At 72.4% G+C, this 57,671-nt stretch carries 42 protein-coding genes (1 of these 42 running past the window's edge); 25 read left to right on the top strand and 17 right to left on the bottom strand.

Going from position 1 to position 57,671, the window contains the following annotated elements; translation table 11 throughout:
- Positions 1 to 179 carry the 3' end of a TetR/AcrR family transcriptional regulator gene (locus tag ITX44_RS38770; protein ID WP_205364354.1) on the top strand. The gene continues 538 nt to the left of window position 1, outside the view, so only the last 179 of its 717 coding nucleotides appear in the window; the start codon falls outside the window, past its left edge; it ends in the stop codon at positions 177 to 179.
- A 357-nt stretch (positions 180 to 536) separates the two neighbouring features.
- Positions 537 to 3,686: a glycoside hydrolase family 2 TIM barrel-domain containing protein gene (locus ITX44_RS38765; RefSeq protein ID WP_205364352.1), complete on the top strand. Its 3,150-nt coding sequence runs from the start codon at positions 537 to 539 to the stop codon at positions 3,684 to 3,686.
- Positions 3,687 to 3,855: 169 nt separating this feature from the next.
- Here the strand turns inward: ITX44_RS38765 and ITX44_RS38760 are convergent, their stop codons facing one another.
- The gene (locus tag ITX44_RS38760) at positions 3,856 to 4,182 is read right to left on the bottom strand and encodes a hypothetical protein (RefSeq protein WP_205364350.1); all 327 of its coding nucleotides are present in this window, start codon (positions 4,180 to 4,182) and stop codon (positions 3,856 to 3,858) included.
- A gap of 264 nt (positions 4,183 to 4,446) precedes the next feature.
- On the opposite strand from ITX44_RS38760, the gene rox reads away from it, so the two are divergent.
- Positions 4,447 to 5,901, top strand: coding sequence for a rifampin monooxygenase (gene rox / locus ITX44_RS38755; RefSeq protein ID WP_205364348.1), 1,455 nt, complete (start codon positions 4,447 to 4,449; stop codon positions 5,899 to 5,901).
- Positions 5,902 to 5,931: 30 nt separating this feature from the next.
- On the opposite strand, the gene ITX44_RS38750 is transcribed toward rox, so the two are convergent.
- Both ITX44_RS38750 and ITX44_RS38745 read right to left on the bottom strand, forming a co-directional pair.
- Positions 5,932 to 7,050: a protein kinase family protein gene (locus ITX44_RS38750; protein WP_205364346.1), complete on the bottom strand. Its 1,119-nt coding sequence runs from the start codon at positions 7,048 to 7,050 to the stop codon at positions 5,932 to 5,934.
- 30 nt (positions 7,051 to 7,080) lie between these two features.
- Positions 7,081 to 7,662, bottom strand: a complete 582-nt coding sequence (locus tag ITX44_RS38745) for a Rossmann-fold NAD(P)-binding domain-containing protein (RefSeq protein WP_205364344.1) — start codon at positions 7,660 to 7,662, stop codon at positions 7,081 to 7,083.
- 136 nt (positions 7,663 to 7,798) lie between these two features.
- On the opposite strand from ITX44_RS38745, the gene ITX44_RS38740 reads away from it, so the two are divergent.
- Both ITX44_RS38740 and ITX44_RS38735 read left to right on the top strand, forming a co-directional pair.
- Positions 7,799 to 8,206 (top strand): RidA family protein, encoded by a 408-nt coding sequence (locus ITX44_RS38740; protein WP_205364341.1) that lies wholly within the window; start codon positions 7,799 to 7,801, stop codon positions 8,204 to 8,206.
- Positions 8,207 to 8,220: 14 nt separating this feature from the next.
- Positions 8,221 to 8,889 carry a nucleoside/nucleotide kinase family protein gene (locus ITX44_RS38735; protein ID WP_236062439.1) on the top strand — a complete coding sequence of 223 codons (669 nt, stop codon included), beginning with the start codon at positions 8,221 to 8,223 and terminating at the stop codon, positions 8,887 to 8,889.
- A gap of 14 nt (positions 8,890 to 8,903) precedes the next feature.
- Here the strand turns inward: ITX44_RS38735 and ITX44_RS38730 are convergent, their stop codons facing one another.
- Together ITX44_RS38730 and ITX44_RS38725 are read right to left on the bottom strand one after the other, a co-directional pair.
- On the bottom strand, positions 8,904 to 9,662 hold the full coding sequence (locus tag ITX44_RS38730; protein WP_236062438.1) for a class I SAM-dependent methyltransferase: 759 nt from the start codon (positions 9,660 to 9,662) through the stop codon (positions 8,904 to 8,906).
- A 75-nt stretch (positions 9,663 to 9,737) separates the two neighbouring features.
- Positions 9,738 to 10,196, bottom strand: coding sequence for a hypothetical protein (locus ITX44_RS38725; protein WP_205364339.1), 459 nt, complete (start codon positions 10,194 to 10,196; stop codon positions 9,738 to 9,740).
- A gap of 294 nt (positions 10,197 to 10,490) precedes the next feature.
- Here ITX44_RS38725 and ITX44_RS38720 point away from each other — a divergent pair, with 294 nt between their 5' ends.
- Positions 10,491 to 14,573, top strand: coding sequence for a discoidin domain-containing protein (locus ITX44_RS38720; RefSeq protein ID WP_205364337.1), 4,083 nt, complete (start codon positions 10,491 to 10,493; stop codon positions 14,571 to 14,573).
- 4 nt (positions 14,574 to 14,577) lie between these two features.
- On the opposite strand, the gene ITX44_RS38715 is transcribed toward ITX44_RS38720, so the two are convergent.
- A complete protein-coding gene (locus ITX44_RS38715; protein ID WP_307795690.1) occupies positions 14,578 to 16,395 on the bottom strand; it encodes a peptide-N4-asparagine amidase in 1,818 nt (605 codons plus the stop codon).
- A 223-nt stretch (positions 16,396 to 16,618) separates the two neighbouring features.
- Between ITX44_RS38715 and ITX44_RS38710 the strand changes: the two genes are divergently transcribed.
- Positions 16,619 to 17,065, top strand: coding sequence for a CBS domain-containing protein (locus tag ITX44_RS38710; protein WP_236062437.1), 447 nt, complete (start codon positions 16,619 to 16,621; stop codon positions 17,063 to 17,065).
- Positions 17,066 to 17,078: 13 nt separating this feature from the next.
- Here the strand turns inward: ITX44_RS38710 and ITX44_RS38705 are convergent, their stop codons facing one another.
- From ITX44_RS38705 to ITX44_RS38690, 4 genes are all read right to left on the bottom strand, one after another.
- The gene (locus ITX44_RS38705) at positions 17,079 to 18,392 is read right to left on the bottom strand and encodes an amidohydrolase family protein (RefSeq protein WP_307795689.1); all 1,314 of its coding nucleotides are present in this window, start codon (positions 18,390 to 18,392) and stop codon (positions 17,079 to 17,081) included.
- A 187-nt stretch (positions 18,393 to 18,579) separates the two neighbouring features.
- A complete protein-coding gene (locus ITX44_RS38700) occupies positions 18,580 to 19,932 on the bottom strand; it encodes a type I glutamate--ammonia ligase (protein ID WP_205364335.1) in 1,353 nt (450 codons plus the stop codon).
- A 169-nt stretch (positions 19,933 to 20,101) separates the two neighbouring features.
- Positions 20,102 to 21,085, bottom strand: a complete 984-nt coding sequence (locus ITX44_RS38695) for an isopenicillin N synthase family dioxygenase (RefSeq protein ID WP_205364333.1) — start codon at positions 21,083 to 21,085, stop codon at positions 20,102 to 20,104.
- 88 nt (positions 21,086 to 21,173) lie between these two features.
- Positions 21,174 to 21,632, bottom strand: a complete 459-nt coding sequence (locus ITX44_RS38690) for a nucleoside deaminase (RefSeq protein ID WP_236062436.1) — start codon at positions 21,630 to 21,632, stop codon at positions 21,174 to 21,176.
- Between the two features lie 173 nt (positions 21,633 to 21,805).
- Between ITX44_RS38690 and ITX44_RS38685 the strand changes: the two genes are divergently transcribed.
- Positions 21,806 to 23,170: a PucR family transcriptional regulator gene (locus ITX44_RS38685; protein ID WP_307795688.1), complete on the top strand. Its 1,365-nt coding sequence runs from the start codon at positions 21,806 to 21,808 to the stop codon at positions 23,168 to 23,170.
- Positions 23,171 to 23,273: 103 nt separating this feature from the next.
- Here the strand turns inward: ITX44_RS38685 and ITX44_RS38680 are convergent, their stop codons facing one another.
- On the bottom strand, positions 23,274 to 24,767 hold the full coding sequence (locus ITX44_RS38680; protein WP_205364332.1) for a purine-cytosine permease family protein: 1,494 nt from the start codon (positions 24,765 to 24,767) through the stop codon (positions 23,274 to 23,276).
- A gap of 297 nt (positions 24,768 to 25,064) precedes the next feature.
- On the opposite strand from ITX44_RS38680, the gene ITX44_RS38675 reads away from it, so the two are divergent.
- The 3 genes from ITX44_RS38675 (at position 25,065) to ITX44_RS38665 (ending at position 34,535) form a co-directional block, all read left to right on the top strand.
- Entirely contained in the window at positions 25,065 to 29,198 is a 4,134-nt protein-coding gene (locus ITX44_RS38675; RefSeq protein ID WP_205364330.1) for a beta-galactosidase, read from the top strand.
- Between the two features lie 372 nt (positions 29,199 to 29,570).
- On the top strand, positions 29,571 to 30,911 hold the full coding sequence (locus ITX44_RS38670; protein WP_307795687.1) for an NAD(P)/FAD-dependent oxidoreductase: 1,341 nt from the start codon (positions 29,571 to 29,573) through the stop codon (positions 30,909 to 30,911).
- Positions 30,912 to 31,421: 510 nt separating this feature from the next.
- Positions 31,422 to 34,535, top strand: a complete 3,114-nt coding sequence (locus ITX44_RS38665; protein WP_205364326.1) for an alkaline phosphatase family protein — start codon at positions 31,422 to 31,424, stop codon at positions 34,533 to 34,535.
- 77 nt (positions 34,536 to 34,612) lie between these two features.
- On the opposite strand, the gene ITX44_RS38660 is transcribed toward ITX44_RS38665, so the two are convergent.
- Together ITX44_RS38660 and ITX44_RS38655 are read right to left on the bottom strand one after the other, a co-directional pair.
- Entirely contained in the window at positions 34,613 to 35,242 is a 630-nt protein-coding gene (locus ITX44_RS38660) for a MarC family protein (RefSeq protein WP_205364324.1), read from the bottom strand.
- Positions 35,243 to 35,340: 98 nt separating this feature from the next.
- Positions 35,341 to 35,874 (bottom strand): TerD family protein, encoded by a 534-nt coding sequence (locus ITX44_RS38655; RefSeq protein WP_205364322.1) that lies wholly within the window; start codon positions 35,872 to 35,874, stop codon positions 35,341 to 35,343.
- Positions 35,875 to 36,116: 242 nt separating this feature from the next.
- On the opposite strand from ITX44_RS38655, the gene ITX44_RS38650 reads away from it, so the two are divergent.
- The 3 genes from ITX44_RS38650 to ITX44_RS38640 all read left to right on the top strand — a co-directional run bounded on the left by ITX44_RS38650 (position 36,117) and on the right by ITX44_RS38640 (position 39,219).
- Positions 36,117 to 36,806 (top strand): pyridoxamine 5'-phosphate oxidase family protein, encoded by a 690-nt coding sequence (locus ITX44_RS38650; RefSeq protein WP_205364319.1) that lies wholly within the window; start codon positions 36,117 to 36,119, stop codon positions 36,804 to 36,806.
- Between the two features lie 162 nt (positions 36,807 to 36,968).
- On the top strand, positions 36,969 to 37,871 hold the full coding sequence (locus ITX44_RS38645) for an SCO2400 family protein (RefSeq protein ID WP_205364317.1): 903 nt from the start codon (positions 36,969 to 36,971) through the stop codon (positions 37,869 to 37,871).
- Between the two features lie 142 nt (positions 37,872 to 38,013).
- Positions 38,014 to 39,219, top strand: coding sequence for a PP2C family protein-serine/threonine phosphatase (locus ITX44_RS38640; protein ID WP_307795686.1), 1,206 nt, complete (start codon positions 38,014 to 38,016; stop codon positions 39,217 to 39,219).
- A gap of 184 nt (positions 39,220 to 39,403) precedes the next feature.
- Here ITX44_RS38640 and ITX44_RS38635 read toward each other — a convergent pair whose 3' ends face one another.
- The 3 genes from ITX44_RS38635 to ITX44_RS38625 all read right to left on the bottom strand — a co-directional run bounded on the left by ITX44_RS38635 (position 39,404) and on the right by ITX44_RS38625 (position 41,705).
- Positions 39,404 to 40,189, bottom strand: a complete 786-nt coding sequence (locus tag ITX44_RS38635; RefSeq protein WP_205364313.1) for a hypothetical protein — start codon at positions 40,187 to 40,189, stop codon at positions 39,404 to 39,406.
- Complete coding sequence (locus ITX44_RS38630; RefSeq protein ID WP_205364311.1) at positions 40,186 to 40,755, bottom strand: SigE family RNA polymerase sigma factor; 570 nt, start codon at positions 40,753 to 40,755, stop codon at positions 40,186 to 40,188. Before ITX44_RS38630 ends, ITX44_RS38635 begins: the two co-directional genes overlap by 4 nt.
- Before the next feature lie 176 nt (positions 40,756 to 40,931).
- A complete protein-coding gene (locus ITX44_RS38625) occupies positions 40,932 to 41,705 on the bottom strand; it encodes a hypothetical protein (RefSeq protein WP_205364309.1) in 774 nt (257 codons plus the stop codon).
- Positions 41,706 to 42,379: 674 nt separating this feature from the next.
- On the opposite strand from ITX44_RS38625, the gene ITX44_RS42900 reads away from it, so the two are divergent.
- The 10 genes from ITX44_RS42900 to ITX44_RS38580 all read left to right on the top strand — a co-directional run bounded on the left by ITX44_RS42900 (position 42,380) and on the right by ITX44_RS38580 (position 56,303).
- The gene (locus ITX44_RS42900; protein ID WP_307795685.1) at positions 42,380 to 44,845 is read left to right on the top strand and encodes a choice-of-anchor P family protein; all 2,466 of its coding nucleotides are present in this window, start codon (positions 42,380 to 42,382) and stop codon (positions 44,843 to 44,845) included.
- A gap of 251 nt (positions 44,846 to 45,096) precedes the next feature.
- A complete protein-coding gene (locus tag ITX44_RS38620) occupies positions 45,097 to 46,410 on the top strand; it encodes an NsdA family TPR-like regulatory protein (protein WP_307795684.1) in 1,314 nt (437 codons plus the stop codon).
- A gap of 16 nt (positions 46,411 to 46,426) precedes the next feature.
- Positions 46,427 to 47,197, top strand: coding sequence for a toll/interleukin-1 receptor domain-containing protein (locus tag ITX44_RS38615; protein ID WP_205364304.1), 771 nt, complete (start codon positions 46,427 to 46,429; stop codon positions 47,195 to 47,197).
- A 41-nt stretch (positions 47,198 to 47,238) separates the two neighbouring features.
- Positions 47,239 to 49,152, top strand: a complete 1,914-nt coding sequence (locus ITX44_RS38610; RefSeq protein WP_205364302.1) for a hypothetical protein — start codon at positions 47,239 to 47,241, stop codon at positions 49,150 to 49,152.
- A gap of 70 nt (positions 49,153 to 49,222) precedes the next feature.
- On the top strand, positions 49,223 to 50,473 hold the full coding sequence (locus ITX44_RS38605; protein ID WP_205364300.1) for a hypothetical protein: 1,251 nt from the start codon (positions 49,223 to 49,225) through the stop codon (positions 50,471 to 50,473).
- Positions 50,474 to 50,813: 340 nt separating this feature from the next.
- Positions 50,814 to 52,718 carry a putative Ig domain-containing protein gene (locus tag ITX44_RS38600; RefSeq protein WP_205364298.1) on the top strand — a complete coding sequence of 635 codons (1,905 nt, stop codon included), beginning with the start codon at positions 50,814 to 50,816 and terminating at the stop codon, positions 52,716 to 52,718.
- A gap of 131 nt (positions 52,719 to 52,849) precedes the next feature.
- A complete protein-coding gene (locus ITX44_RS38595) occupies positions 52,850 to 53,314 on the top strand; it encodes a hypothetical protein (RefSeq protein WP_205364297.1) in 465 nt (154 codons plus the stop codon).
- A gap of 128 nt (positions 53,315 to 53,442) precedes the next feature.
- On the top strand, positions 53,443 to 54,426 hold the full coding sequence (locus ITX44_RS38590; RefSeq protein WP_205364294.1) for a phosphotransferase: 984 nt from the start codon (positions 53,443 to 53,445) through the stop codon (positions 54,424 to 54,426).
- Between the two features lie 157 nt (positions 54,427 to 54,583).
- Positions 54,584 to 55,567, top strand: coding sequence for an alpha/beta hydrolase family protein (locus ITX44_RS38585; RefSeq protein ID WP_205364292.1), 984 nt, complete (start codon positions 54,584 to 54,586; stop codon positions 55,565 to 55,567).
- Between the two features lie 85 nt (positions 55,568 to 55,652).
- Positions 55,653 to 56,303, top strand: a complete 651-nt coding sequence (locus tag ITX44_RS38580; RefSeq protein WP_205364290.1) for a methyltransferase domain-containing protein — start codon at positions 55,653 to 55,655, stop codon at positions 56,301 to 56,303.
- Between the two features lie 54 nt (positions 56,304 to 56,357).
- Here the strand turns inward: ITX44_RS38580 and ITX44_RS38575 are convergent, their stop codons facing one another.
- Positions 56,358 to 57,167 carry a DUF4253 domain-containing protein gene (locus ITX44_RS38575; protein WP_205364288.1) on the bottom strand — a complete coding sequence of 270 codons (810 nt, stop codon included), beginning with the start codon at positions 57,165 to 57,167 and terminating at the stop codon, positions 56,358 to 56,360.
- Positions 57,168 to 57,322: 155 nt separating this feature from the next.
- On the opposite strand from ITX44_RS38575, the gene ITX44_RS38570 reads away from it, so the two are divergent.
- The gene (locus ITX44_RS38570; protein WP_205364286.1) at positions 57,323 to 57,502 is read left to right on the top strand and encodes a hypothetical protein; all 180 of its coding nucleotides are present in this window, start codon (positions 57,323 to 57,325) and stop codon (positions 57,500 to 57,502) included.
- The last annotated feature ends 169 nt before the right edge of the window (positions 57,503 to 57,671 follow it).

The following is a 57,671-nucleotide window of genomic DNA, read 5'->3' as shown; positions in this document are numbered from 1 at the left end:
GGGCGGCGGTGCACGGCCTGTCCGTCCTGCTGCTGGACGGCCCCCTGCGCCACCTCGACCCGGGGGCCCAGGACATCGCCGTCGAGCGCACCTTCGACCTCGTCATCGCGGGCCTCGCGGACGGCTCGGCCCGGCCCCCGGTCCCCGCCGGCGCGGACCACCCGGACGACGGCAACTGACCGCATCCGGGCGCGCGTACGCACTCACGCCCGCCGGACCGTCGACGTCCGCCCCGGCTTTCGGGTACCTCCGGCCTTTCGGGTACCCCCGGGCTTTCTCGCGCACCCCCGGCCTTTCGGGTACGCACAGACCGTCGGGAGTCAACTGCCGCGGCCCGGCGCTGTCAACGCCCGGCGCCGGACATCGTTGCATCCTTCATCAATTTTCCACGGGCTGCGGCAAGACCCTTGACCCGGCCGGGTGACGCCCTGCGAGAATCCGCGGCGGATGCGCGAGTCTGTTCGATGTTGGTCAATTATGGCGCTCGCGGAACAGTGTTGCGCAGCCAGACGCATGCCCTCGACGAGGAGGTCACTATGTCGGTCGACCGCAGATCGATCCTGGCCGGAGCCGCTGGAGCGGTGGTGGTACCCGCTCTGCCGGGCCTCGCCGCCGGCGCCGGCGCCACGACCCGCACCGGCGCCGCCGGTCAGCCGCTTCCAACAGGAACCAACGTCCCCCGAAGTATCCCGCTCGCCGACGGCTGGCGGTTCGCGCTGGTGAACCCCGGCGGTGTCACCGACCCGACCGGCGCGTACGCAGGCGCGGCCGACCCCGCGTACGACGACTCCCGCTGGCGCGCCGTCCGCGTGCCGCACGACTGGAGCATCGAGCAGACCCCCACCACCGCCAACGGCACCTCGGGCGGCACGGGTTACCTGCCCGGCGGCCTCGGCTGGTACCGCCGGACCTTCACCCTGCCGCCGCAGGTCGCCGGCCGCCGGATCTCCGTGGAGTTCGACGGCGTCTACATGGACTCCGACGTCTACTGCAACGGCACGCTGCTCGGCAATCACCCCTACGGCTACACCGGGTTCGCCCACGACATCACCGACCTGGTCCACACCGACGGTTCCACGCCGAACGTCATCGCCGTCACGATCCGCAACCAACTGCCGAGCAGCCGCTGGTACTCCGGCAGCGGCATCTACCGCCACGCCCGCCTGGTGGTCACCGACCCGGTGCACGTGACCCGTTGGGGCACCTTCGTCACCACCCCCGACCTCGCCACGACGGCGGCTCAGGGATACGGGACCGTGCACGCCGAGGTCTCCGTGGCCGACGACAGCGGCGCCGGCGCCTCCGCGGTGGTCGTCGCGACCGTCCGCGACGCGAAGGACCACCGGGTGGCGCGGACGAGCGCGCCCCTGGAGTTGCCGGCCGGCCGCACCGCCGCGACCGCCGCCCTCGACCTGCGCGTCGACCAGCCCGCCCTGTGGTCGCCGGACACCCCGGACAACCGCTACACCCTGGTCACCGAGGTGCAGGTGGCCGGCCGGACCGTCGACACCTACACCACCGGATTCGGCTTCCGCTGGCTCGTCCTCGACCCCGACCAGGGCCTGTCGATCAACGGCGTGCCCGCCAAGATCCGCGGCGTCGACCTCCACCACGACCAGGGCGCGCTCGGCTCGGCGATCCACGAGGACGCGGTGCTGCGGCAGATGACCATCATGAAGTCGATGGGCGTCAACGCCTTCCGCACCTCGCACAACCCGCCCTCGCCGCAGATGATCCAGGCCTGCGAGGAACTGGGCATCGTGATGATGGTCGAGGCGTTCGACTGCTGGCACACCGGCAAGACCACGTACGACTACCACCGCTTCTTCGACGCCAACAGCACCGCCGACATCACCGAGATGGTGCTCGCGGCCCGCAACTCGCCCGCGGTGATGATGTGGTCGATCGGCAACGAGATCCCGGACTCCACCAGCTCCCTCGGCCTGACCATCGCCGACGGCCTGATCGCCGCGATCAAGGCGGTCGACACCACCCGCCCGGTCGTGATCGGCTCCGACAAGTACCGCGGCCTGCCCGCCGTCGGCTCGGCCGCCGACAAGATGCTCGCCAAGCTCGACGGCCTCGGCCTCAACTACAACACCGCGGCCTCCGTCGACGCCCTGCACGCCCGCTACCCGCACCTGTTCCTGTTCGAGTCCGAGTCCTCCTCGGAGACCTCCTCGCGCGGCACCTACCAGGAACCGCAGCACCTCAACACCGGCGAGAACCACGTCCCGGGCAAGCGCGCCACCTCCAGCTTCGACAACAACCTCGCCTCGTGGACGATGAGCGGCGAGTACGGGCTGAAGAAGGACCGCGACCGGAAGTTCTTCGCCGGGGAGTTCCTGTGGTCCGGCACCGACTACATCGGCGAACCGACCCCGTACAGCGTCTTCCCGGTGAAGTCCTCCTTCTTCGGCGCGGTGGACACCGCGGGCTTCCCGAAGGACATGTACTGGCTCTTCCGCAGCCAGTGGACCAGTGAGCCGATGGTCCACCTGCTCCCGATGGACTGGACCGACCACGCGCCGGGCGAGACCGTCGAGGTGTGGGCGTACGCGAACGTCGACACCGTCGAACTCTTCGTCAACGGCGCGTCGATGGGCACCCGCACGTTCGACCGCAAGAAGACCGTTGACGGCCGCGGGTACCTGGAGACGACCGAGGCGACCGGCGACGACAAGACCGTCACCGGCGGCGCCTACCCCGGCAGCTACACCAGCCCCAACGGCAGCGCCGGCAAGCTCCACCTGACCTGGCAGGTGCCCTTCGCCCCGGGCGAGCTGAAGGCGGTGGCCCGCAGCGGCGGCCGGGTCGTCGCCACCGACGTGCTGCGTACGGCCGGCGCCGCGCACGCCGTACGCCTGACCGCCGACCGCGATTCCGCCACGGCCGACGGCGACTCCCTGGTGTACGTGACCGCCGAAGTCGTCGACGCGCACGGCGTGGTGCTGCCGAACGCCGCCGAACTGCTGACCTTCGACGTGGCCGGCGGCTCCCTGGCCGGCCTCGACAACGGCCGGCAGGAGAGCGCCGAACGCTACCAGGCCACCACCCGCACCACCTTCGGTGGCAAGGCGCTCGCCATCGTCCGCACCGGCACCGAGCCCGGCGGGCTCACCGTCACGGCCACCGCGCCCGGGCTGCACAAGGGCTCGGTGTCCGTGCGCACCACCAAGGCGCACGGCCCGGTCGCCACCACCGCGCCCGTACGGCTCGCGCCCGACCCCGGCCCCGGACCGGTGACCTACCCGGCCGCGGACGCCAGTTATTCCGGCTCCGAGAGCTCGCTGCCCGCGGCGATGGTGGACGGCAACCCCGCCACCGGCTGGTCGAACGCCTTCAACAAGAGCGCCACCGCGCTCCTGCCCGCCTTCAGCGGCGCCCGTCCCGGCGACTGGGTCTCGGTCGCCTGGGCGGACGCCAACTCCCTGTCCAGCGTCTCGGTTTCGTTCACCGTCGACGCCACCCACTCGCTGCCCGGCTCCGTCACCGTCTCCTACTGGGACCGCGACCGCTGGGTCCCGGTGAGCGGCCAGAGCGTGGCATGGGCCACCGCGAGCGATGCCCCGACGGTCATCTCCTTCACCGCCGTCCACACCGACCGCCTCCGGCTGGACATGGTGAGCGCCGCCCCGGGCACGACGGGCGGGGCTCAGCGGATCAGCACCCTCACCGTCGGCTGAGTCCGGCGGCAGTAAGTCGAGCGTCGCCCGCCCGCGCCTTTCGGATACGAGGGGCGCGGGCGGGCGCGTGTCGCTCCGTACGGGCAGCGACGCCCGTAGGTGTGTCCTCGGTCGCCACGTGCAGGGCGTGTAGGTGTGCGGCTACGGAAGTGCAGGTGTGCCGCGCCGTCTAGAACCAGCGCCCCCACCCGAAGACGAGCAAGTAGGCCCGGCGCATCGCGTCGCGCCCGCGGACCCGCCGCAGACGTATGACCGCCAGCACACCGGTGAACAGGGCGGCGAACGTGCCTGCGACCAGGGCCCCGGTGACGGGTCCTTGGAGCCACCCGACGATCACACTGGCGACGACGACGATCCCGAGGCCGAAATGCGCGTCGAGCACCTCGGCTCTCATCGCGTCCCGCGCGTTCGCGCGGCTGGCCCGCAGATCGGATTCGTACCGCTCCCGCGCGGCCTCCGGATCGGCGGCGGGACCCTCGGGCCATTTCTGCTGCATCGTCCCCTGACCATCCCGTGCGCGCAGCCTCTGGGCTCCGGGCGTCGACCCGGGCTCGACGGCGCCGGAAAGAGGAGCGTCACCCACTCCCCGCCACTCTTAACGTATAGCGCACCGGGGGGCTTGCGGCAAGGCCGGGGTCGTGCCGCAGAATCGCTGGCACACCACTTCCGGGGGCATTCCGCCGGAGCCCTTTTTCCATTCCGCGCATTCCGGCGACGTCGAAGAATGTGCAATTCGGTGTCGCCGTACAGGGGTTGTTTCATGATTGACGTGATCATTGTCGGCGCTGGACCGACCGGCCTGATGCTGGCCGGCGAACTGCGGCTGCACGGTGTGCGGGTGCTCGTACTGGAGCGGGAGGCGGAGCCGACCCGGCAGGTGCGGGCGCTGGGGCTGCATGTGCGCAGCATCGAGGTGATGGACCAACGCGGCCTGCTGGAGCGGTTCCTGGCGCTGGGCAAGCGGTATCCGCTCGGCGGTTTCTTCGCCGGGATCACCAAGCCGGCGCCCGAGGACATGGACACCGCGCACCCGTACGTGCTCGGCATCCCGCAGACGCTGATCGAGCGCCTGCTGACCGAGCATGCCGTCGAGGCCGGCGCCGAGATCCGGCGCGGCTGCGAACTGGTCGGGCTGAGCCAGGACGACGACGGGGTGACCGTCGAACTGGCCGGTGGGAGCGTGGCCGGTGGGGGAGGCACAAGGCTGCGCGCCCGCCATCTCGTCGGTTGCGACGGCGGCCGCAGCACCGTGCGCAAGCTGCTCGGCGTCGGCTTCCCGGGCGAGCCCTCGCGGGTCGAGACGCTGCTGGGTGAGATGGAGGTGACCCGCCCGGCGGAGACGGTGGCCGCCGTGGTGGCCGAGGTCCGCAAGACGCATCGGCGGTTCGGCCTCGGGCCGTTCGGGGACGGGGTGTACCGCGTCGTCGTGCCCGCCGAAGGGCTGGCCGAGGACCGCTCGGTCCCGCCGACCATCGAGGAGTTCAGGAAGCAGCTGCGGGCGTACGCCGGGACCGACTTCGGCGTGCACTCACCGCGTTGGACGTCCCGCTTCGGCGACGCCACCCGGCTGGCCGAGCGCTACCGGGTCGGCCGGGTGCTGCTGGCCGGTGACGCGGCGCACATCCACCCTCCGGTGGGCGGCCAGGGGCTCAACCTCGGCATCCAGGACGCCTTCAACCTCGGCTGGAAACTGGCCGCCGAGACCGCCGGTTGGGCACCACCGGGGCTGCTGGACACATATCACACCGAACGGCATCCGGTGGCCGCCGCAGTGCTGGACAACACCCGCGCCCAGGGCGAACTGATGTCCACCGAGCCCGGTGCTCAGGCGGTGCGCCGGCTGATGTCGGAACTGATGGACTTCCCGGAGGTGAACCGGTACCTGACGGAGAAGATCACCGCCGTCGACGTCCGCTACGACTTCGGCCCGGGTCACGAACTGCTCGGCCGGCGGCTGCGGGACCTCGCTCTGAAGCGGGGCCGCCTCTACGACCTGATGCACGGCGGGCGCGGCCTGCTGCTCGACGGGACCGGCCGGCTCTCGGTGGCGGGCTGGGCCGATCGCGTCGACCACGTCGTCGATTCCGTCGATTCCGTCGGTGAACTGGACGTACCCGCCGTGCTGTTGCGGCCCGACGGCCATGTGGCCTGGGTCGGCGAGGAGCAGCAGGATCTCCTCGGCCACCTCCCGACGTGGTTCGGCGCGGCGCGCTGACTGAACCCGCGACCGTAGCGGCGGCTTCGATCAGCCGGCCGCGTAGGTGCCGGCCAGCGCATGCCGGACCTCCGCCGCCGGAAAGGGGGTGCGTTTGCTCCGGGTGAGGAGCCGGCGGTGGAAGTCGTCCAGGACGAGGGCGTGCGGGGCGTGCCGGTCGAGGATCCTGCCGATTCCGGGTGGGACCCCGTCGAGGCGCCGGCCCGCCACCCAGTCCCGCAGGAAGGTCTCGTGGTCGCTGCCGCCCCGTACGCCGTCGGGCAGGTGAAAGCGCAGCAGGTGGGCCGGGGCGTAACTGCCGTCGTAGACAAGGTGGTCGGTCAGAAATGCCTCCTCCGTCGCCGAGAGCTCGAACTCGCGGCTGAGCGCGAGCCCGAAATCCGCGAAGTACACCTGGCGGCCGTCGGTCAGGAGGTTGGCGAAGTGCGCGTCGAAATGCACCAGTCCGCGCGCGCTCATGAATTGCGTGCCGCGGATCAGTTCGTCCTCGACCCATGTGTAGGGCGCGCTTTCCGGCTCCGGCCCGTGCTCGCGCTCTTGCTCCGGCCCCTGCTCACCTTCCTTGCGGGCCTCGCCGAGCCAGGCGGCGAGCGTCCGCGGCACGTACTCCAGGAAGAGCACCAAGCTGGACGAGGACCTGCCGATGGCCTCCAGCCGGCGCCGTACCGCCGGTGCCCCGTCCCAGTGCGCGACGGCCCCCTCGATGCCCCCGAACTGGTCGGCGAAGCCCTCGGGGGGACTGTCCGGCAGGACCCGCCAGTGGTACAGCAGCGGAAAACCCGCGTACTCGTTCTTGAGGACCCAGCCCGTGGTCATGAGGTGAGCGGCCAGTTCCCGCCAGGCACCGAACCCCGCCGACCCCACGCCGTACTGGTAGAAGAGCGGAAGCCCGAAGAGGTTGGCGGTGGACCGGACATGCTCGGGCCGTAACTCGATGTCGGTCAGCGGCACCCGCTTGACGAAGACACGTACCCCTTCGATTTCCAACTCCGCCGACCTGCCGCCGATTCCGGTGCCGAGCCCCGGCGCGGCGGCCACTGCCTGCGCGAGCCGGCGGTCACTGAACAGCGCCAGCCGTGCTCCCGCGGTCGCGTACGCGGACACGCGGGCCGCATGTCCGGCCGTACGTCCTGGCGCGGTCGAGTCCATCAACGCTCCTGCTTCTCGTGACGAGTTGGGCTACCGGTCGACCAGTCCGAGGCGCAGCACGCTCTCGGCGGTCGCCGCCACCGCCTCCTGCGTGGTCCTGGGCGTCCAGCCAAGCTCGCGCTCGGCCTTTGCGCTCGTCGCCCGGTGCGGCCGGCCGAGCATGGGCAGGGCCTGGCGGGCGGTGGAGTCGAAGACGGCGGCCAGGCGTACCAGCCAGTCGGGGACGGTCCGGGTCGGCACGCGCCTCGCCGCTTCTCCGAGCGACGCCTTGAGCGCCAGGGCCATGTCCGGCAGCGTCACCATGCCGGCGGTGGCCAGGAACCGCTCGCCCGCGGCGGCTGGGTGGGTCAGGGCCCGTACATGCAGGTCGGCCACGTCGCGCACGTCCACGACGCCGAATGTCATGCGCGGCAGGCGGGGCATGGCCCGGTTGAGCAGAAGGACGACGGACCCGATGGAGGTCGAGTAGTCCGGGCCGAGCACCGGGTCGAGGATCCCCGTCGGGTTCACCACGGAGAGCTCCAGTTCCTCGCCCTCCCTCTCGATGAAGTCCCACGCCGCCCGCTCGCCAAGCGTCTTGGGCTTGGCGTAGGCCGTGACGCCGTTGGTCACGTCCGTCCACGACGACTCGTCGAAGGGTGTGACGGGGGCGCGTCAAGGCGGGGGCCGCAGCCATGGACGGCGGAAGTACGCAGCGGGCGGGTAATGCGAGTGCGGCCCGGGCCGTGGGTCGGCCAGACTCGGCGGTATGAACGCGAAGATCACCCGCATCAACCCGGAACCATTGCACGAAACGCCCGGCTATCACCATGTCACGGTGGTGGAAGCCGGCCGGACGGCCTACTTGGCCGGACAGTGCCCCCTGGACGGCGACGGCCGGCTCGTCGGCCCCGGGTCGCTGGACCTGCAGATCGATCAGATCGCGAAGAACGCGCTGGCAGCCCTTGCCGCGGTGGACGCCGGCCCCGAGGACGTCGTGCGCTCGGTCATCTACGTCTGCACCGACGACACCCACGTCCTGGGCGCCGCATGGCGCCGCCTCACGGATTCGGTGATCGGCCCCGCCTTCACCACAGCCAGCACCCTCCTGGGCGTTGCCCAACTCGGCTTCACCGGCCAACTCATCGAGGTCGACCTCACCGCGGCCCTGCCGTGAACGGCCTACGCGTGATGCTGATCGGAGGAACCTCGCACACCGGCAAGTCGACCGTGGCCCGCGCGGTGGCCGACCGGCTCGGGTTCGACTGCCTGCCCACCGACGGGCTGGCGCGCCATCCCGGACGACCGTGGCCGACCCCGCAATGGCAGGTTCCACCGGATGTCGACGACCACTACCGCTCCCTCTCTGTCGACGAGCTCATCACCTCCGTGCTGGACCACTATCAGCGGCTGTGGCCGCGGATCGAGGAGCTGATCACGACCCACGCCCTCGCGGCACCCAACAGGGCAGGACTTGTCCTGGAGGGGTCCGCCCTCCTTCCGGAGAACGTCGCGAACCTCACCGTGCCCCACACGGCCGCCGTGTGGCTCACCGCGGACGAGGGCACCCTGTCCAGCCGCATGCACGCGGCAAGCCATTACGACCGGATGCCCGCCCAAGGCCGCGACCCGATCGACAAGTTCCTTGCCCGCACCCTGCGTTACCAGAAACTGGTGCGTGACGCCGTCGCACGGCTGGGCCTGGACCACATCGACACGTCCTCGGGCCGGCCCCCCGAAAAGCTCGCCGAAGCGGTGCTCGCGGCTGCGGCGGCTCAGGACGCGGTGGGGCGCTCCGTCCTCGGTGCCGCGTCGGGCGATGAGTCGGTGAATGCCCGGTGCGCGACCCGGCGGCGGTAGGTGCCGAGTGAAACTTATCCCCGGCGGGCGACCGTGATGATCTCCCGGCTGGACGCCGTAATCGGTTCCCGGTTCCAGGTCCCGTACTGCTCCTCGATCTCGAAGCCCGCTTCGAGGAGGAACCCGTTGAGCGCCGCAACGTCGAGAAACCGCAGGCTTTCCCGGAAGACCCTGAGTACGGTGCCGTCCAGCCGGGCCACCGTCCCGCGGATCGTGACCACGTCGTCGGCGACGGAATCCACGTCGTGCCAGTACCGCAGCGCGCGGCCGGCCTCGTCGACGACCTCGACCACGTCGTCCGGGTTCGAGGCGGTCCATTCCTCCCAGGCCCGCGCCTGGGGATGGCGCGTCTCGAACACGAAACGACCGCCTCGGCGCAGCGTTCCATGGATGGCCGCCAGTGAATCGCGTACGACCTGATCGGTGACCAAGTCCTGGAAGGCATGGCCGGTCATCGTCGCCAGATCGAAGCCGGCACCGCTCCTCGCCTCTGCCGCGGTGCCCTCCACCCACTCGACCTCGGCGCGGCGCCGGGCCCGGTCCAGCGCGGCCCGGTCCGGATCGAGCCCGACCAGCCGACCGCGATGGCCACGCTCACGAGCGAGGCTCAGCATCGCCCCGGTGCCGCAACCGACGTCCAGGACCGACTCCGAGCCCATCACCAACGGGAAGTAGAAGCCGTCGTCGGCCCGCCGGTCCGGATCCCACGGGTTCAGCACGTCGTACAGCGCGGCAGCGTCGGCATCGGAAAACACCGCGACAGTGTCCGCCAACCACCCCCTGCCGACAACCGATTAGTCACGGCGCCACGCCGAACGGTTTGTGCCGGACCGCACCCGTGAAACCGATCAGGGCCGCAATTCCACTGCCTGGCCTCGGCCATACGCGTCGAGGGCGACGACGATCATGTCCAGGTCGCCGAAGTCGAACCAGACGGACAGGTTGAGCTCCGCGTCCACTCCGAAGCCCTCCAGGAAGAGGCGATCCGCAAGGGGTTGAGGGTCCGCCCTCTCGTAGTGGTCGCGCCACCGCCGCGGTCCGTGGGCCACCGCGTAGGCGACGATCTCCGGGAGGGCGGCCAAGGCGTGGCGGATCCTTGCCACGACTACCGTGAGGCGCCGGTCGAGGTCGGGCCCGGGCTCGACCTCACCGAAGTCGAGAAGGACTTCCGCGTCCCCGTGTCCGTTCATGCGCGGCGCCCGCACGGCCGGGTCGACGGAGATCGAAGCCAGCAACGTCCCGTCGCCCTGCTTCCACACATCTGCGAGCCACTCATGATGAAGAAGCGGGCGCCGTCCGGTCGTCACACAGCGATCATGACGCCGAGCACCGGCCCTTCACCAGCGGTGAGCCGATCCCGGCGCCATGAGAAACGACGTCCGCACCACCTCCGAGCCCACACGCCTCCCGCCCGAGCCCGTCGAGGGGGGCACCCCTCGCCCCGAGGGCACGCGCCCCGGGTGGCAGGCGGCACACCCTCCGGGTGTGCCCCAGGGCTTGACAGGACGCAAGCCAGAAGAGAGCGTTTGGCAACGTTGTCATGAGGGGTGGGCCGGGGGCCGCACACCCCTTGGTCCCGCCTGGGAATGGAACCCGCGCACATGCCGAATCACCCTCCCCGCCCGTCCCGCCGGTCGGTCGTCACGACCGGATCGAGCCTGCTCGCAGGCCTCGGCCTGGGGGCCGTACTGCCCGCGACCAGCGCTGCCGCCCAGACCGCGGCGGCAGCCGGGAGCGGCACCGCCACCCGCGGCGAACTCGCCGCCTACCGCCCGGTCGCCGTCTCCTCCACCGACTACGCGCCCACCCCGGCCGAGTTCGCCGTCGACACGCTCACCTCGACCGGCGTCAAGGGCAGCGGATGGCGGGCCGCCGCGGGCGACCCGCAGTGGATCCGCGTGGACCTCCAGGGCACCTGCGACGTGGACCTGATCCGCCTCACCTTCGAGGCCACCGTGAACGACCCGGTGTTCACCCCGTCCACCGACGGCGACCCGTGGGACAACACCACCGGCCAGGAGATCCTGTCCAGCTGCGCGGTCGACTTCACCGTGGACACCTCGCTGGACGAGCAGTCCTGGACCCCGGTGTACCGGACCACGGCCGGCACCGGCGGCGTGGTCGAGATCCCCCTGACGCAGCCGGCCGCCGCCCGCTTCGTCCGGCTCACCGTGCGCAAGCGCTCCAACGCCAACCCCCTGGGCCTGAACGGCTTCGAGGTGTACGGCACCCCGCGCGGCCACCGCCCCGCCGCCACCGGCTGGACCGACTGGGGCACCCACACCCACAACGCCCCGTCGCTGCACGTCGCCTCCGACGGCACGGTCCCGCTGGAGTCCGGCTGGACGCTGACCATGGACGACCGGGCCGGCGGCAAGGGCGCGGACCTGTCCCGCCCCGCCCTGGACACCAGCGCCTGGCTGCCGGCCACCGTCCCCGGCACGGTCCTGGCCACCCTCGTCGACCAGGGCCTGCTGCCCGACCCGGTGGCCGGCCTGAACAACCTGCACATCCCCGAGGCCCTGTCCCGCCACTCCTGGTGGTACCGCCGCGGCTTCGCCCTGCCCGACGGCCTTCCCACCGGCGCCGGCCGCCACGTCTGGCTGGAGTTCGACGGCATCAACCACCAGGCCGACATCTGGCTCAACGGGCAGCACGTGGGCGGCATGACCTACCCCTTCGCCCGCGCCGCCTACGACGTGACCGGCCTGCTGGCCGCGACCGGCGAGCAGGCGCTGGCCGTGCAGGTCACGCCGATGCCCTTCCCCGGCAGCCCCGGCGACAAGGGCCCGGACGGCCTGTCCTTCGTGGACGCCGGCGCCAACATGATGAACCGCAACTCGCCCACGTACCTGGCCGCCTCCGGCTGGGACTGGATGCCGGCGGTCCGCGACCGGGTCAGCGGCATCTGGAACCACGTCCGGCTGCGCTCCACCGGCCACGCCGTCATCGGCGACCCGCGCGTGGACACCGTGCTGCCGAACCTGCCCGACACCGGCAGCGCCGAACTCACCGTGACCGTACCGGTCCGCAACGCCGGCACCGCCGACATCAAGGCCACCGTCACCGCCGCCTTCGACGGCGTCAAGGTCTCCCAGACGGTCACCGTCCCGGCCGGCCAGAGCGTCGACGCGGTGTTCACCCCCGCGGTGTACGCGGCGCTGAAGCTGCGCAACCCGCGCCTGTGGTGGCCCAACGGCTACGGCAGCCCCGACCTGCACAAGCTGACCGTGACCGCCGACGTGAACGGGCAGACCAGCGACCGGCGCACCGCCCGCTTCGGCATCCGCCAGTTCGACTACCACTACACGACGCCGCTGCCGTTCGTCGCGACCGGCGACGCGTACACCCAGTCGGTGGACCTCGGCAAGCAGCAGGCCCGTTACGTCCGCGTCCAGTGCGACACCCGGGCCACCGGCTGGGGCTTCTCGCTGTGGAGCCTGTCGGTGATCGACAGTTCCGCGCCCGGCACCGACCTCGCGCTGCACAAGACGGCCACCTCCTCCACCGAGGACGAGTCGGACCACGGCGCCGGCAACGTCACCGACGGCGACTCCGGCACCCGCTGGTCCTCCGCCTTCGCCGACGACCAGTGGGTGCAGGTCGACCTCGGCTCCTCCGTCTCCTTCGACCGGGTCGACCTGACCTGGGAGCAGGCGTACGCCCGTACCTACCGGGTCCAGGTCTCCGCCGACGGCTCGACGTGGACCGACGCCAAGGCGGTGGACAACACGGCGGTGCCGCTGCCCTTCAACTCCGGCGACGCCAGCCTCCAGATCGAGGACATCCCGGCGCAGAACGCCCGTTACGTGCGGATCTTCTGCCATGCGCGCGCCACCAGCTGGGGCTCCTCGCTGTGGAGCCTGTCGGTGATCGACAGCGCCACGCCCGGCACCGACCTCGCGCTGCACAAGACCGCCACCTCCTCCTCGGTGGAGGAGTCCGACCACGGCCCGGGCAACGCCACCGACGGCGACCCCAACACCCGCTGGTCGTCCGCCTACCAGGACGAGCAGTGGCTCCAGGTGGACCTCGGCTCGGCGGTCTCCTTCGACCGGATCGCCATCGTCTGGGAGGCGGCGTACCCCAAGACGTACACGATCCAGGTCTCCACCGACGGCTCTTCCTGGACCGACGTGAAGACCGTCGACAACACGCCCGACCCGCTGCGGATCAGCGTCAACGGCGTGCCGGTATTCGCCCGCGGCGGCAACTGGGGCTGGGACGAACTGCTGCGCCGGATGCCCGCCGAGCGGATGGACACCGCCGTGCGGATGCACCGTGACATGAACTTCACGATGATCCGCAACTGGGTGGCCAGCAGCAACCGCGAGGAGTTCTACGCGGCCTGCGACGAGCACGGCCTGCTGGTGTGGAACGACTTCCCCAACGCGTGGGGCATGGACCCGCCGGACCACCAGGCGTACAACGACCTCGCGCGGGACACCGTACGGCGCTACCGCCTGCACCCGTGCGTGGTCGTGTGGTGCGGTGCCAATGAGGGCAACCCGCCGGCCGCCATCGACACCGGCATGCGCCAGGCGGTCACCGAGGAGGCGCCGGGCCTGCTCTACCAGAACAACTCGGCCGGCGGCATCATCACCGGCGGCGGCCCCTACGGCTGGATCGAGCCGGACCGCTACTACTCGCCGAGCACCTACGGCAGCGGCAGCTTCGGCTTCCACACAGAGATCGGCATGCCGGTCGTCTCCACCGCCGAGAGCATGCGCGAGCTGGTGGCCGACCAGCCCGAGTGGCCGATCGGCGGGGCGTGGTACTACCACGACTGGAGCACCCGCGGGAACCAGGCGCCGCAGAACTACCAGGCCGCCATCGAGACCCGGCTCGGCACCGCGACCGGCCTGGACGACTTCACCGCCAAGGCGCAGTTCGTCAACTTCGAGAACCACCGCGCGATGTTCGAGGCGTGGAACGCCAACCTGTGGCAGGACGCCACCGGCCTGATGCTGTGGATGTCCCACCCGGCCTGGCACAGCACGGTGTGGCAGACCTACGACTACGACTTCGACGTCAACGGCGCCTACTACGGCGCCCGCACCGCGTGCGAGCCGCTGCACGTCCAGGCGGGCCCGGGCGACTGGCAGGTCATCGCGGTCAACCACACCCCGACGGCAGTCAAGGGCGCCGTGGTCACCGCCCGGATGTACGACGTCTCCGGCCGGCAGATCGGCGCGACCTCGCGGCAGACCGTGGACATCGCGTCCGCGGCCACGGCCAAGGCGTTCGCCGCCGGCTGGACGGACGCCCTGCCGAACCTGCACCTGCTGCGGCTCACCCTGGAGGACGCGCGGGGCAACCTGCTGTCCGCCAACACCTACTGGCGCTACCGGCAGCCGTCGGACATGCAGGCCCTGGCCAAGCTGCCGCAGGTACGGCTGGCCACCTCGCTGGGCAAGGTCACCGACAGCGGGGCGCGCCGCACCGTGACGGCCACGGTACGCAACAGCGGCTCGGCGGTCGCGGCCATGGTCCGGCTCACCCTGGTGGACGCCGCCGGCGGCAAGCGGGTGCTGCCCGCCCTCTACGGCGACAACTACCTGTGGCTGCTGCCCGGCGAGTCGCGCACCGTGGAGGTCTCCTGGCCGGCGGAGATCCTGTCCGCCGACCGGGCCGCGCTGCGAGTCGAGGCCCACAACGCGGCCCGCACGGTGGCCCGCGGCTAGCGGGTCAGCGGGTCAGCGATCCACCGTTCGATCCGGGACCCGGATCGGACGGCAGGCGGCAGGGCCGTGTGACGTCGGCGGTCAGCCAGCCGTGCGCGGCGGTCAGGGTGCGGTCCCAGCAGCCGCCGGTGTCCGTGGTGCCGAGCCAGTGCTCGGACCCGGTGCCGTCGGAGGAGACGACCGTGCCCGCCTGCCGGGCCAGCACACCGGTCGCGGTCACCGTGTCGTCGGTGACCGCGACCGGCCGCCACGCCCCGGAGCGGCCGGCCCGGACGCTGTCGGTCAGCACCCGCTGCTGCCGTACGCTGCCGCTGAGCTGGTAGTTGTCCCCGTCGGTGTAGACCGGCACCGACAGGTCCACGTCGACGGGGTACGACCAGGCGTGCCGCGCCGTGCGCACCGCCCCCTCGTCCCTGGCCGTGCTCGTGGTGACCGTGGTCGCGCCCGTATCGCGCTGGCGTACCACCTGGTGCCGGCCGCCGTCGGAGACCGTGTCGTCGTTCGTGTACGCGGTCCGCTGCGCCACCCGGGTGGTGATCCGGCCGCGCGAGGTGTCCACGTACCCCTGTGTCACCCAGTCGCGCGTGGTGGCGGTGTGCACGGCGGTGGACCCGTCGCCGGCCGGCTGCTCGGTGGTGGACACCGCGGGCGAGGTGCCGACGGTGTCGGCGGTCAGTGCGCCGGAGGTCCGCGCGGCGTGGTGATCGGTGGTCAGGAAGAGGGTGCCGTCCACCGTCCAGGTGTCGGCCGCGCCGTACGGGGTCAGCGTGACGGTGTGCGGCTTGCCGTCCACCAGCAGGCCGGCGAACGGGGTCAGGTCCAGGTCGTAGGGCAGGGTGAGGAACTGGTCCACCGCGGGGATCGGCCGCCACAGTGTAGGCACGATGCCGCCGGAGTACACCACCGGATACGGCTGCGCGAGGCCCGCGGGCCGGCCGTCGACCGCGACCTGGACCTCCCGGTAACTGCCGCCACCGCACAGGTAGTCGGGCGCCTGCGCGGCCAGGTCGGAGGGCACCGAGTCGAACCACTGCTCGTCGCAGCCGCCGCCGCGCGCGTACACCTCCAGCCGCGCGGTCACCAGGTTGCGGGGCAGCACCACCGAGGCGGTGGCGGACTGCCCGGGCGCGAGGTCGTACCAGCCCGCGGCGGTGGTGCTGTTGCCCGACAGCGGCACGACCCGGTCGGCGAGCGCGGGGGCCGGGTGACGCCGGTCGGCGGTGTAGTACGTGAGGGTCAGCGTCATGTGGTAGACGCCGGTGTACGTGCTGTTGACGAGGTTGCCGAGGTCCGCCACGAGCGGCTGGGGGGTGCGCAGCAGCGGGGTGAAGGCGGTGACGTCCTTGTCCACGTGCCAGGTGATGCCGTCGTCGTCCGGCTCGGGCGTGCTGGTCCGCAGTACCTCGGCGCCGCCGATCCACACCCCGGCCAGCCGGTCGTACTGCCGGCCCTGGACGCTGCCGGACCAGGTCAGCACCACCTTCGACCACGGGCCGGCGCACTGCGCGGGCGGCGTCACCGTGCCGGTGTACGGCTGCCCGTAGGAGTTGGCGAAGTCGTGGCGCATCACGGTGACCGTGCAGTGCGGGGTGTCCGGCCGGGTCACCGGCGGAAGAGCGGTGACCGGGTCCTGGTAGCCGTTCTCGACGTAGGAGGGGGCGGGGGCGGCGGGCGCCGAGGCCCGCGCGGCGGCGCCTGCGCCGGCCAGGGTCAGGGCCGCGGCGGCGGCCAGGGCGAGCAGGGCGCGGGCGGCCCGGCGCACGGCGGGCGGGCGGCCGGGGCGGATGCGGGCCGGCGGTGTCCGGTCTTGCAATGCGGTCACCTTCTCGGGGGTAGGCAGGGCGGACCGGGGGGAGGCGGGGTCGGCATGCCCCGGGATCGTACCCACGGTTTGAACATGGGCATGCCGGGAGGACCAGGTGCGGCGCCGCCGTCGATACCCGATATGGGTGGTTTCGCGCGGTACGGCCTCGGCAAGGTGCCCCAGTGACGGAAGCAGGCGTGTGCCGCGGGCGGGGGCCGGCGCACGGGAGAGAGGAGCGACCATGGGCACGGCGAGCAGCAGCATGACCGCACGGGACCTGATGTCCGGGGGCGAGGTGCGGTGCGTGGGCGAGCACCAGTCGTTGCAGGACGCGGCCAGGCTGATGCGGGACCTGAAGGTCGGCGCGCTGCCGATCTGCGGCGACGACCAGCGGCTCAAGGGCATGATCACCGACCGCGACATCGTGGTGCAGTGCGTCGCCGACGGCCAGGACCCGGCCCAGGTGGCCGCGGGCCGGTTCGCCGGGCCGCTGCACTGGATCGACGCCCAGGCCGACGCGAGCGAGGCCCTCGCGGTCATGGAGCGCAACCGGATCAAGCGGCTGCCGGTCATCGACGTCGCGAACAATCACCGCCTGTGCGGCATGATCACCGAGTCCGACGTGGCCAGGCGCCTCACCGACGACGAGATCGCCGAGTTCGCCACGCAGGTCTACGCGGCGGCCTGAGCGGCCCGGTCCTTCACAGCCGGTAGGCGCGCAGCGCGTTCTCCCGGCCGATCATGGCGATGACCCGCCGCGCGTCCGGCTCCGACCAGTCGCCGGCCGACACCCAGGACTGCGCCACCGACGCCGTCGCCCGCCGCCACAGCACGGCCCCCAGGACGTGCAGTTCGGGCGGCCCGAAGGCGTCGGAGGAGTACAGCAGCTTGGCGAACGGCGCGAGTTCCATCGACTCGGCGACCACCGCCGGGGCCCGGGCGCCCACCTGATTCACCGCCAGCCCCACGTCGCAGTGCACGTTGGGGAACGCCTGCGCCAGGTAGCCGGCCGCGCGGTGGTACGGGTAGCAGTGCAGCAGCATCACCGGCACCCGCGCCACCGCGGGCTGCCGCAGCAGGTCGAGCAGCAGCAGCGGATCGACCCGGCGCAGGTCCAGGTCCCGGTCGCCGAGGCCGGTGTGGATCTGCAGCGGCAGCCCCAGCTCCACCGCGCAGTGCACGCCGAACCGCAGCAGCACCGGGTCGGTCAGCCGCGGTTGCGGTCCGGCCGCCGCCAGCCACCGCGCCGCCGCCTCCCGTACCGCCGCAGGCTCCGGCGGGCTCCAGTCCAGGTCGAGCCCGGCCCGGTAGGCGACCACCGTCTTGACCCCGACCGCGTCCCGCGCCTCCGTACGCAGCAGGTCCCGGTACGCGTCCGGGTACGCCGCCGCGCCCGTCTCCTGCCCGGCGAGCGATCCGGCCAGCGACTCGGCCAGCGCCTCCAGCCGTACGATCCGGTGCGCAGCCCCGCCCGCCGCCACGGCCAGCTCCTCCGGGGACAGGAGCTTCTCCGCCGCGTACCCGGTGTCGACCAGCCAGTGGTCCACCCCGGCGGCCGGCAGCAGCCGCTCGGCCACCTCCATCGCGTCGAGCCCGGCGCGGCGGTCCCAGTAGTCGTCGGCCGGCGCGTGCGCGGGCAGCCCCAGCAGCGGCGCGCACCACCGGCGCACCGCGAAGCCGAGCTGCGAGTCGAACTGCGTGGTCCCGGCCGGCACCGGCCCCGGCGACCCCTCGTTGAGCGCCACCTCGAACTCCGCCCGGCTCAGCGGCTCGCGAAAGGCGCCGTGCACATGATGGTCCACGAGCGGCAGTTCCGCGGCGAAGTCGGCGAGGCTCATCGCTCGCGCCGGCCCGGAGCCGCGGTGGACGCCGACCGGGTAGCGGAGTCCGATGCGGTTGCCGGCCGCGTGACCGGCCTTGGAGCCGGGCTGGAGTCCGTAGGGTCCCGCGGTCCGGCGGCGGAACGCGTGGTGGACGCCGACCAGGTGGCGGAGTCCGATGCGGTTGCCGGCCACGTGGCGGAGCCAGGAGCCGGGCCGGAGTCCGTAGGGTCCCGTGGTCCGGGGGCGGAACGTGTGGCGGACGCCGACCAGGCAGCGTAGTCCGATGCGGATGCCTGCCGCGTGACCGGCCTTGGAGCCGGGCCGGAGTCCGTAGGGTCCCGCGGCCCGGGGGCGGGACTCTGCCCCGGGGCCGCCGCCGTCACGAGGTCCACGCGAAGCGGAAGCGTTCGGCCAGGACGTCGATGCCGAGGCCGCCGTAGTTGTCGACTTCGTGGCGGCGGACGGCCAGCAGGGCGGACACGATGTCGTCGCCGAGCAGTTCGCGGGCGGTGGGGGAGGCGTCCAGGGCGTCCAGGGCCTCTTCCTGGGTGGCGGGGAGCCGTACCGCCGAGGGGTCCTGGGCCGGGTCGACCCGTACCTCGGGGGGCAGTTCGGCGCCGCGGGCGATGCCGTCCAGGGCCAGCCCGAGCACCACCGCGGAGGCCAGGTAGACGTTCGCGGAGGAGTCGCCGCACTTGACCTCGATGCTGGCGCCGTGCGGGTTGCCCGCAGTGCCGGCCAGCAGCCGGACCGCGGCCTCCCGGTTCTCCAGGCCCCAGCAGGCGAAGGCGCCCGACCAGCGGCCGGGGCCCAGCCGGGCGGAGGACAGCACTGATCCGCCGAGCACTCCGAGGGTGGCCGGCAGCCCCGCCACGATCGCGCCGATCGCCGCCGCGCCCTCGTCGGTCAGGCCGTGCGGCCCGGCCCCGCCCGACAGCAGCGGCCGGCCGTTGCGGGCCAGCGACAGGTGCAGGTGGGCGCCGTTGCCCGCGCCCTCGTGGAAGGGCAGCGGCGAGAAGGACACCTGCATGCCGTGGTCGCGGGCCACCCGACCGGTCACCAGCCGGGCCAGCACCACGTCGTCGGCGGCCTGCACCGGTTCGGCCGGGGCCAGCGACAGCTCGAACTGCCCGGTGCCGTACTCCGCGTGCAACTGCTCCACCCCTACCCCGGCGTGCTCCAGGGCCCGGTCCAGCTCCGCCAGCAGCGCGCCCTCGCGGACCACCGACCCCAGGCCGTACGCCTGCCAGTGCCGGCCGGACAGCTCCCGCCCCTCGGCGTCGGTGAGCACGAACTCCAGCTCGTGCCCGGCCCGTACGCTCAGCCCGGCCGCCTCCGCGCGCGCCTGCGTGCTGCGCAGCCGGCCCCGGGCGCAGTTCGGCGACGGCTCGCCGTGCTGGTCGAAGAACTCCGACGGCGCCCACGCCCAGCCGCCGCCGATCACCCGCGCCGCCGCCAGGTCGGCCCGCAGCCGCAGGTCGCCGACCACGCCCAGCCGCTCGGTGAAGGCAATGGAGTTGTCGACGCAGAAGACGTTCCAGGTGGGGGAGGCGCCCATCCCCGCGGTGTGGAAGACCTCGGCCCGGCGCAGCGGCACGGTCTTGGCCCGGGCCACTCCCGCCATGTCCACCACGGAGCCGATGAGCAGGTGCACCCCGGACTCGGTCAGTCTCTCCCTGCGGGTGGCCAGCTCGGCGGTGGTCAGCACGGGCATGGGGTCGGCGATCGGCACGTGGTCTCCCTTCCGGGGTGCGGATCCCGGGCGCGTCCGGGCGTACGGCGACGCGCGCGGCCGAACGGGTCCGGCCCGGCCCGGTCGCGCGGCCGGCGCCGCACCTGGCGATCACGCTAGCCGATCCACCCCGCCCGGCCGGTCAGGCCGCACCGGCCGGGCCCGCGGCTCAGCCGACCGTGATCGCGTCCAGCTTCGCCCGCAGGTACTCCGAGGAGTCCACCGGCTCGTGCGCCACCCGGCCGACCGGGGCCGGCAGCGGCGCCACCACGGTGTGCGGATCGCACTCGTAGAAGTACACCAGCGACATCAGTTCCTCGGCCGGGTCCTGCGGGGACGGCGGCAGCACCCGGTGCCGGCCGGACCGCCAGCGGTCACCCGTCCAGTGGGCCATCAGGTCACCGATGTTGACGGTCAGCGCCTCCGGGTCGAACGGCGCGTCCTCCCAGCCGCTGCCGCCGTCGGCCGGGTCCACGTACACCTGGAGCCCGCCCCGGCCGAGTTGGCGGTCCAGCAGCGTCACCGTGCCGAAGTCGGTGTGCGGGCCGATCCGGTACTGCCCGGGCAGCGGTTCCCCGACCACCTCGGTGCCCGGGTACCAGTTGACGTTCAGCGTGTACGTGGGATGCCGGGTGTGCCGGGTGAAGAAGTCCTCGTCCTGGCCGAGGGCCGCCGCGAGCAGTCGCAGCACCTCGTCGGCCACCCGACGCATGGCCGTCAGGTACTCCTCCACCACCGTGCGCAGCGCGGGCACCTCCGCGTCGGGCCACACGTTCGGCTGGAACCAGAAGTCGTCGATCTCCCGGTCGCCGGTGGGCCGGTCGGCGCCGAGCGTCCAGGACTCCTTCAGGTCCGGCGGGGTCGCGGTGCCCTCCGCGTAGCCGTTGGCCTCCGCGCCCTGGCCGAGCCAGCCGCGCCCGCCCACCCGGACCGCGTACCGCTCCTTGGCCTGCGGCGGCAGCGCGAAGAAGGCGCGGGCGGCGGCGCGCACCCGCTCGCGCTCCGCCCGGCTCACGCCGTGCCCGGTCAGCAGCAGGAAGCCGGCCCGCGACAGCGCGCTGTCCACCGCGGCGGCGGTCGCGGCCCGCGCGCCGGGGTCGCCGGACAGCCAGCCGGCCAGGTCGATCACGGGGATGCGGGGCGCGTCCGGCATGAAGGGTTCCCTCCTCGTACGGCGGTGTGCGGTGGTGTGCGGCGGTGCCTTACGCGGCGCGTTCCGCCGCGCGCCGGTCAGGGCGCCACTACCGCCCGATGTCCTCGTACCACAGCTCGGGCCGCGCGGCGATGAACTCCCGCATCAAAGCGGCGCATTCGGGATCGTCCAGCAGGGTGACGCGCACGCCGTGCGTCGCGAGCCACTCGTGGCCGCCGTGGAAGGTGCGGGCCTCGCCGATCACCACGTGGCCGATGCCGAACTGGCGGACCAGCCCGGAGCAGAACCAGCACGGCGACAGCGTGGTCACCATCGTGGTCCGGCCGTAGCCGCGCAGCCGGCCCGCCGCGCGGAACGCCGAGGTCTCGCCGTGCGCCGACGGGTCGCCGTCCTGCACCCGCCGGTTGCGGCCCCGGCCCAGCAACTCGCCGTCCGGCCCGAACAGCGCGGCACCGATCGGGATGCCGCCCTCGGCCAGCCCGTCCCGCGCCTCCTGGAGGGCCACCGCCAGCATCGCCGCCGGATCCGTGATCACCGCGTCCGTCATGCCTCCACTCTCGGGTCGGCGAAACACCTTCGCAACGTACGGAATGTACGCTCCGCAGCGCCGCCCGGCGGACAGCGCGGCGGCGCGAGGGCGTGTCGTGGTGGGCCCGTTCGGACGGGCCCGACGACACGGCCGGGGGTACCCCCACGAAGCCGTGGGGGAGTGCGTGCCAGGTGTCGCCGGCCGGGCGGGACTTCGCGGACACGTCCTGGGAGGTGGCGATGGTCCTCACCCTGCGGGAGATCCTGACGTTCGACGTGCTGGCCGCGGCCGGCGCGGAACTGCTGGCCGGGCAGGACGCGCTGGACCGGCCGGTGCGGTGGGTGCACTCCAGCGAGATATACGAGATCGGGCCGCTGCTGTCCGGCGGCGAGCTGCTGCTGACCACCGGCCTCGGCCTGGCGGGCGCCGACGCGGGCGCGTGCCGCCACTACGTCCGCGAGCTGGCCGAGCGCGGGGTGGCCGGGGTCGCCGTCGAACTCGGCCGTTCGCTGCCCGACATGCCGTACGCCATCCTGGACGAGAGCCGCCGGCGCCATCTGCCGCTGCTGGCGCTGCGGCAGGTCGTGCCCTTCATCCGCATCACCGAGGCGGTCAACACCGCGATCGTCACGGCCACCCTGACCGAACGGCCGCACCGGCCCGGCGCCGCCGCGGTGCTGGCCGACCTGGAGGCCGGCACCGCGCTCAGCCAGCAGGAGGTGACCGCCCGGCTGCGGGCCCTGCGCTTCCGCCCCGACCGCGCCCACCGCGTCATCGCCGCTGCCGCCCATCCGGCCGCCGGGACCTCGGCCCACACGCCCGGCCATCCGGGCGCCCCCGCCGCCGGCGCCCTGCTCGACCGCGCCGCCGACCTCCTCGGCGCCCCGCTCCTGCGCGACGCACTTGGCACCGCAGCACTTCTGACGGTTCCCCGGTCCGTCCCGGGCGACCCGGTGTGCGCGGCCCTGAGCGCGCTGGAAGCGGCGGGGACGGAGGCGGGCGCGGGGGGTGCGGGTGGCGCGCGAGTGCCGGGTACGTCTTCCGCCGCGGACCCGGGGGCCGCCGGGCTCACCCTCGCGCTCGGGCCGGCGGTACGCGCGGACGCCGGCTGGCGGCGGTGGGGGGAGAGCCTGCGCGAGGCCCGGATCGCGCTGCGGCTCGCGCTGACCGTGCCCATACCGCAGGCCCGGCGCACCGCGGGCGGCTCGGTCCTCACCACCTCACGGGCGCTGGCCCTGGAACGCGAACTGCTCGGCGACGGCCTGACCGCCGCCACCCGCGACCGGCTGGGCCGCCTGGTGGACCGGGCGCTGGGACCCCTGCTCGGCTGGGAGGCGGCCCATCCCAGCGACCTGGTGCACACCCTGGAGGTGCACCTGCGCAACGGATGCAGCCCCACCCGTACAGCGGCCCTCCTCCACGTCGGACGCCAGTCCCTCTACCAGCGCCTGGACCGCATCGAGTCGCTGCTCGGCCTGCGCGTCTCCGACCCCGACTCCCACGGCGAACTCCTGCTGGCCGCGTGCGCGCACCGATTGCTCCAGGCGGCGGACTGAGCCCCGGTGGCCGTCCGGGGATCGGCAACCGCCCCCGCCGGTGACACAGCCGTGGGGCCGGGCAGATCAAGCTGCCCGGCCCCGCGAGATCACGCACCCGGCCTTACGCCGGTTCCGGCTCCGCCGCCGTACGCACCCGCGGGGGGCGCCCGGTGGCCGGGCCCAGGCCCGGGACCTTGCGCAGCGCCAGGTAGAGCAGGCCGGCCACCACGAAGCCCGCCGCGAAGGCGATGTCACCGATCTGCGGGTAGTGCTTGGGCACCAGCCCGGTGAAGTCGGTCTGGTTGGAGAAGAGCAGCACGCCCGCGGCCGTGCCGGCGGCCATCGCGAGGGGGCCGGACCAGTTGCGGTAGGAGGGGTCGGCCAGCATCCGCGCGGTCTCCTCGTCCGGCCGGGTGCGGCCGAGCCACGCGTCGAGGAACACGATCGCCAGCCACGGCCCGATCCAGTACGTGATGACCAGCAGGAAGTTCTCGTAGCGCGAGCCGGAGTCGTGCAGTCCGCTCCACGCCACGAGCGTGCCCGCCACGCCGAAGACCAGGGCGACCGTGGCCCGGCGGACCGCCGCGGGCAGCTTGATGCCCATGGCGACGAAGGACAGCGCGCCGGAGTAGATGTTGAGCGCGTTCGCGGCGATCCCGCCCACCGCGATCGCCAGCAGTGTCAGCTTGCCCAGCCAGGTCGGCAGCGGGTGGATGAACGCGCCGGTCAGCGTGGCCCCCTTGGGCGCGACCAGGGTCGCCGAGGCGGCCCCGGCTATCTCCAGCACCACGCAGGAGACGAACACCCCGAGGCCCGGCCACAGCGCGACCTTCCAGCGGGCGGTGTCGCGGGCGAGGTAGCGGGTGTAGTCCGAGCCGTACGGGGTCCAGCCGGCCGCGTAGCCGAAGGCCGCGCCCAGGGTGAGCAGGAAGGCGCCCTTGAAGGCGTGCGAGCCGTCGGCCGCCGAGGGGTGCGACTTCGCCAGGATCACCACCGAGGTGACCAGGAAGATCGCGGTCAGCACCGGGAAGGTGTACCGCTCCGCGGTGTGGATGAAGTTGTGGCCGAGGAAGGCCACCGCGATCTGCACGATCACCACCACGAACAGGCACGGCAGCAGCCGCCAGTGCAGCAGCGTGTTCAGCGCGTAGGACGCGCTCACACTGTTGACGGCGAACCAGCCGATGCCGGCGCTCAGCGCGTTGAGCCCGGCCGGCAGGGCGTTGCCGAAGTAGCCGAAGGCGGAGCGGCCGGCCACCATCTGCGGGACGCCGAACCTGGGTCCGCGCAGGCCCAGGAAGCCGTGGGCGACCGCGCCGAGCCCCGTGCCGAGCACCACCGCCAGCACCGCTGGCCAGAAGCCGAGGCCGAAGATGCCCACCGCCAGCACGCCGATGAAGACGGTCGCGAACTCCATGTTGGGGCTGGTCCAGGTCCACAGCAGTTGCAGCGGACGGCCGTGCCGGCCCGCCGCCGGCACCGGTTCCGCGCCGGTGGGCTCCACGGCCAGTACGTGCTCGCCGTAGGCCACGATCTCGTCGGCCCCGGCCCGGACGGGAGCGGCGGCCGGTGGGCCGTCACCTCCGAGCGACGCGGGGGAGGGGGTTCTCGTCATGGAGACACTATGGGTGGTCGATTCACCCCGGTAAACGGGCAGGGCGTCGGCACTGCCGGGCCCGCCGGCGGACGTTCCGTACGCCCGCGGCACCCTTGCCCGGCCCGGTTTTCCCCGCCGTTTCGTGGCGGTTTCGCGCCGGAGTCTTGCGGGCCCGGGGGCAGGCTGTAACACTCCCTCACGAACCCACGAAACTGAACGTGTTAACGCACACAATCGCGCACCAATCTGGTCGCTTGTGATTGCTTGTGGGGACGTCGGAGAGCGACAAGGACGTCGAAGGACGTGGAGGTCGGGATGCGAACGCTTCACAAGGGCCGGGTCCTGCGCCGCTGCCTCGCGGTGGCGGCGGCGGTGGCCCTGACCCTGGGGGTGGGCCTGGACGCCGACGCGGTCGGCAGACCGCAGGGGGCCGCGCCCCCGCCGGCGGTCGCCGCCGCGGCACATACGCCGCACACGGTGACGTACGACGGCTACTCCTGGATGATCGACGGCAAGCGCACCTATCTGTGGTCGGGGGAGTTCCACTACTTCCGGCAGCCCAGCCAGGACCTGTGGCTCGACACTCTGCAGAAGATGAAGGCGGCCGGCTTCAACGCGGTCTCCCTGTACTTCGACTGGGGCTACCACTCCCCGGCCCCCGGGGTCTACGACTTCAGCGGCGTGCGCGACGTGGACAAGCTGCTCGACATGGCCGACCAGGTCGGCCTGTACGTGATCGCGCGCCCCGGCCCGTACATCAACGCCGAGGTCGACGGCGGCGGCTTCCCCGGCTGGCTGTCCACCAAGGCCGGGCACACCCGCACCTCCGACCCGGAGTACCTGAAGTACAGCGACGAGTGGCAGACCCAGATCGACCGGATCCTGGCCCGCCACCAGCTCACCGACGGCACCGGCTCGGTGATCCAGTACCAGGTGGAGAACGAGTACTACAACGGCAACGCGGCCGGGCGCACGTACATGAAGCACCTGGAGGACAAGGCCCGCGCCGACGGCATCACCGTGCCCCTGGTCGGCAACAACAACGGCACCTTCAACTCCGGTGACGCCGCCCTCGACGTGGACGCCGCCGACTCGTACCCGCAGGGCTTCAACTGCTCCAACCCCGCCAAGTGGAGCGGCGTCCCGGACATCAGTTACGACCACGTGCCCGGCAAGCCGCTGGCCACCGCCGAGTTCCAGGGCGGCGCCTTCGACCCGTGGGGCGGCCCCGGCTACGACAAGTGCGCCCAGCTCATCAACGACCAGTTCGCCGACGTGTTCTACAAGCAGAACATCGCCGTCGGCGCCACCTCGCAGAGCTTCTACATGACCTACGGCGGCACCAACTGGGGCTGGCTGGGCGAGCCGGAGAACTACACCTCGTACGACTACGGCGCCGCGATCCGGGAGAACCGCCAGCTCGACCCCAAGTACGGCCAGGACAAGCTGATCGGGTACTTCACCCAGTCGGTGGCCCCGCTCACCAAGACCGACGCGCTGCCGTCCACGCCCACCGACAACACCAAGGTCGTCGACACCGCCCGGATCAACCCCGACACGGGCACCCAGTTCCACGTCCTGCGGCACGCCGACTCCACCTCGACCGGCACCGACAGCACGCACCTGACCATCGACCTGGGCGCCCACTCCGGCTACACCTGGGACGACGCCGATCCGGCGCTGTCGTACGCCGGCTCCTGGTCGCACGTCGGCGCCGAGCAGAACTACACCGGCGGCGACTACCAGCACACCGAGTCGTTCAGCTCCACCGCCGGCGACAGCGTCACCGTGCCCTTCACCGGCACCGGCGTGAAGTGGATCAGCAACCTCGACGGCAACCACGGCATCGCCGACGTCTACCTCGACGGCACCAAGGTCAGCACCGTCGACCTGTACGGCGCGACCAAGCAGAACCAGTACGTCGCCTACCGGGCGAGCGGCCTCAGCGACGGCCCGCACACCCTGCGGATCCAGGTCACCGGGAACAGGAACTCCGCCGCGTCCGGCACCTTCGTCACCATCGACGCCATCGACGTGGCCAACGGCACCGCCGCCGCCGCGCCGGTCTACACGGTGCCGCAGCAGCCGGGCACGTCCCTGACCCTGAACGGCCGCGAGTCCGCGATCGTCGTCGCCGATTACGACCTCGGCGGCAACCAACTGCGCTACTCCACCTCGCAGATCATGACCAACGCCACCATCGGCGGCCGCGACGTCGCGGTGCTGTACGGCGACCACGGCTCCGACGGCGAGACCGTCCTGCACTACGCCGCCAAGCCCCAGGTCACCGCCACCGGCGGCGACGTCACCTCCACCTGGGACCCGGCCACCGGAGACCTGCGGCTGAACTACCGGCACACCGGGCTGACCCGGGTGACCGTCACCGGCGGCGCCCACCCGCTGCTCCTGCTGCTCGCCGACACCGACACCGCGCAGACCTTCTGGCGCCAGGACACCGCGCAGGGCCCGGTCCTGGTACGCGGCACGCACCTGCTGCGCGGCGCCACCGCCGGCGGCGGCGCCCTCGCCCTGACCGGCGACACCGGCACCGACGGCGGCGTCGAGGTCTTCACCGCCGCCGACTCGCTGAGCTGGAACGGCCGGCCCGTCGCCACCCACCGCACCGCCGACGGCAGCCTCACCGGCACCCTGCCGACCGCCGCCCCGATCACCCTGCCCGCCCTGACCGACTGGCGGCACGAGCAGGAGTCCCCCGAGGCCCAGCCCGGCTTCGACGACTCCACCTGGCAGGTGGCCGACAAGACCACCACCAACAGCATCACTTCGCCCGGCTCGCTGCCGGTGCTGTTCGCCGACGACTACGGCTTCCACACCGGCAGCACCTGGTACCGCGGCCGGTTCACCGGCACCGGCAAGGAGACGGGCATCACCCTGTCCACCCAGAGCGGCGGCAAGGCCGCGGCCTCCTCGGTGTGGCTCAACGGCACCTTCCTCGGCAGCTCCACCGCCGACGGCCAGAAGACGTACACCTTCCCGCCCGGCCTCCTGCACACCGGCGCGGACAACGTCCTGTCCGTGCTCACCGTCAACATGGGGCACGAGGAGGACTACAACGAGTCCAGCGGCAACAAGGCCGCCCGCGGCCTGACCGGCGCCATGCTCACCGGCGACCCGCTCAACACCGTCACCTGGCGACTCCAGGGCGTGCGCGGCGGCGAGAACCCCGTCGACACCGTCCGCGGCCCGCTGGCCACCGGCGGCCTCTACGGCGAGCGGGCCGGCTGGATGCTGCCCGGCCACCCCACCGGCAACTGGACCCCGGTCACCCTCCCGACCACCGACACCACGCCCGGCGTCTCCTGGTACGTCACCGACACCTCGCTGCACCTGCCGCAGGGCCAGGACACCTCGCTCGGCCTCACCTTCAACGACGACCCCGCCCGCAAGTACCGCGCCGAGATCTACGTCAACGGCTGGGACGTGGGCACGTACGTCAACTACCTCGGCCCGCAGCACAGTTTCCCGGTGCCGAACGGCATCCTGAACCCGCACGGCCGCAACACCATCGCACTGGCCGTGTGGAACCTCGACGGCAGCACCGGGGGCCTGGGCACGGTCGCCCTGACGAATTACGGCAGTTACGCCTCCTCGCTGACCGTCGCGCAGAACGACAGCCCGGGCTGGAACAACACCACGTACGCCATGCCCGCCCCGGCCGGCGCGCAGGTCGCCCTGCACGTCCCCGGATCGGCCGGCCCCGGCGCGACGTTCACCGCGACCGCGACCGTCTCGGTGCCCAAGAAGCAGACCACGGCCTACCACGTGAAGCCCGTGCTCAAGGCGCCGGCCGGCTGGACCGTCGGCAGCCCGGCACCGGCCGGCGTCGACCGGATCGACCCCGGCGGCTCGGCGACCTTCACCTGGCAGGTCACCGCACCCGCCACGCCCGACAAGGTCAGCCCGCTGACCGCCACGGCGGACTTCGTCCAGGGCGACCGCCCCGGCACCGCCTCCGACGAACGCGTCGTCACCGCGGTGCCGCCCGCACCCCCGGCCGGCACCGACCAGGTCAGCGACCTGCCGTTCCTGTCCGCCAGCAACGGATGGGGCCCGGTCGAACGCGACCAGAGCGTCGGCAACACCGCGGCGAACGACGGCACCCCGATCACCCTCGGCGGCACCGTCTACGCCAAGGGCCTGGGCACCAACTCGCCCAGCGACGTGCTGATCTACCTGGCCGGCCAGTGCACCAGGTTCACCGCCACGGTCGGCGTGGACCACGGCGACCCCGGCACCGTCACCTTCTCCGTCGTCCTCGACGGCAAGACCCTCACCACCACCCCGGTCCTGAACGGCAAGTCCGCGCCCGTCACCCTCGACGTCCCCGTCACCGGCGGCCAGGTCCTCGACCTCTCCGTCGGCGACGGCGGCGACGGCAACGGCAACGACCACGGCGACTGGGCCAACCCGGTGCTCACCTGCAACTGAGCACCCCTCCAGCGGGGCGCGGTCCCGTGCGTACGGTCGTCGTGGGGTCGACCGGGCGCACGGGGCCGCGCTTCGGCTTTCCGCCGGGGCTGTGGCGTGCTGGTTGACGGTACGCCGGGGGTACCCGAGGGGCGCGAGGCTGCGTTGAATTTGCGGCTGGCGCAACGTGGGCGCGACCGGTCCTCCCCCAGAGCCTTCGGCCTGGGAGGTACCCCCAGCCGGTGGCCGGTTGCTCGCGCCCACGCGGCGCCAGCCGCATATGGACTGCGGGCCCGCGCCCCTACGCGCCCGCGCTCTGGGCGGGGGCTGCCCGGCGGCCTAGGCTACGTGCCCATGGGATCTTCGCGGAGCGTGAGCGCGCCGGGACAAAGCGTGGCAGTGGTGATCGGCGGGGGCCTGGCCGGGCTGCTGGCGGCGTGGGCGCTGCGGGGGAGCGCCGAGCGGATCGTGGTCGTCGAACGGGACCGATACCCCGCGCGGCCGGAGCACCGCTCCGGCACCCCGCAGGGGCACCACGCCCACCTGGTGATGGACGGCGGGCGCCGGGCGATGGAGGAGTTGCTGCCCGGGATCGGCGCCGAACTCGATGCCCTCGGTGCCCGGCCGGTCGGCCTGCCCGGGGAACTCGACTGGTTCAGCGCGGTCGGCCGCATGCCCGTCTTCGATTCCGGGATCGCCTTCCTGTCCTGCACCCGGCCGCTGCTGGACCACGTGGTGCTGGAGCGGGTACGGGCCGAGCCGGCCATCGAGTTCCGCGAGGGCACGGTGGTGACCGGGCTGCTGGGCGGTCCGGACCGGATCACCGGCCTGCGGGTGCGGCCTCGCGGCACCGGTGGGCCCGAGGGCGCCGACGGCTCCTTCCCTGCCGACCGTTCCGGCGGCGAGAGCGAGATCCGCGCCGACCTGGTCGTCGACGCGTCCGGCCGGACCTCGGCGGTGCCGCGCTGGCTGGCCGCCCTCGGCTGCCCGGCCGTCCCCGAGGAACGCGTCGACCCGGGCATCGGCTACGCCAGCCGCCTCTACCGGCGCCCCGCCACTGCCTCCGCCGCCCTGCCCGCCACCTACGTGCAGACCAAGGCGCCGGACGACCCCCGCTTCGGCGTCCTCCTCCCGGTGGAGGGCGACCGCTGGCTCGTCACGGTCGGCGGCCTGCGCGGCGGCGAACCCGGGCCCGGCGAGGCCGGGTTCACCGCCCACCTCGACCGGCTGCGCGACCCCGCCCTGCGCGACCTCGTCCGTACCGCCGAACCCGCCGGTGAGGTCCGCGGTTTCCGCCCCGGCCCGTGCGTGCGCCGCCACTACGAGCGCCGCTGTCCGGACGGCCTGGTCGTCGTCGGCGACGCCGCCTGCACCTTCAACCCCGTTTACGGCCAGGGCATCTCGGCCGCGGCCTTCTGCGCCGTCGCCCTGCGCGACGCGGTCACCCGGCACGGCCTCGGCCCCCAAGCAGCCCGCCGGGCCCGCCGCGGCATCGCCGCCGCTTCCGCCGACGCCTGGCTCATCGCCAGCAGCGAGGACGTCCGCTTCCCCGCCACCACCGGCGGCCCCTCCGGCTCGGCCCTCCGCCTCCAACACGCCTACCTCGACCGCGTCCTGGCCCGCGCCCGCGTCGACCGCACCGCCTGCGCCGCCTTCGTCTCCGTCATGTCCCTCACCCGCCCGCCCACCCACCTCTTCCACCCCAAAATCCTCTGGTCGGTTCTGCGCGGCTGAGCGCCGGGGCTCAGCCCCGCGTGCCGGGTGAGGCAATGAGGTCGCGCGCGAATAGTGATGCGCGGTAATCCCTTTGGGGCGGTGGGCCGATTGCATGAGGTATCCGCAAGGCGGCGGGTGTCCTCCTCGCGGAAAGCGTCCGCAATGCTCCGCAGAACGACTTCGTCCTGTCCATGGCCGCGATCGGTGTAGGACACACCCTCAAGTCTCGGGCGGATTCCCTGAATTCAGCGCAAAAGGGGCGCCCGTGGAGTGCGGCGCAAGCCGTTGCACCTTCCATTGATGTTTGCCTGCCTGCCCAGGCGGCTTCACATCGCATCCATAGGTTTTCCTCACACGTGGCCTGTGCGGGACTGGCGGTATTCGGGTCGACCCGGCGCTGGACGGGGACCACGGCCTGGTGGTTCGACGGCGTGGTCGAACTGCTCCGAACAGAGCTTGAAGGGAACCTACATGCAGGTAGTACGTCAAAGACGGGAGAAGGTCCGCAGCGGCCCTCCCGTCAGAGTCATGGGCCGCAAGTCGGTGGTGGCGGTGGCAGTTGTTGCCGCCGCGGCCACGGGTACGGGTGTCGCGTTCGCTCAGACAAATCAGTTCGGTTTCACGCAGGTCGGCCAGACCACCGACCAGGGCCTGATGGTCTCCAGCGACCAGTACATCAAGCCGATCGGCCAGCGTCTGGTCATCCCGAACGGCAAGATCATGTCGTCCTCGGTGAGCCCGGACGGCACGCACCTCGCGGCCTCGCTCACCGACGGCGGGCAGGTGCTCGCCATCGTGGACCTGAAGACCTACAAGGTCCAGCAGTACGTCGGCGGCAACGCGCAGTCGGATCTGCGGATCAACGGCGGCGACGTGGGTCAGGAAGGCCCGACGTATTCGCCCGACGGCTCGCAGCTGTGGCTGGGCCGGACCGATGGCTACACCAAGTTCACCGTGAACGCGGACGGCAGCCTCGCGAACCCGACGAACATCAGCATTCCCGCGCAGGGCTCGAAGCACGCGCTGTCGGCCGCGCCGGTGTTCTCGGCCGACGGCAGGACCGCGTACGCCGCCGTCAACGGCCAGAACCGCGTGGTGGCCATCGACACGGCCACCGGGGCCGTCGGACAGAGCTGGGCCGTGGGCACCGCCCCGCGGGGCATGGTCCAGGTCGGGTCCAAGCTCTACGTCAGCAACGAGGGCGGCCGCCCGGCCAAGCCCATGCCCGGCAGCCTGCTCGACCAGGTCAACACGGTCACCGCGAGCGATCAGAACCCGCCCAACGAGATCGCCGTGAACCTCAAGGACCACGACCCGTCGACCAAGTGGCTGGCCCACAGCCCGACCGGCTGGGCGACCTACCAACTGGCCAAGCCCGAGGCGGTGGTGCAGTACTCGCTCACCTCCGCCAACGACTCGCCGGGCCGCGACCCCAAGGACTTCACCCTGCAGGGGTCGAACGACGGCAGCACCTGGACCGATCTGGACAAGCGCACGGGGCAGCGTTTCGACTCGCGGTACATCACCAAGAGCTACACCTTCAGCAACACCACCGCGTACAGCTACTACCGGCTGAACGTCACCGCGAACTACGGCGACCCGCTCCTCCAGCTCAGCGACTGGGACATCAGCGACTCGACCGCCCCGGCCGAGGCCACGCAGAACTCCTACGGCACCGCGGTGCCGGCCGATCCGAACGCGGGCAGCACCACCGGCACGGTCAGCGTGATCGACCTGGCGAACCCGACCGCCGCCGCGGCGAGCATTGACGTCGGCCTGCACCCGACCGCGGTGTACGCGAAGAACGGCGCGGTGTTCGTCACCAACACGAACGGCAACACGGTGTCCGTCATCGACAGCGCCAGCGACAAGGTCGTGCAGACCATCGCGACGCAGCCGTGGCCGGACGCCTCGGTCGGTTACGACCCGAACGCGGTGACGCTCACCGACGACGGCCACCTGCTGGTGACGCTCGGCCGGGCCAACGCCGTGGCCGTCTACAAGTACACGTCCGCGCGTGAGCCGGTCGCCTACGTCGGCCTGCTCCCGACCGACTACTACCCCGCGGAGATCGCCACTTCCGGCGACGACGTGGTGGTCTCCAACACCCGCGGCATCGACGCCCTGCGCAACACCAGCAGGCACAACAGCCACGACACGACCTCGAGCCTGACGCGGTTCGCCCTGCCCAGCGACAGTGCCATCAAGGGTTACACCGCCAAGGTGTTCGCCCAGAACGGCTGGATCGGCAACTCGGTCAAGCAGAGCAACGGCAACCCCGACGTGGCGCCGGTGCCGGTCCCGGTGAAGATCGGTGACCCGTCGACGATCAAGTACGTGTACCTGGTCGTCAAGGAGAACCGGACCTACGACCAGGTCTACGGCGACATGCCGCAGGGCAACGGGGACCCGTCGCTGACCGACTACGGCGCGAACGTGACGCCGAACCAGCACGCGCTGGCCACGCAGTTCGGGCTGTACGACAACTTCTACGACCCGGCGACGAACTCGGCCGAGGGGCACAGCTGGCTGATGCAGGCCGACGACCCGGAGTACACCGAGTCCACCGCCGGCGAGTACCAGCGCAGCTACGACAGCTACAACGACGTCCTGGGCCACCAGGCGTCCGGGTTCATCTGGACCGGTGCCGAGGCGGCCGGCAAGACGGCGCGGGACTTCGGCGAGTACCAGATGCAGTCCAACAACAAGCCGGCCGCGGCGTCCTGGCAGAACCTGTACTGCGACAGCAAGAACATGGCGGCCGACCCCACGGCGACCACCGCGTACCCGATGTACTCGAACGTGGACATCCCCTCGCTCGACGCCATCTCGGTGCACGACTTCCCCGGCGGCGACCTGGCCATCCCGGACAACTACCGGTACCAGATCTGGAAGCAGGACTTCGAGAAGAACGGCCCTGCGAACCTGAACATGATGTGGCTGCCCGACAACCACACCGGCGGCCCTGTCACCGGGCCCGCCCAGGTCGCGGACAACGACCTGGCCCTCGGCAAGCTGGTCGACACCATCTCGCACAGCAAGTACTGGAAGCAGTCGGCGATCTTCGTCGTCGAGGACGACGCCCAGGCCGGCGTCGACCACGTCGACGGGCACCGGGCCCCGATCCAGGTCATCAGCCCCTGGGCCCAGCACGGGACCGTGGACAGCCACTACTACTCCCAGGCCACCATGATGCGCACCATCGAGCAGATCCTCGGCATCCACCCGCTCAACCAGGTGGACGCCGCGGCCAGCCCGATGAGCGGGGCGTTCACCGACACGCCCGACTACACGCCGTTCAACGTGGTGCCCAACCGCACGTCGCTGACCCTGGGCCTGTCCACCCCGCCGTCGTGCGGCGCCGACACCCCGGCGGCGCAGAGCCCGACCGCGGCACCCGCGCCGACCACGGCCGCGGTCCCCTCCGCGGAGCAGAACGTGGCCGCGCAGTGGCAGACCTGGAAGGCGTCGCAGCCGTTCGTCGGGAACAACGCCAAGGTCGACACCGCGCCGCCGGAGCAGATGAACCGCTTCAGCTGGTACGAGGCGACCGGCTGGACCAAGCCCTACCCCGGCGACACCAAGATCTACGCCCCGAACCAGGTGCCCGGCGCCGCCATCCCCGGCTCCGACACCGACTGACCCGCACCTGACGAACAAACACCAGGACGGCCCGCCGGAACCCCGGCGGGCCGTCCGCTTCGGCGCCCGGCGCGGCCTCAGCCGCGCTTGCCCAGCGAGCGCACCCCCAGTTCGAACAGCCCGCCCAGCACGAGCTCCACACCGACCGCCGCGAGCAGCAGCCCGATCAGCCGGGCGAGCAATTCGATGAGCGTGTGATGCGTACGCCGCAGCAGCGTCCCGAGCAGCAGCACGCACACCAGATCCACCGCGATCACCGACACGTACGCCCCCACCACGGTCGACCGCCAGCTCCACGCGTTCCGTTCGGCCGCCTCGATCAGCACGGCCGTCAGCGCCAGCGGGCTGACGACGTACGGCATCAGCAGTTCCCGTACGCCGCTGGACAGATCCGGCGGCTCCCCCTCCTCGCCGCTCACCCCGACGTGAATGCCCAGCACCAATCCCACGGCATAAAGAAAGAAGATCACCCCACCGGCCAGCGCCAGCGCCGCCGTTGAAATATGGAACAACTCCAGCAGCCACGGCGCCGTGATCCCGGCCACCACTCCCACCACCACGGCCACACCCGACGACACCACCGCAATGGCCTGAAGCTGCCGCTGCTCGTGATGCCTGGCGATTGCCGCAAAGGCCAGCAACACCTTGGGCGGCCCGATCACCGAGAAGAAGGTGATGAACGCCGCGGAATAGGTGAGAGTGATCATAAACGCATCATGACCACCCCACCCCCGTACCCCCGGCATTGACGCCGTTCACCACGAGCGGGAGGACCGCCGCCGGGCGCCGGTCCTGTGGGCTGCCGTCAGGCCCCCGGCCGGCTGCCCATCGTCCGCGCGAACGACTGCGGGTCCGTGTCGAACCCGCGTACCAGCCGCCGGAACTCCCAGTCCCCGGACCGGTTGCGGATGAACTCCCCGACGGTCGCGGCCGTGGCGTCGGCCACCTCCGTGAAGTCCACGTCGGTCAGTTGTGTGTACCCCTCGATGACCTTCGCCCCGGGATTCGCCACGTCGGCGAACGTGATGTGCGCGGCCCGCTGCTGAATGGCCACCCCCACCACGACCCGCCCGTACTCCGTGCTGAGCCGGCCCGGCTCCAGCGTCATGATCTCGTCGGCGCCCAGCCCCTTGCCGGTCCTGTTGTCGTGGTCGAGAAAGATCGTGCCGTCCGGCGACCTGCTGTCGAAGTGCACCAGGTACGCCGGTTCCCCCGTCGGATCCGCAGCGAAATAGGTAGCGGCCACCAGGTCCAGGTCGTGATCCACCTGACCCTTGGCGCTCGGGTCCCACCTGAGCTGGACCTGCACCCGGCCGATTCCCTTGTTGAATGTGCTCACATATCCTCTTTCGGCCCCGGGACCACCGAGGCGGCCCCCGTCCTGCTTCCTGCCCCTTGCCTGCCGGATGCCCCCCGGCACCGGTCGGATACCGTCGATTACCCGCCGAAATCCGCTACTGACGGTACGCTGTACCGGGCCGCCGTGTACCGTCGTTTTTCCTTCCGATTACCCGGCGCCTCCCCTCCGCCGCCGCGAACGCGCCATTGTCTTTTGCCGGGCGGCTTCTACGATGAGGCGTCATGACCGGTGACCCGCCCTCCCGCCCCCTGCCGCGGACCCCGCGGACGCAGCTGCACCGGATGCGGGAACGGGCCGGCCGCGACCGGGCCGACCTCGACGCGGTGCTCGCCGCGGGCTTCGTGTGCCACCTCGGCGTGGTGGTGGACGGCGCCCCCCGCGTGCTGCCCACCCTCTACGGCACCGATGGCGACACCCTCTACCTGCACGGATCGGTGGCCGCCCGCAGCCTGGCGGAGTCGCCGGGCGCCACGGTCTGCGTGACCGTGACGCATGTGGACGGCCTGGTGCTGGCCCGCTCCGTCTTCGAACACAGCGTCAACTACCGCAGTGCGATGGTCTACGGAGTGCCGCGTACGGTGACCGACCCGGAGGAGAAGCTCGCCGGCCTGCGCTGCCTCACCGAACAGGCCGCGCCCGGCCAGTGGGACTACGCCCGGCGGCCCAGCCGCAAGGAACTCGCCGCCACCTCGCTGCTGGCCCTCGCCCTCGACGAGGCCTCCGTCAAGATCCGCACCGGCCCGCCCGACGACGGCGACGGCCCGGACGCCGCGCTCGGCCTGTGGGCCGGCGTGCTGCCCCTGCACACCTCCTGGGGCGCCCCACAGCCCGACCCGCTCCTTCCGCCCGACTTGCCGCCGCCCCCGCACATCGGCGACCGGGCCGCGCCCGGCCCCGTAACTCCCCGCTGACCAGGCCGAATTGGCCTGTGCCTCCCGATCTTTGCAAGAGCACCACAAGTGCCGCGCAATCTCTCCAGAGGTGACTGTTAGCGTTTCGGGCTGCCCGGTCGCGGGCGAACGTGAGTACGCGGCCGCCCCGGGGGCGGCGCCGTCGGCACAGAAAGACCGCGAATGGACCACTGCTCCTCATGCCGCCGCATCCTCAACGGTGCGCTGGTGTGCCCCGACTGCGGCGCCTACGCCCCGGACATAGACCCGCACCGCGCCGGCTCGCGGGCCCGCCGGTCGAGCGCGGGAGCGGACGGTACGGGGGAGGCGCCGGCCGCTGCGGTCGGGCTCGGACCCGTTGCGGTGGTGGAACGGAACGCCGCCACCAAGTCCGAGGCCGAACCCGTCACCGAGGCGCGGACCGCCTCGGACCGGGCCGACGGCGAGGAGCGGCCGGCGCGGGCCGCGGACCCGGATGGGCCGGACGGCCCGGACAGTTCGGACGACGGGTATGACGGCGCCGCGGACGAGGCCGAGCTGTCGGAGCTGCCGGAGCTCCACACCGGTCGCGCCGGCCGGCGGCTCCAGGTCGCGCGGTGGACGCGCGGGCGGCGCCGGGCCGCGGCGGCGACCGCGCTCGCACTGCTCGGCGGCGGGATCACCGTGGGCGCGATGTCCGCCGGATCGGCCAAGGCGCCCCGTACGGCGTCGGCGCCGGACGACCCCACGTCCTCGGGCGCCGCCACCGCTCCTCCCGCCGCCGCGCCCACGCATGCGAGCCCGTTCCCCGTCACCCCCTACGCTCCGTCCCCGGCCCCCGGCGGAGCCGGCCGCCTGTCCCCGGCCCCCGGCGGCCCCTACCTCCCGCCGCCGGCCGTCACTCCGCGCACCCCGGCGACGACCTGGCGCACCGCGCACGGCACCGTCGTCGACGGCCCCACCACCGCGACCACCTCGGCCCGGCCCGCTTCCCCCGCCCCAACGCCGACCGCGACCACCACCACCACCGCCGCGCCGCCCGCGGGCTCCCCGACGCCGAGCGCCACCCAGCCGCACCTGTGCCTGCTGCACATCTGTCTGCACTGAACCGCGACAATTCCCCTGCCCGGCGTGTGCGAAACGGGACAAGAGTCGCACAATGGAAAGCGGACCACGGCGCTCAGCGCCGCACGGCACGCACGGACACGGAGACGGGTACGGGTACGGACGGGCACGACAGGGACGACGGGTGCGACGGGTGCGCCGGCTGACCGGGCAGTCCCGGCCGCAGGCGGACACCGCGTGGTCCTGGCAGTCGAACCGGGGCCTGGTGCTGATACCGCTCGCTCTCATCGTGATCATCACGGCGGCCGACATCGCCTCGCCGCAGCAGATCCACCTGGGTCCGCTGCTGGTGGTGGCCCCTGCCCTGACCGCGTCCTTCGGCGGCTCGCGGCTCACCGCCGCCATCGGCGCGCTGGCCACCGGGGGCCTGCTGACCATCGCCCTGGTGCGCAACAGCATCAGCACGGGCAACCACATCAGTCAGCTCGTGTCGCTGGTGGTGATCTCGGCGTTCATCGTGCTTCTCTGCCGGGTGCGCGAGCGGCACAGCGCGGAGCTCAGACAGGTGCGGTCCGTCGCGGAGGCGGCCCAGCAGGTGGTGCTCCAGCCGCTGCCGGACCGGATCGGCCCGCTGCGGATCGCGGTGTCGTACCAGGCGGCTGCCGACCAGGCCCGCATCGGCGGGGACCTGTACGCGGCCGAGCGCAGCCACACCGGGACGAGGCTGCTCATCGGTGACGTCCGCGGCAAAGGACTGACGGCGGTGGACGACGCCGACCTGCTGCTCGGCGCCTTCCGCAGCGCCGCCCACCGGCAACTGCCGCTGCCCGCGCTGCACGCCGACCTGGAGGCCGCGGTCTGCTGGGGGCTGTCCCAGCCCGGCCGCAAGGGGCCGGACGCCGAGGAGTGCTTCATCACCGCCGCGCTGCTCGACGTGGCGGACGACGCGCCGCTGGTCCAGGTCCTCAACAGCGGCCACCCCGCGCCGCTGCGGCTGCACGACGGCCGGGTCAGCGTCCTGTCCCCGCGGCAGCCCGCGCCGCCGATCGGCGTGTGCCTGCCGCAGGCCCCCCTCGCCCGGGCCAACGCCTTCCCCTTCCACCCCGGCGACCTGCTGCTCCTCTACACCGACGGCGTCACCGAGGCCCGCGACGCCACCGGCCGGTTCTACCCGCTGGCCGAGCGCGCCCTCGCCCTCGCCACCCCCGGCTGCGACCCGGCCGAGCTGGTCGCCCTGCTGAGCGAGGACCTGCTGCTGCACACCCAGGGCAACCTCAACGACGACGCCGCGCTGGTCGCGGTCCGCCGTGAGCCGGTCACCGACGAGAGCCGCGCCGAGGCGATGCCGCGGCCCCGGCCGTACGCGGCCGACCGGCTGCCGTGCAGGTGAACCGCCCGAAGCCGGCTGCGCAACCGACCGCGCAACCGGCCCGGAGCGTGAGCCCGGAGCCCGGGCGCCCGGCGCCCGGGAGCCGGCGGCCTCGGGGGCGGTCCCGCCACGGCCTCGAGCAGGAGCTGCGGCGCGCAAGGGACGGACGGGTCGGGCAGCGGATCGCCGGCCGTCGAGGTACCGCTCAGCGCCACTCGGTCTCGCGGCTGACCAGGTGGTGGCGGGCGTCGTACTGGTCGACGGAGACGATGGTGCGCCCGTCGGGGATGGCCACCACCCAGCACCGGTAGGTGGTGCCTGGGGCGGTGACGGTTTGCCCGGTCAGCGCCGTGCCGTCGTCCAGGGTGACCGTGCCGGAGGCGATGCCCGGCCCGGGATCGGCCACGAACAGTCGGGTGCCGGACGTGCCCTTGTCGTGCAGCCCCCACAGCCCCTCGTCGCCGCCGTCCCGCGGGTCCCGGGCGCCGTCGACCTCGGTGCAGCCGGCCCAGAGCCCGGCCTGGTGGTCGATCTGCACGTGGCCGATGAACATGCGCCGGCAGATCAGCGAGGTCCCGGCCGCGGCGGACGCGCCGGACAGGAAGTCGGCCGCGGCGGACGGCGGCAGTTGCGGGTAGTACTCCACGGTCACCGACCACGTCGTGCCGTCCAGCGCGCCGTGGCCGGCCGACACGGTGACCGGCCGCTCCGCGGGTGGCCGGACGTGCTCGGGCGTGGGGACGGCCGGGGACGGCAGGGGCCGCGCGGGTCCGTCGCCACCGCGTCCGGCCAGCGGTACGGTCAGGCCGGCGACGGCGAGGACGCAGGCGGCCGCGGCCAGTACGGCGGCCCGGCGGCGGCGCGCCTTGCGGGCCCGGCCGGCCGCCAGGACGCGGTCCACGGGTGCGGGCGGGGGCACATACCCGTCGACCGCGCGGGCGAGTGCGGCCCGCAGCCGCGGCTCGTCGTCCGGGTCCAGGTCAAGGTTCATCGCGGGTCTCCAAGGCCGCTGGGCAGCGGGTGGTCGGCGAGGGCGGGATGGGCGCGCAGCTTGGCCAGCGCACGCGACGCCTGGCTCTTCACGGTGCCCACCGAGCAGCCGAGCGTCGCCGCCACCTCCTCGGCCGCCAGATCGTCCCAGTAGCGCAGCACCACCACCGCGCGCTGCCGCTCCGGCAGGTCGGCCAGTGCCCGCAGCAGGGCGTCCCGGTCGTCGCCGGCCGCCGGACCGCGCGTCGCGGGGGTGTCGGGCAGCGACGGGAGCAGCAGGTGCACCACCCGGCGTCTGCGGTACCGGCTGCGGTTGGTGTTCACCAGCGCCCGCCGCACGTACTGCTCGGCGGTCTCCGGGCGCACCCGCCGCCAGTGGGGGAAGACCTTCACCAGCGTGCTCTGCACCAGGTCCTCCGCCTCGTGGAAGTCGCCGGTGAGCAGGTACGCGGTGTGGGTCAGCGCACGCCAGCGGGCGGCCACGAACAGGCTGAACTCCGCGTCCTGGTCCGCGTCCGTATCCGGGTCCGGTCCGTCGGCCGCGGCGCGGCGGTCAGATGAGTGCACTGCGGGAGTGTCCCGTCCTTCGTCACGTGGGGGGTGTTCGCGGGGTGCCGCCCGGTGCGGTACGCCGGCGCGGCGGCCGCGCCGGGCACGGCCGCGGGTGGTGCGCGAGGGCTCCCGCGGTCGTGCCCGGCAGGCGGCGCCGCGGCTCAGGATTTACGAACCGGGCGCCGTCCGGCTCAGCTCCACTCGGTCTCGTGGCTGACCAGGTGGTGGTGGGCGTCGTACTGGTCGACGGAGGCGATGGTGTGCCCGTCGGGGATGGCCACCGCCCACGCGCGGTACGAGGTGCCGCGTACGGAGACGGCGGGCGCCTCCAGCCGGGTGCCGTCGGTCAGGGTCACCACGCCCGAGGCCACCGTCGCCTCCGGGTTGGACACGAACAGGCGGGTGCCGGACGTGCCCTTGTCCTGGAAGCCCCACAACCCCTCTTCACCGCTGCCCTGCGGGTCGTGCGGCCCGGACAGCGGCTGGCAGTCGGCCCAGGGGCCGCCCTGGTGATCGATCAGCACCCCGCCGATCACCATCCGCTGGCACAGCAGCGCCTTCGGCTCGGGCTGGTCCGTGCCCGGGACCGGCTTCCAGCCGAAGTCCGCCGGCAGCGTCGGGTAGTACTCCAGCGTCACCGACCAGTTGACGCCGTCGACCACGCCGTGCGCGATCGACTGGACGACCTTCGCGTCGGACTCCGCCCGGCCGGCCGCCGCCGCGCGAGCGGCCTGCGCAGCCCGGGCCGCCTTCGCGGCCGCGAGGTTGTGCGCCGTCCGGGCGGCATCGGCTGCGTGCGACGAGGCGGCGGGGCGTACGGGGGCGGACACCGACGACGCGGGGCCCGCGGAGCCGTCCCGGACATCGCGTCCCGCCGCGTTCGCCGAGGCGGCGAACGTCAGCCCCCCGACCGCGGCGATGGCGGCGCCCGCCACGGTGATCTTCTTCATGCGGCTCGAAGCCACGGATCCGTCTCCTTCACTGGTCCTTGCGGTCATGCGTTGACCGAGAGCGTTCACGCCGCCCGGCACGGTTGCCGGGCGGCGCCCCCGGCCGGCACACCGGGCCCTGTGTGCCGGCCGTCCGGCACACCCGGGTGGGGCCTGCCGGACGGACGTCCACCCGTAGGTACTCCCGTTCGGCGCTCGGGGGTTGCACGGTGCGCGGGTTCTTTTGTCGCGGCCCCGGTGCCGCTCCCCGTAGCCCTTGGCGCCGCTGTGCCGCCCGCGGTCCGGGCCGGTGCGCGCGGCGCGGCGTACGTCATCCCGTACGACCGCGCCCGCACCCCGTCGTCACACATCCCTTACGCCCGCGGCGCATTGTGCCCGCCGCCGGTCGCGGGTCCGGTGAACGGAATTGCGACGCCTGCGAATTGTGTGACGCACCCGTGAGCATTCCGCGCGGGGAAAGGCGGGGATCCGCGGAATAAATGTGATGACGCTGTGCGCGGACCATGAATGCGGCCGGGGGACCCTTCACCGCGGTTCGATTGACAGGGCGTCAGCCCGCTGATTCCTTGGAGGGCAGACCAATTGGCGCCCTTTGGCGTGAGCCAGGCGCGAAAAACCGGTGTTGCCGGCCGCTGCCTGCTGCCGCCGGTGCGGGAATTCGGCGGGGGCGCGAACGGAAGGAGCGGCTCGTGCGGACGGGGGAGCGGGGATTCCGGCTGCTGACACTCGTGGCCGCGCTGGTGTTCGTCGTCGGGCTCGGCACGGCGGGGGCCGCCCCGGCGCCGGCCGCCCGCGCGCTCGCCGCCGTACCCTCCGCGCCGGCGGTCGCCGCGCCCGCTGCCGCCGGTGACGACCAGGCCGCCGCCACCCTCGCGGACGACGCCTTCCACCACTGCCTGGCCAGCGACTACGACGGCAACGTCACCATGCGGCCCTGCGCGCCCGGCCAGGACGACCACTTCGCGCAGTGGCAGGGCGTCGGCCACACCCTGGTCGACGTGCAGACCGGGCTGTGCCTGGACGGGAACGACCGCGGCGACATCTACACCCGCCCCTGCGATCCGGCCGGCCGCAACCCGTACCAGGAATGGCGCCGCAACACCCAGGAACGGGCGATCTTCAACCCCACCACGCAGCGGGCGCTGAGCGCGGACGACACCGGCGCCGTCGGCGGCGCGTACCTCGGGCTGGACCGGCAGCACTGGACGGTCACCAATGTCTCCGGCCCGTGCGCCATCGAGCCGTTGACCCTGGTGGTCGACAAGGTGCTGCCCGAGGAGTGGGACTACATCGCGCCGCTGCCGCCCGCCCGCAGCCCGGAGGGCCTGGGCGGCCACTGGAAGTGGTCGGTGCAGATCGCCCAGGGCACCACCAGTTCGGCCACCACCACCAACCACATGGGCCTGGAGTTCTCCTACGAGGCGCTGAAGGCGTCCGCGTCCCGGGACCTGGCCGAGCAGACCAGCACCTCGATCACCGTCACCGTGACCGCCGACTTCGACCGCGTGGTCCCGGCCGGCGAGCAGATGATCGCCGTGTACGGGGTGCACAAGCGCCACCTCGTCTACCACTGGCACCGGGTGGCCAAGGACTGCACCGACCTGGACAGCGGCCCGTACGACATGGTGCTGCCGTACGCCCAGGAATTCGCCTGGAACTGCGAAAGGGCGCTCGACCCGGACTGCAAGCAGAAGATCGAGGCGGCGAACGCGGGGCCGGGCAGCAACGGCGTACGGATGACCGCGGCCGGCAGCGACGGCGTACGGATGGCCGCCGCCGGCAGCGACGGCGTACGGATGACCGGGTCCGGCGGCAGCGACGGCGTTCGTACGGTCGTGGCCGGCGACGGGACGCGGGCGGCCGGCCCGTACGCCCCGAACGTACGGCCCGCGTCGGCCGAGCAGGTACGGGCCGCGCCGGACGCCGGGCCGCTGTACGTGTACGAGCCCACGCTGAAGGCCACCACCGGCGGCGCGCCCAACCCGCCGCCGGCCGAGCCGAAGCCGACCCGCGTCGCGTACACCGGGCCGCGGTCCGCGGACTACCACGTACCCTTCGTCGCCTCCGCGCGGGTGACCAGCGGCGGCGCCCCGGTGCCGGCGGGCCGGGTGGAGTTCACGCTCGGCTCCGCCTCCTGCGGCACGACGGTGGACACCTCCGGCGCCGCCGCCTGCCAGTTGACCCCGCGCGACCGGCCGGGCCGCACCACGCTGCGGGTGCGCTACTCCGGCACCCAGGACTACGCGGCCTCGTCCGCGGACGTGCCCTTCACCGTCAACAAGGAGCCGACCAACCTCGCGTACACCGGCACCACCCACCTGGCGAACGGCGAACCGGCGCGGCTCGCCGCCCGCCTGACGGAGGGCGAGGTCGGCCGCGGGCCGATCCGGGGCCGCGGCGTACGACTGGCCCTCGGCGCCGGGGCGAGCGAGCAGGCGTGCACCGCCACCACGGACGCGGACGGCACCGCCGCCTGCACGGTCCCGTCGGTGGGCCAGCCGCTGACCGATGCCGCGACCGTCCCGGTGTCCGCGGACTTCGCCGGCGACGCCTACTACCTGGGCTCGCACGACACGGCCACCGCGCGCCTGCAGTACTACACCGGCCGGGCCACCGGCCTGACCGCCGCGGTCCGCCTCCCGCTGCTGTCGCTGAACGCCGGGCCGACCCCGGACACCGGCCTGATCCGTACCGCCACCGCGACCCGCACCGCCACTCCCTGCGCGGCGGCGGCCGGCGTCCTGCTGGTGCACGCCGACGCGCTGTGCCCGTCGGTGGTCACCACGCTGTCCCCGGGCACCGTACGCGCCGAAGCCCGGCTGCAGAGCGTACGCATCGGCCTGCCCGGCCTGCCGCTGATCGAACTGTCCGGCATCACCGCGACCTCGACCAGCACATGCGAGTCCGCCCACGGCTCGGCCACCCTCACCCTGACCGTCGCGGGCCGCCCGATCCCCGTCCCGGCCCGCCCGAACACCACCCTCGGCCTCCCGCACGGCCTGCGCCTCACCCTCGACGAACAGTCCCCGACCCCGGACGCGGACACGGGCCTGACCGTGACCGCCGCCCACCTCGTCCTCCCGGCCCCCGCTGCCGCCGCCCCGGTCGACATCACCATCGCCTCGGCCACGAGCGCGGCCCACAACTGCCACTGACCACCCCTCCCGGTCCGCCCCCCGGGCGGACCCCTCGAACCGCCTCCCCCCTCCCCGGGCGACCCGCGACGGGCCGGCTCGTCGCCACCGGGTCCCACAGGTACCGAAAAGGCACTCTCGACACAGCCGTGCCGTATCGGATTGCCTCAAGTGCCCCGAAGGTCTCAGAAGTGGAAACGGGAAACAGCACGGTCGCCTTGTCCGGCCGGCTCGGGCTGCCGCAACCTGGCAGCCGGCTGCCGGAACAGGCAGTGACGGAGGTTCAGGTGGGGGAGCACCACTACGGGTTCGGACCGGAACTTCGCCGGCGGCGGCTTGCCGCCGGCCTCACGCTCGCCGGTCTCTCGGCGCGCGTCCACTACAGCAAGGCGCAGCTCAGCAAGGTCGAGCGCGGGCTCAAAGCACCGAGCAGGGAACTGGCGACCCTGTGCGACACGGTGCTCCGGGCCGACGGCGCGCTGACCGCCCTGGTGCCCGATCGGCCGGACCGGCCGGACCGGCCGAGGGTGGAAACCGTGACCGACAGCAACGAGGAGGTGTGGGTGATGGGGATGTCCGTGAACGGCCGGGACACGTTCCGGTCGGCCGGACGCAGACAGGTGATGGCCGTCGGCGCGGCCTCGGTGGTCGGCCTCGGCATCGGCGGGCGCGGCGTCCAGCCGGACGCCGAAGGAGAGCGGCTGCTGGAGGTGTCCCGCCCGCTCTTCGACCAGTACCGGCAGCTGGGGCAGACGGTCGGCACCGAACTGGTGCTGCCGCTGCTGGTGGCCCAGACCCACAGCTTGCGGGAGGCAGCCGCCGTCGCCGGCCCCCGGGTGCGGGAGGCCCTGCTCCGGCTCGCCTCGCGCTATGCGGAGTACGCCGGCTGGCTCATCCAGGAGACCGGTGACGACCGGGCCGCGCTGTGGTGGACCGAACAGGCCGCCGCGATGGCGAACGCTGGGGGAGACCGCGATTTCGCCGCGTACGCCCTGGTCCGGCACGCCCTGGTGACGCTCTACCGAGGCGACGCCCCGGCCACGGTCGCCCTGGCCCGGCGTGCCCAGGACAGCGGCCTGCCCCCACGGATCCGCGGACTGGCCGCCCAACGGGAGGCCCAGGGGCACGCCCTGGGCGGCGACCACGACGCGGCCATGCGGTCCCTGGACCGGGCCCGGACCCTGCTCGCCCGGCATGTCCCCGACCCCGGAGCCCCCGTGATCGGCACCACCAACCTGTCCGACCCGGTGGCGATGATCACAGGGTGGTGCCTGTACGACCTGGGCCGTCCGCTGGCCGCCGCCGAGACGATGGACCGGCAGATGGCGCAGGTACCGGGCCACGCCTTGCGTACCCAAGTCCGCTACGGAATCCGCCGCGCGCTCGCCTACGGCACGGCAGGGGAGATCGAGCACGCTTGCGAGCTCACCCGCCCGCTGCTCGCAGCCGTCACCACCGTCCGCTCCGCGACCGTCGCGGCCGACCTGCGGCAGCTGGCCCGCGTCTTCGCCCGCCACCCCCGCAACCGCGCGGTGCGCGAACTCGCGCCGGAATTCGGCGCATCCCTGTCCACACCGACCAGCTAGGAGAGAACACCCGCTCATGGCCGAGATCTTCATCAACTACCGCACGGGTGACGGCGACCGGACCGCCGCCGCCATCGAACGCGAACTGGCCCACCGGTTCGGCGAGGACAAGGTCTTCCGCGCTTCCCGCTCGATCCGGCCGGGGGAGCGTTTTCCGCAGCGATTAGTCGAAGCCGTACGGCGTAGCACGGTGGTGCTAACAGTGGCCGGCGCCAGTTGGTCCCGCTCGAGGAAGCTGCACGACGAGGACGACTGGGTGCGCCGGGAGATCGTGGAGGCGCTTGCCTGCGGCATTCCGGTCATCCCTGTTCTGGACGGCCGCGACGTCCAACGGTTCAGCACCGACGACCTGCCGCCCGAGCTCGCCGACCTGGCCGAGGTCCAGTCCCTGCGGTTCGATGTGCACAACGGCAACGCGGACTTCACCCGGATCGGTGACGAACTCGCTCAGCTCGTGCCGTCGCTCCGCGCCGCGGACCGGACCGCCCCCCGCCGGCCGGCTCACGAGGCCGGCGTGGCCAACACGATGGGCGACGTGCACGGCCCCGGCACGCAGGGCCGGGACTTCACCGGTGACGTGGGCACGGTCATCAAGAACCCCAGCGGGAACGTGCACACGGGCACCGGCGACATCAACGCGCAGCGGTATTCGGGGAATCACTACTCCGGGAACTCCCAGCACTCCGCGGGCGACGGCGCCATCAACGTGTCCGGCGACATCAGCGGCGGCATTGGACAGCACTTCGGGGGCCCTCGGCGACGGCCGGAGGACGAGGACGAGCAGTGAGCGATTCGTACAGAACGTACGTCACGGGCGCACCAGGGGCCATGCACTCCGGCGCTGGGGACCAATACGTCACCTTCTACGTGCAGTCGATCGGCGACGGCACCCGGCGGCGGGACCGGCGCGCGGTCGCCGAGGACCAGCTCCAATGGCTGCGGCGGCGGTTCGTCCACCCCATGGGATTCGCCCGGGCCCGGCAATTGCTCGCGGCTCACAACACAGTGCTGCTCACCGGTTCGGTCGGCAGCGGGCGCACCTCTGCCGGGAGGATGCTGCTGCACGAACTGCCGCGCGACGCGGGTACGGTGCACGACCTGCTGGTGGACGACAGGCAAGGACACTCCCGGCTGGACCCCGAACAGGTCGGCACCGGCGACCGGCTGCTGCTCGACGTGTCCAAGCTCGGGGATCCGCTGTGGACCGAGGTGCACGACGAACTCCCGGGTCTGCGCAAGACCGTGCAGGACCGCCACGCCCACCTGGTGGTCGTCCTGCCGCAGGTCGGCCTGCGCGGGCTGGGCCAGGACCTGGGCGCATACCGGGCGGAGATCGGGGATCCCGACCGGATGCGGGTGCTCCAGCGCTGTCTTCGGCTGGCCGGCCTGCATCCGTCCGAGACTCTGGAGCCGTCGTCGGACCTCATCGGATTCCTCGACCATCGCCCGCCGATGGGGGAGGTCGCGCGCCTGGCCGATCTCATGGCCCGGGCCCGAGACCGCGGCAACGGAGCCTTCGCTCAGTGGGCGAAGGAGGCCCTCAACGCGCTGAGGGACCGGAGCAGCGACGTCACCAAGCTCGTGGCATCGCTGCGCGAGAGCCCACAGCGGGCGCTGCTGATCACCGTCGCCATGCTGCACGAAGCGCGGTCCGACGCCATGTACGAGGCCGGCCGGGACCTGCTGCGCACCGTCGGATACCGCGAAAGCGACCGGCCACTGCTCGAACGCGCCGATCTCGCCGAGCGGTACGAACAGATCAAGGCCGGAGCCGATTCTCTCGGGCGGGTGACCTTCGAGGAACTGGGCTACGACGAGGCCGTGCGCAGCCACTTCTGGCGTTACGCTCCCGACCTGCGGGACCGGCTGAGCACATGGGTGGGCAGCACGGTAGCCCTGGACAAGCTGTCCGACGACGACCGGCAGCGGCTGGTGGCCCGCTTCGCCGAGCAGCGCCTGAGCGGCGACAGTGCCGAGGGGCTGATCAGGGCGGCCGTTCGGTGGACCGAATCACCCCAGCACCGATCTCGCTCCGCCGCGGCGGTGCAGGCATTCGGCGTCGCTCTCGACGACGACCGGCACGGTGCCGAAGTCCGGTACCGGCTTCGGCAGATGGCCGCCGAAAATGCGCTGACCGATGGGCTGGTGCCCGTACTGGTGACCGTGTGCGAGAACCTCCTGGCGGTACGCCATCCCGATCAGGCCATGGTCCGACTGCACCACCTGGCCCGGCGCGAACGGGACGGCACGCTTGCCCACGACGCCCTCCTGCGCCTGGTACGGGACGACCCGCGGCTGCTGCGCCGGCTGCTCAACCGGCTGGCGCGGGTCTTCGGGAGCGGCCCCCGGCCGGCCGACTTCGCCGTTTTCCTCGCACTGGCCGAGCCCGGTCTGCTGACGGCGAGCGGCGCCGGCGGGTGGCCGTTGCTCGCCGAGGCGGGTGCGCGCCGGGACCTGGTCACCGGATGGAACGCGGTGCTGGGCAGTCGTCCGCGTGAGACGTGGCGCGGCCTTGCCCACCGGTGGTTCGACGCGACGCGTACGCAGTCGGAACTCGCCGACGCGTTCCTCGACGTATTGGTCGCCGCCGGGCAGGGTTCAGGACTGCTGCTCGGCCGGCTCTATGTGACGGTCGGTGAGTGGGCTGCTCAGCGCCGCGACGAACAGTCGCCTGCCGCGCCCGTGGTCGCCGATCACCTCTACAGCAAGATCAACGAAGCCCAGGGCATTCGGGGCGAGTGAGTCCGCCCGTGAAACGACCGGGCGGAACAGTGGACCGGGGAGAGAAGTGATGAGTTCCGGCCGTGGGACGGTGGCAGTTTTCCTGACCGTCATCTGTGAGCTGCTGATTGCCGTCGTTGTCCTGTTCGCGCATCTGGGCGTCTGGGTCTGGCTGCTGTCGGCCGTGCTGCTGCCCGTCGTGCCCGCCACGGCTGCCGTCATGGCGGGGCGTCGGCCCGGTGCGATGCCGCCGGACCTGGCGGCCAGCCTGCCGATGGCGCCGGTGGAACGCCTCGAGCAGCGCGTCACACATGTGGTGCTGCCCAGCAGTTGGCCTGACTACGATTTCCGGTTCAGCGCGACCGTACGGTGGTCTCCCACCGGCGCGCTGGACAGCGAGCCGATCGTCAACGCTGCGGGGATGGCCGTCGAGGCAGTCCTCGATCGCGCCCGGCGGATCACCGAGCAGCGTGAACCCACCAGGGCTTCCCTGGTGCAGCACGAACTCAACGGTGCCCTGGGCAGGCTGCAGCCGGACGACACCGGCAGCCTTCAGGTGATGGCCGAGGCCGTGGTCCTGGCCCTTGCCGAGGCGGATCAGCAGCGCCTGGACAAGCTCGCCACCGTTCGGAAGGACAAGGCGGTCTGGGAGCACGAACGCACCTACGAGCAGAGCAGGCGTGAATATTTGGGCCAGGACGTGCTGAAGGACCCGGGCAGCGCCGTGGTCTGGTGGCTGGCGAGGAACGAGGACCACGTCGAGAAGACCGTGGGCGACATCGGTCTGCTCGCTCAGCTCTCGTCGGCGGCCAACAACGCCGATGTCCCCGAGCAGTTCCGGCATTTCGTCGACCAACCGCCGCTCGGCGTGAACCGGTGGGCGGGCGCCTGGCAGGCCGCGCCCTCCGTGGCGCCGGAGCCGGACGAGGATGCGGCGGAGCCCGCGGAGGAGGGACCGGAGAAGTCGGCTGCCGACCATTACGGCGATTTCCTGCGGGCCATGTTCCCCGACCGGGACGACGCGCGGATCCCGCTGCTGACCCGCCGGGTGGCTGAAGCCGTGGCGGCGAACGACATGCGGGATACGGCCGACGAGTTGCTGAGGCGCTTCGAGGTCACGGCGCCGAAGGAGGACGACGAGGGTGCGGCGCCGGACACCGGGGACGGGCCGGAATGGCCGGACGTCGAGGATCCCGCCGGGGGGTGCCGGCAGCCGTTGAAGCCCGGTTCGAGCGGTTCGGTAGATGGGCGGTCAATGGAAGATGTTCCGCTGGTCAAGAGATTGCTCAGCCAATGGTCAAGCTGTGCAAAGGCTGTGGAAAGGCGACTGGGCGGCGATTGACCGGATCACGTCAAGCTGTTTCTCTGTTCGGCAGTACGTCACGCCTCACCTGCCGGACCGTCGGAAGGGCACTCGCGGGCGGTCGCGTCCCACCACGCGGCCTTCGTCATGGGTACTGCACGTCGCACCGCCGCTTCACGGGTGACATCCCGTCAGTGCCCCACCTCCGGGCGGGCTCTGCGTGACCGTCGGCGCCGCGTGCTGCCCGGGTGACCGTTCCGGGGGGTCGGTGAAATGCGCCGGGCCGCGGCCCGGTGGTGCGTTCCGTCCTGTCCCGTGCAGCCGGCGCCCGGCCCGTCCGTGGGTGCCGGGGGCAACCCCAGAAAGGTCCGTCCTGAATATGGGCAAAACCCGTCTCGGCAGAGCTACGCGCGTAGCCTTTACCGGCCTCGCCGCGGCCTCCCTTGCCACCGGCGCCATGCTCGCCGCCGCACCCCTGGCGTCGGCCGCGCCGGCCGCTCCGCAGAGCAGCACTCACGCGGTCGCCAACCCGTACAGCCCCGCGTACAACCACCCGTACCGGCACGGCGCGGTGCCCACCGTCCAGCAGAACGCGAAGATGAAGAGCTGGCAGGCCGCGCAGCCGGCCGCGACCGGCCCGGAGACGCTGTCGTACGGCGGCGGCGTCGACGGCATCGGGGTGCAGAGCGGTCACTCCAAGGTGTACCTGGTCTTCTACGGCACCCAGTGGGGCACCCAGGGCACCAACAGCAGTGGGGACCTGACCTTCTCCGGTGACCCGGACAACGCCGCCCCCGTGGCGCAGGAGATGTTCAAGGGCATCGGCACCGGCAACGAGCTCTGGTCGGCCGACCTCACCCAGTGGTGCGACGGCCCCAACGTGGCCTCCGGCGCGACGAGTTGCCCCAGCAACGCGAACTTCGTCCCGTACCAGAGCGGCGGCGTGCTGTCCGGCGTGTGGTACGACAACTCGGCCGCCTCGCCCAGCGCGGCCTCCGGCCACCAGCTCGGCACCGAGGCGGTGAAGGCAGCCAGCCACTTCGGGAACACCACCGCGGCCTCCAACCGGTACGCGTACTACGTGATCCTCTCGCCGCACGGCACCAACCCGGACAGCTACCAGAACCAGTACTGCGCCTGGCACGACTGGAACGGTGACTCCACGCTGACCGGCGGCGCCGTCTCCTCGAGCGTCGGCGACATCGCGTTCAGCAACCAGCCGTACAACATGGACTCGGGCGCGGGCTGCGGCGTCGGCTTCGTCAACTCCCCGGGAACCCTTGACGGCTGGACCATGACCCTCGGCCACGAGTGGCACGAGGAGATGTCGGACCAGAACCCGGCCGGCGGCTGGACCAACCACACCTCCAGCTCCTACAGCGGCCAGGAGAACTCGGACGAGTGCGCCTGGATCTCGGCCGGCCAGGCCGGCGGCGCCGCCAACGTCTCGATGGGCACCGGCACCTTCACCGAGCAGGCGAGCTGGTCCAACGACACCAACGCGTGCGCGATCTCGCACCCGATCGTGGGCGGCGGCGGCACCGGCAACACGGTGACCGTGACGAACCCGGGCAGCAAGACGGGTACGGTCGGCACCGCGACCTCGCTGCAGATCTCGGCCTCGGACTCCGCCTCCGGCCAGACCCTGACCTACTCCGCCAGCGGTCTGCCCACCGGCCTGTCCATCAACTCCTCCACCGGCCTGATCTCCGGCACCCCGTCCGCCGCGGGCACCTTCAGCGTCACCGCCACGGCCAAGGACACGACGGGCGCCACGGGTTCGGCGTCCTTCACCTGGACGATCTCGGGCACGGGCGGCGGTGGCTGCACCCCGGCTCAGCTGCTGGGCAACCCCGGCTTCGAGACCGGCAGCGCCTCGCCGTGGACCGCGTCCTCCGGCGTGATCGACAACAGCACCGGTGAGCCCGCGCACTCCGGCTCCTGGAAGGCGTGGCTGAACGGCTACGGCACCACCCACACCGACACGCTGTCCCAGACGGTGACGATCCCGGCCGGCTGCACCACGGCCAACTTCACCTTCTACCTGCACATCGACACGGCCGAGACCACCACGACCACGGCGTACGACAAGCTGACCGTGACCGCGGGCTCGACCACCCTGGCCACGTACTCCAACCTGAACAAGAACACCGGGTACGCCCAGAAGTCGCTGAACCTGGCGTCCTTCGCCGGCCAGACCGTCACCCTGAAGTTCACCGGCGCCGAGGACTCCAGCCTCCAGACGTCCTTCGTCGTCGACGACACCGCCGTCAACGTGAGCTGACCTCGCCCGTGACCCCGAGTCGTCTCGAGGTCGCCTGAGCTCCACCGTGTTCTACTGCGTTCCCGTCGCGGGGGCGGGCCGTCCGGTCCGCCCCCGCGATGTACGTTCCGCCGCCGATCCGCAGGAGCATCATGATCCGCCGCGCCGCCCTCGCCCCGCTGGCCTCGCTCGCTGCGGTCTGCTGCCTGGCCGTGGCCTGCTCCGCCACCGGGTCCGGGTCGGGGTCCGGGTCTGCGGGCGCCGGGCCCGCGTCGTCGCCACCCCCGCGTGCCGTGGTCCTCGACGAGCACGCGGCCGGTACGACCGTACGACTGCGCGTCGGCACGTCCCTGCTCGTACGGCTGCACAGCACGTACTGGTCCGCCCCGGCCGGCTCCGACCCCGCCGTGCTCGCCCCCGACGGCCCGGGCGGCGCCACTCCCGGCGGCAGGTGCGTACCCGGCGGCGGCTGCGGTACGTCCCAGGCCCGCTTCACCGCCACCCGCCCCGGCACCGCGCACATCACCGCGCACCGCACCACTTGCGGCGAGGCAAGGCTGTGCTCGCCGGCGCAGCGCCGCTACGAGGTCACGGTGATCGTGGCTGCCGCGGGTTGACGGAATTGGTTGACGCCGCCGTGATGCGTCGGCGCGCGCGAGACTGTCCATGTTCCTTGTCGCCACCCAGCAGTACGGCGAGGCCTGTGACGACCACGTCGAGGTCCTCGATCTCCTACGCTGACCCGATGCGCAGATTTGCCGAGGTCGAGGACCTGTCCGTGGTGGTGCGGGACGCGGTGGGGGGCCGGGTCGAAGAGGTGGAGCGGTTACGGGGCGGCAGCAAGAAGGGGGTGTACCGGGTCCGGGTGGACGGCGGCGAGGTCGCCGGGGCGGTCGTGTACCGGTGGGCGGGGGAGGAGAACTACTGGCCGGGGGCCGAAGCGGGCGATGCCGGGGATCCGTTCGCGCCGGCCTCGGGGCTCGCGCCGTTCTTGGCGGCGCAGCGGCACCTGGCGGACCTCGGGGTACGGGTGCCGCGCGTGCTGGGCGTGGCATCCGGCCGGGGGCCCGACGGGCGGACCGACACCGCCGTCGTCGAGGACGTACCCGGCGGCACGCTGGAGTCGCTCTTCGCGACCCAGCCCGATCGCGCCGCGGCCGCGCTCGCGGACCTGGCCCGGACGCTGGGCGTGATGGGGGAGGACCGCTCGTCCCGCTACGGCCGGGTGGATCTGCTGGCCGCGGGCGGAACCGCCCGCGGCACCTCGTGCGAGCAGATCGTGCTGGACCGGGCGCTGGACGACCTCGCCGAGGCGGCGCGGCGGGAGACGCGGATCGGGGACGCGTACGACAGGATGCGCGAGCGGCTGCTGGAACGCGCGGACCTGGTGGCGCCGCGTACCGACCACCGGCTGATCCACGGCGAACTCGGGCCGGACCACGTCCTGGTGGACGCGGACGGGCGGGCCGTCCTCATCGACATCGAGGGCCTGATGTACTTCGACCTCGAATGGGAGCACGTCTTCCTGCGGCTGCGCTTCGCGCACCGGTACCCGGCCCTGTCCCGGGCCGGCCTGGACCCCGGCCGGCTCGCGCTCTACGAGCCGGCCATGCGGTTGTCCCTGGTCGCCGGCCCGCTGCGGCTGCTCGACGGGGACTTTCCGGACCGGGACTTCATGCGGGGGATCGTCGAGCACAACCTGGCGGAGGCGCTGGTGCTGCTCGGGTGAAGGGTTTACGGCCGTTGACAAAGCGGAACGTCGCTCCGTATGTTTGGTGTCGGAACGGTGTTCCGCTTTCGGTCGTGCCGAAGCGGGACTGCCCGCATCGTCCGCCGCGGGTCGCACGGGACCGTGCGGCGCGGGCCAGTGAAGGGAAACCCGCATCATGAGCGAATCGACGTACGCGGCCGGCACCGCGACCTCACCCGCCGGCTCCGTGGACCCCGCCCCGGTGCTGTCGGTCGCTCCGGTGGTGCTGCCGGTGCCCGGCCGCCCGGTGGACCTGCACGTACGGGTCTCCGCGCCGCTGACCGGGAGCGAGTTGCCGGTCGTGCTCCTGTCGCACGGCCACGGGCGCTCGAACAACCTGTCCTCGCTGAACGGCTACGCCCCGCTCGCCACCTACTGGGCCGCGCACGGCTTCGTCGTCGTCCAGCCCACCCACCTGAGTTCGAGCACCCTGCGCCTGGACCCCGGCCATCCCGAGGCGCCGCTGTACTGGCGGTCGCGAGCCGAGGACATGTCCCGCATCCTCGACCGGTTCGACGCGATCGAGGCCGCGGTCCCGCAGTTGCGGGGGCGGGTGGACCGGAGCCGGGTCGCCGTGGCCGGGCACTCGATGGGCGGGCACACCGCGAGCATGCTGCTGGGCGCCCGGCTCACCGATCCGCTCGACGGCACGGAAGCGAACCTGACCGAGCCCCGGATCACCGCGGGCGTGCTGCTCGCCGCGCCCGGCAGGGGCGGGGACGCCCTCAGCGCGTACGCGGCCGAGCACTACACCTTCTTCCGGACCATGGACTTCTCCCGGATGACGACGCCCGCGCTCGTGGTCGCCGGCGACAAGGACGCCTCCACCCACCTGACGGTCCTGGGCCCGCGATGGCACACCGATCCGTACGTCCTCGCCCCTGGCCGCAAGTCCCTGCTCACCCTCTTCGGCGCGGAGCACGGCCTCGGCGGGGTCTCCGGATACGACGTCGCCGAGACCACGGACGAGAGCCCCGAACGGGTCGCCGCGGTCCAGCGGCTCACCTGGGCGTACCTCCGCGGTGAGTTCCACCCCGGGGACCCCGCGTGGCAGGCGGCGCAGGACGCGCTGACGTCCGGGCCCGATGCGGTCGGCCGGGTCGAGTCGAAGCAGGGCTGACGGGCAGGTCTGTTGACAGGGCTGGGCGCGCGGCGGGCCCGGAAACCCGGTCGCCGGCCGGGCGCGGTCGCCGTAGGGTGCCGCCGTGGACTGGAGCGAGTGGCACGACCATTACGACGTACCCGGCTCGTCGCTGGCCCGGCGACTGCGGGCGGTGCAGGAACAGGTCCGGATAGCCCTGGACGACAGCCCGCCCGGCCCGCTGAACGTGCTCAGCCTGTGCGCGGGCCAGGGGCGCGACCTGCTCGAGGTGCTGGCCGGCCACCCGCGCCGGGACGACGTGCGGGCCCGCCTGGTCGAACTCGACCCGCGCAACACCGAGGCCGCCCGGGCAGCGGCCCGAGCGGCCGGGCTGGACGGCGTCGAGATCGTCACTGGCGACGCCTCCCTCACCGACCACTACCTCGACCTGGCCCCCGCCGACCTCGTCCTGGTCTGCGGCCTGTTCGGCAACATCACCGACGAGGACATCGAGCGCACCGTCGACACCTGCACCTCCCTCTGCGCCTGCGGCGGCACCGTCATCTGGACCCGCGGCCGCAGCGCCCCCGACCGCTTCCCCGCCATCTGCACCTGGTTCGAGTCCCGCTCCTTCGAACGCCTCTTCATCTCCGCCCCCGACGCCGGCTACGGCGTCGCCGCCCACCGCTTCCACGGCTCCCCGCCCCCCTTGCCCCCGGCCGAACGCATCTTCACCTTCGTCGGCTACGACGTCCTCCACGGTTTCCCGCCGTAAGGGGCACGTCTTCGACGTCGGCACGGCCGGTGACCGGTCACCGACCGGGTCGCCTCAGTCCCACCAGAATCCCCAGCCGTGGTCGCCGATGATGCTTTCCGCGTAGGCCTCCAGGGTGTTGGGGTCGGCACCCTGCCAGATGGTGTCCGGGCAGAAGGCGAAGTGTTCGGCGGCTACGTGGAGGGCCTCCTCCTTGGTGGTCGGCGGGGCGGCCACGCTCAGGTGAAGGGTGCCGAAGTCGAGGGCGACGACGCGTGCGCCGAAGCGTTGTTCCCAGTCGCGGACGACCGCGGCGAACTTGGCCGTGTCGTTGTCGTAGTTGGCCGGCCCGGACCAGCCCATGGCGGCCAAGGCATCCGAGCCGCGGCCCGCGGCCACGAGTCCGAGCCGGACCTGCGGCCGGTGTGCGGCGAAGTCGTGCGCGAACTCGGCGGCAGTTTTCCCGGGTTCGGCCCCGGGCTCACGGCGGGGCGCAAGGCCCGGCCAGGCCGTGCCGAAAGGAGCGGTGACGGCCAGGCGTTCCTCCGCCGAGAGATCGTCGTCGTCCTCATCGGGCGCCGTGTACTGGCTCCACCATTCCGCCAGGAGCACGCCCGGGTCGTGCTTCCCGGGGGAGGACACGTACCCGGGATACAACTCGCCCGTCTCCCACGGCCGGAATGCGTCGTCCCCGCCGACCTCCGAATCGAGCAGCAGCGGCCACACCCCCGACCCCGGATGCGCCGCGTGCAACCGCTCCCACACCTCGCCCGGCACCGGCCCGTCGCTCAGCCACAGCACAGGCACCCCACCACCCTCGTCCGCCCTGATCAGCCGCCCCGGCGGCAACGGAACGTCGAGGGACCGCAACAGTTCGTCGTTCATGAGCCACAAGCTAGCCCGGGGGTACGACAACCAAGCCCGCGCCGAGGCATAGGACGGCCGAAACTCAAGTTCTGCTCAGAACGCGGTTGGCACCGTCTTCCCGGGCGCACACTGCGAATACAGGATGAGCAGTTGTACGGGAATCGGGGGGGACCATGAAGGCCTGGCTTTCCAGGAAGGGCAGCAGGCTGCTGGACATGATGTCGCAGCGCCGCAGGTTGGCGAAGTACCAGGACCCCGAAGCGCATCGCCGAGTCGCGCCGGACCGCGACTCACTGCTGCCGTCCAACCACACCCCGACGCCGATGCCCCCGATGGGCCCGTTCGGCAATTGACGTCCGACCCGGCCCAGCCGGCCCGGCCGCCACCGAACAGGGCCTAGTACTCCAGCTGCACTTCTCCATTTCCCCTGGTCACAGGGCCCTTTTGGAGTCTAGCTGGCTGACGTGCCGTCAGGTTGGTAGTGGTTCGTGACTCACCCGATCGGGTTGCGTTGAATCGGTC

Origin of the sequence: Actinacidiphila acididurans (assembly GCF_016918855.1) — a bacterium.
In the GTDB taxonomy this organism is placed as follows: Bacteria; Actinomycetota; Actinomycetes; order Streptomycetales; family Streptomycetaceae; genus Actinacidiphila; species Actinacidiphila acididurans.
The sequence above is the reverse complement of the archived record's forward strand: the minus strand, read 5'-3'. Positions and strand labels throughout refer to the sequence as shown.

What these genes read in the sequence shown, in the direction of transcription:
- ITX44_RS38765 (WP_205364352.1), top strand. Translation starts at nt 537, where the DNA reads ATGTCGGTCGACCGCAGATCGATCCTGGCCGGAGCCGCTGGAGCGGTG.
- ITX44_RS38760 (WP_205364350.1), bottom strand. Translation starts at nt 4,182, where the DNA reads ATGCAGCAGAAATGGCCCGAGGGTCCCGCCGCCGATCCGGAGGCCGCG.
- rox (WP_205364348.1), top strand. Translation starts at nt 4,447, where the DNA reads ATGATTGACGTGATCATTGTCGGCGCTGGACCGACCGGCCTGATGCTG.
- ITX44_RS38750 (WP_205364346.1), bottom strand. Translation starts at nt 7,050, where the DNA reads ATGGACTCGACCGCGCCAGGACGTACGGCCGGACATGCGGCCCGCGTG.
- ITX44_RS38740 (WP_205364341.1), top strand. Translation starts at nt 7,799, where the DNA reads ATGAACGCGAAGATCACCCGCATCAACCCGGAACCATTGCACGAAACG.
- ITX44_RS38735 (WP_236062439.1), top strand. Translation starts at nt 8,221, where the DNA reads ATGCTGATCGGAGGAACCTCGCACACCGGCAAGTCGACCGTGGCCCGC.
- ITX44_RS38720 (WP_205364337.1), top strand. Translation starts at nt 10,491, where the DNA reads ATGCCGAATCACCCTCCCCGCCCGTCCCGCCGGTCGGTCGTCACGACC.
- ITX44_RS38710 (WP_236062437.1), top strand. Translation starts at nt 16,619, where the DNA reads ATGGGCACGGCGAGCAGCAGCATGACCGCACGGGACCTGATGTCCGGG.
- ITX44_RS38695 (WP_205364333.1), bottom strand. Translation starts at nt 21,085, where the DNA reads ATGCCGGACGCGCCCCGCATCCCCGTGATCGACCTGGCCGGCTGGCTG.
- ITX44_RS38690 (WP_236062436.1), bottom strand. Translation starts at nt 21,632, where the DNA reads ATGACGGACGCGGTGATCACGGATCCGGCGGCGATGCTGGCGGTGGCC.
- ITX44_RS38680 (WP_205364332.1), bottom strand. Translation starts at nt 24,767, where the DNA reads ATGACGAGAACCCCCTCCCCCGCGTCGCTCGGAGGTGACGGCCCACCG.
- ITX44_RS38675 (WP_205364330.1), top strand. Translation starts at nt 25,065, where the DNA reads ATGCGAACGCTTCACAAGGGCCGGGTCCTGCGCCGCTGCCTCGCGGTG.
- ITX44_RS38665 (WP_205364326.1), top strand. Translation starts at nt 31,422, where the DNA reads ATGGGCCGCAAGTCGGTGGTGGCGGTGGCAGTTGTTGCCGCCGCGGCC.
- ITX44_RS38660 (WP_205364324.1), bottom strand. Translation starts at nt 35,242, where the DNA reads ATGATCACTCTCACCTATTCCGCGGCGTTCATCACCTTCTTCTCGGTG.
- ITX44_RS38650 (WP_205364319.1), top strand. Translation starts at nt 36,117, where the DNA reads ATGACCGGTGACCCGCCCTCCCGCCCCCTGCCGCGGACCCCGCGGACG.
- ITX44_RS38645 (WP_205364317.1), top strand. Translation starts at nt 36,969, where the DNA reads ATGGACCACTGCTCCTCATGCCGCCGCATCCTCAACGGTGCGCTGGTG.
- ITX44_RS38635 (WP_205364313.1), bottom strand. Translation starts at nt 40,189, where the DNA reads ATGAACCTTGACCTGGACCCGGACGACGAGCCGCGGCTGCGGGCCGCA.
- ITX44_RS38615 (WP_205364304.1), top strand. Translation starts at nt 46,427, where the DNA reads ATGGCCGAGATCTTCATCAACTACCGCACGGGTGACGGCGACCGGACC.
- ITX44_RS38610 (WP_205364302.1), top strand. Translation starts at nt 47,239, where the DNA reads ATGCACTCCGGCGCTGGGGACCAATACGTCACCTTCTACGTGCAGTCG.
- ITX44_RS38600 (WP_205364298.1), top strand. Translation starts at nt 50,814, where the DNA reads ATGGGCAAAACCCGTCTCGGCAGAGCTACGCGCGTAGCCTTTACCGGC.
- ITX44_RS38595 (WP_205364297.1), top strand. Translation starts at nt 52,850, where the DNA reads ATGATCCGCCGCGCCGCCCTCGCCCCGCTGGCCTCGCTCGCTGCGGTC.
- ITX44_RS38590 (WP_205364294.1), top strand. Translation starts at nt 53,443, where the DNA reads ATGCGCAGATTTGCCGAGGTCGAGGACCTGTCCGTGGTGGTGCGGGAC.
- ITX44_RS38585 (WP_205364292.1), top strand. Translation starts at nt 54,584, where the DNA reads ATGAGCGAATCGACGTACGCGGCCGGCACCGCGACCTCACCCGCCGGC.
- ITX44_RS38575 (WP_205364288.1), bottom strand. Translation starts at nt 57,167, where the DNA reads ATGAACGACGAACTGTTGCGGTCCCTCGACGTTCCGTTGCCGCCGGGG.
- ITX44_RS38570 (WP_205364286.1), top strand. Translation starts at nt 57,323, where the DNA reads ATGAAGGCCTGGCTTTCCAGGAAGGGCAGCAGGCTGCTGGACATGATG.